The sequence below is a fragment of the uncultured Eubacterium sp. genome (assembly GCF_934295145.1).
GTDB lineage: Bacteria > Bacillota > Clostridia > Lachnospirales > Lachnospiraceae > Eubacterium_I.
Genome location: NZ_CAKRAS010000027.1, coordinates 1 through 41,280 on the forward strand (window position 1 = coordinate 1; position 41,280 = coordinate 41,280).

Genomic DNA, 41,280 nt, shown 5'->3' on the forward strand with positions numbered 1-41,280 from the left:
TTTCAGGGATCCAAAGATTGGCTTTCCAAAATTCAAATCAAAACACAGGAGCAGAAAAAGCTATACGACAAATGTGGCAATATAAAGAAAAACCTGAAACTTTCAGAACGAGTATATATCTGTTCGTGCGGAAACCGGATAGATCGGGATCTGAATGCGGCAATGAATATACGTGAAGAAGCACGCCGTATGTTGTTAGCAGGATAAATGGGAAGTGTCTGTATCCAGACAATGAAAATATCCCATAACTGGGTAAAAATGAATCGCGGGGCACGCGAGGATAGCTTGTAGATACTTGGCGCAGTAGAGCCATTGAGCAAGAAGCCCCCACTTCAAAATCTGTGATTTAAGTGGTGGGAGCATGTCACATAATACAGATACTGTCATGGGTGATTTGACATGTCAGATACCACACATCCACGCCATTCCTTAGAGCTTCATCAAGAACTTCGCCAAAAGCAGGGTGTGTGGTCATATTTGGCAGGACAACAGAAACATTCGGCATGGCAATGACGAAAGCAAGGATACAGTGGTAGCCTTGCTTTTTTGCATGGATTAGTTCTTTCACATGGCGGACAGCACGTTCACTTGGCGCATCCGGAAAATAGCCGGTGCCGTCGATCTCCAGTGTACAGCCTTTAACTTCCATCAGATATTTTTCTTTTCCTTTCTCCATATAAAAATCGAGACGGGAATCGCCATATTTGTATTCCGGTTTGATAAACGTATAATCCTTAGTGGCGAGCCATTCGCCAACGACCTTATTCGGAGCCTGACTGTCGATATTTACCCAGCCCAGAGATTCTTTGTATACACTGATCAGATCATATTTTGTTTTGCGGTTCGGATTGTCCGAGCAGGTCAGAGCTACCTTTGCATCGGGAAAAAGCAGTTCTCCCATGCGACCGGTATTTTTGACATGTACGGTTTCTAAGGAACCATTGATCATTACTTCTGCCACAAAACGATTGCGGCGGCGGACAAAGGTGCCCATTACAACGTTTTCATACTTCATATAATTTAATCTTCTTCCTCCGTATGAGCCTTGATTTTTTCCTCATCCATACTGTCTAACTGAATATCCGGTAACAGTTCAAAATAAAAATCCTGATATTTTTCTGCCAGAGCAGCAATGCATTTTGTCTGCAAGATCTGGAATTTTGACAGCGAGATAATATCTTTGTCAAAAGTAATGTATACACTGATCCAGAGTTTTCGTCCGGTGCGGACAATATCGAAATACAGATTCTTGTGCCCGTAACCGCCGATGATCGGTTCTACGGTCGCTTTGATATCGTCTACGGTCTCTGCTTCCGGCGGCCAGAGCATCAGATCACGAAGTCCGGTAATAACTGTTTTGATCGGTGTCGGCAGCATAAATGCAGACAATATGATGGTAATGATCTGATCCAGATACGGTGTCAGACGCTGAAACCATGCGAACGGAACGATGATTGGAAGCAAAAATGCGATTGCCATTCCAAGAGAAACCACGCAGTCGATCTTCCATGTCTGTAATTCAATATTCACGATCGGTGAACTCATATGTTTGTTTTTAAAATGGAGGCAGATTGCCATGGTCAGACTTAAGGCGCAGGCAAAAAGCTCAAAAGCCGAAATGGTGTGAAAGGATACGGTATGTCCCCCATGAAGCAGCAGATGGATATTGTTAAAAATCAATCCAAAGGTAACTGCCGCCATGATGGCACCTTTGACTACCACAAATCCGGTTTCTACTTGGGTAAATCCAAAGGGATGCTGTTCACTGGCAGGGCGGTAGAGCAATGGGATCAGAAAAATCGATGGGAGCATCATAAAAAATTCCACACTGTCATAAACCGCATCCAGAAGAACTGCCTGAGAACCGGAAAAAACAGCCATGCCGATCTCTACGATGGCAAAGACCAGACTGCCGTACAGAGACAGGGTCATTGCTGATTTTTCTCTTTTCTGTGTTTTCTTTCCTACATGCATAAATAGAACCTCTTTTGTAAATATGTTTTTGTATGACAAAATTGCATTCGAATGCATTTATATAGTTCTTGTTGTATCAAATGACTGGTTGTATTTTACATAAGTTGCGCAAATAACCGTAAAATCAACTGTCCCAGACGCAGATGTGCGCCGAGGCCGGTTTTGTATTTTTCTGTCACTTCACGGCATTGCGAAAATGTATGTTTGAAATCATGCTTTATCTCAGCAACCGCCGGGCAATCCACCATGAAACAGCCATTTTCAAAATGGTGGTACAGACTGCGGTAATCCAGATTGATGGTACCGCAGGTGGCCATACGGTCATCGGCAATGCTCATTTTTGCATGGCAGAATCCCGGTGCCCATTCAAAAATACGGACTCCGTTGGAAACCAGTTGATGGTAAAAAGAGCGGGTAACGCTGTAAACCATCTTTTTATCCGGGATTCCGGGCGTGATAATGCGGACATCCACACCACGTTTTGCAGCAAGAGACAGGGCGTGTGACATTTCATCGGTAATGATCAGATACGGTGTGATAAACCAGCAGTAATGTTCCGCTTTATTTGCCATACTGATATAGACTTCTTCTCCCACCTGTTCATCATCCAGAGGGCTGTCAGCATAAGGCTGGACATATCCGTGCTGAATCGATTTATATCGGTACTCTGTCAGATAAGGTTCAAAAGAACGATCGCTTGGCAGATTCTTTTTGATCGCATTCCACATTTCCAGAAATGTGATGGTCAGAGATCTGACGGCATCTCCTTCCAGACGGATGCCGGTATCCTTCCATTCTCCATAAGGGTGAGAAAATCCAAAATATTCGTTTGCAAGATTATAGCCGCCGGTAAATCCTATTTTTCCATCAATGACGGTAATTTTGCGGTGATCGCGGTTGTTCAAAAACAAATTAACACCCGGAACAAAAGGATTAAATACACGGCAGGCAATGCCAAGTGTTTCCAGTTGTTTCGCAAAATCATGATTCAAAAAACTGATGGAACCCATGTCATCGTAAAAAACACGGACTTCGACGCCTGCTTTTGCACGTTCTGCCAGCACATCCTGAATTTTCTGCCATGCATCGGCATTTTCAATGGCATGATACTCCATAAAAATAAATTTTTCAGCTTTTGCCAGATCGCTAAGTTGTGCTTCCAGTCCCTGTACAGCTTTCGGGTAATAGGTAATGTCCGTATTTTGATAAACAGGATAAGCAGCATTTCGGTACAGATAATCAGAAATACTTCCGGCTGGCGCATAATGTTTTTTCAGGCGATGTGAAATATCGTGATTTGGCGACAGACATGGCAGCAAAATGGCATCGATTTCCTGATAACGTCTGCGCATATTGCGGGTACCTTTGTTTGTCTGAAACATCAGATACAGACAGACACCGAGTACTGGTATGATTAGAATTAATATGATCCATGGCATTTTCAGGGAAGATGTTTTATTTTTGCTGTAAATATATAAAACGAGGATCAGTACAAGAATTTTTGTCAGGGCATTGATCCAGGGCATTTGTGTATTCAGACGTTTCATAACAGCAATAAAAAAAGCAATCTGAAGAAAAATTGCTAACAGGCAGAAGAAAAGTCGTTTTACACTGTTTTTGGTTTTACTTCGACTTTCCATTGTGTGATGATGTATCTTTGCCATTGTGCTGTCATCCTTTCCATATTGCAAATATCGTTCTGTATACAGTGTTTTGACACCCAAATTTTGATTACACGGATTGTTCCGTGCTTTGCACTCACACAATCCTTCCCGCTATTCGCATATCGTGGGATAAAAATCCCACTTTTATGCTCATATCGGGGCGTGTCATTAAGCCATAAAAACACTCTTGTGCAAGCACATCGTGGTTTCAGGCTTTTGACACTGTAATCATAGATTATGATACCATAATTTTTCAACACAGCAAGAAAAAATCTGTTACAATAAGGAAAAAGTACTATTGAATGGAAAAATAAATTGTGGTTGTATCAGAAAAACAGGATGACAAAATAAGGAAATTATATGTTTTCATATAAGATGCAAACAGTGTAGTAAAATGAGAAAGGCAGCAATTATGTATCGAATTTTTTGCGTGGAAGACGATGAGACCATCGGAAAAATGATAAAAAAACATCTGGAAAAATGGGATTTTGAAGTGTATGTGGCAGAAGACCTCAGCCAGATCATGACGGAGTTTGCGTCATTTGATCCGCAGCTTGTGCTGATGGACATCCGGCTTCCTTTTTATAACGGTTATTACTGGTGTACGGAAATCCGCAAAGTATCGAAAGTGCCGGTGATCTTTTTGTCCTCTGTGGCGGACAATATGAATATCGTTATGGCGATGAATATGGGCGGGGATGATTTTATCTCGAAGCCATTTGATCTGGAAGTGCTGACGGCGAAAATCCAGGCGTTGCTGCGCAGAAGTTATGACTTTGCGGGAAGCAGCAGTATGTTAGAACATAAGGGTGCAGTTTTAAATCTGCTGGATGCTACGCTGACCTGGAACGGTCAACAGATTGAACTGACAAAAAACGAACTGAAGATTTTGCAGACGTTAATGGAACATAAGGAAAAAATCGTGAGCCGGGAAGAACTGATGGAAAAACTCTGGGAAAGTGATGCTTATGTGGATGAAAACACGCTGTCGGTAAATGTCAATCGTCTCAGGAAAAAGTTATCTTCGGTTGGGCTGGATGATTTTATTCTGACCAAGAAAGGAATCGGGTATCGAATCGGATGAAAACCGTAGAAAGTTTTATCAAGCGAAATATAGAGTGGTTGATTCTGGCAACTGCCATGCTTTGTATGCATGTGTTTTATTTGTTTTTGATCGGACGCCCTGAGGGGGATCTGATCTATGCGGGAATCCTGGATCTGTGCATTGTTGTGTTTGTGGCATGTATTGCGTATATCCGTTACTATCGGAAAGTGCGGTATCTGAAAGATATGCTGCAACAGCCGTTCTCCGGGGAAATGAAACTGCCGGAGACGGAGGATGTGATAGAGGAACTGTTGGGACAACTTGCGGAAAATGCCAATATTGAGCGTCAACTGACGTTGAATACCACTGCCAGACAGCAGTCTGAGATGAAGGATTATTATGCAAAATGGGTGCATCAGATCAAGACACCGATCGCGGGACTTCAGCTTTTGCTTCAAATGGAACGAAGTGAGCTGGAAGAAGCAGAAGCAAAGGATGGGATTTCAGAAGAACTTTATGTAAAGCAGCTTCAAAATCTGACTGATATAGAAGATGAATTATTTCGGATTGAAGAATACGTGGGAATGGCATTGCAGTATCAGCGACTCAACAGTACGTCAAATGATTACATCTTAAAACGGATATCTCTGGACGCTGTAATTCGTGAAGTGATCCACAAATATGCGAAAATCATGATCCGACGAAAAATCCGGATGCACTATGAGAAAACGGAAGTAACGGTTATTTCTGATGAAAAATGGCTTGCATTTGTATTGGAACAGTTATTGTCTAACGCTGTGAAATATACACCTGAGGGTGAGATTACCATTGAAGTGCGGGAAGAACCGCAGCACATCTGGCTGGAAATCCGGGATACGGGTATTGGTATTCGAAGTGAAGATATTCCACGGGTATTTGAAAAAGGATATACCGGGTTTAACGGACATGAAGATAAACGTTCCACAGGAATTGGACTGTATCTGTGCCGGGAAGTATTACAAAAACTGGGGCATACGATCCAGATACAGTCCGAAATGGGTGTTGGAACCAACGTAAAAGTTGGCTTCTCAAGGGATGTGATTGATTTCAGGGATTAAAAAAGCCAATTTCCTTTTAATAAAAACTGATTCCGTTTTGCCCCAATGGAAATAAACTGAATTTCATGATCTAAGAGCTGCTCCAGGTGTCGGATATAATTCTGTGCGTTCTGGGGCAGTTCACGATAAGTATGGCATCTGGAAATATCTGTTTTCCATCCGGGAATCATTTCCAGAACCGGGGTGTAGCTGCCAATGTCTTCGGAAGAATCAAATTTTGTCGTCTGCTGTCCATCGCGGCTGTATGCGGTGATTACAGGAATTTCATCCAGATGACTTAAAACATCAAGTTTTGTCAGAGCCAGTTTATCGGCATTTTGCATTTTTAAACCATAGCGGGCAGCCACGGTATCGAAAGGTCCGACACGCTGTGGACGTCCTGTGGCGGAACCGTATTCGTGTCCGGCTTCCCGAAGGGTATCATTCCAGGTTCGTCCCATTGCTTTTTCGGCAACGAAGGAACCGGCACCGACGCAGGAGGAGTAGGCTTTCAATACGCCGATAATATGGTCCGGATGCGCCCATGGAATTCCTGCACCGATAGGTGCATAAGCGGCAATGGTGGAAGAACTTGACGTATAGGGATAGATGCCGTAATCAATGTCACGCATGGCACCAAGCTGTGCCTCTAAAAGAACTCTTTTTCCATTGGCAAGTGCTGTTTCCAGATAGCGGCTGGTATCTGCTATATAAGGTGCAAACTGCGCTGCCTGATCTTCGCACCAGGCATAAAGGGCAGGATAGGACATGGGTTCCTGATGATAACAGCCTGCAAGTTCCAGATTTTTTGCCTCCAGTATGGTTTTTAATTTTAACTGTACGGAAATGTCAGTTAAATGCAGCAGGTCGCCCATACGAATCGTCTTTTTTCGATATTTGTCGCAGTAGGCATAAGCAATCCCATGTCTGGTAGAACCAAATTCTGCGGCAGTTTTTGCCAGTCGGTTTTCTTCTAAAATATCCTGAATTTTATGCCATGGCATAGAGACCGTGGCGCGTTTTGATATTTTTAATTGCTTTGGAGTAATGTCATAGCCTTTGTTTTTCATATGCTGGAGTTCGCCGGAGAGATGTTCCGGATCAATGACCATTCCGTCACCTAGAATACAGGTTACATTGGAATGTAAAATACCGGATGGAAGCAGGTTGAATACAAATTTGCGCTGACCGGTTACTACGGTATGACCAGCGTTATTACCACCCTGATAGCGAACCACAACATCGGAGTGGTGTGCCATCAGATCAACCATTCTGCCCTTTCCTTCGTCTCCCCAGTTCAATCCACTGATTACGGTAAGCATCGTAAAAATCCTCCTCTTTTTATCTGGGACGATTATACTATTGAAATAGAAATACGTAAAAGATATAATTGATATATTACAAATTATAAATTGATATACCAGATGAGAGATGATTTTCATTTTTACAGACAGTGAGTAACAAAATTATATTAGTGCCGGAATTCGGTTCACTGATATATAGGTCGTGAGTAAAAATAGTGCGAAAATGCATAACCAACAATGTTTTCAAAAGGGGAACGTATGAACATTAATTTCGAGTATTATAAAATATTTTATTATGTAGCAAAGTACTGCAATTTTACGAAAGCAGCCAGAGTGCTTGGAAGCAGTCAGCCGAATGTGACCAGAGCCATGAATACCTTAGAGCAGCAGATGCGGTGCACACTTTTTATCAGAAACAATCGTGGTGTACAGCTGACACCGGAAGGGGAAAAATTGTATGTGCATGTATCGGCAGCCATGACACAGCTTCTGGCGGCGGAGGAAGAACTGGCGGACAGTACCAATCTGTCCCGGGGAAGTATTGCCATCGGAGCCAGTGAGACGGCGCTGAATATTTTCCTGCTGGATAAATTAAAGCAGTTTCATATGGAGTATCCCGGAATTCGATTGAAGATTTACAACCATTCCTCTCCGGAGGCGATTGAAGCGGTAAAAAGCGGTAAGGTGGATTTTGCGGTGATTTCCACACCGACAGAGGTAGAAATGCCACTAAAGAAAGTGATCCTGCAGCCTTTTAGGGAAATCCTTGTGGGCGGACAGACCTTCACAGCGTTGAGCAGTCAGACTCTTTCCCTGGCAGAATTGAAAAATTATCCGCTGATCTGTTTGGGGGAGGAAACAATGACCTACCGATTTTATAAGGGATTGTTTTTATTCCATGGTCTGGAACTGAAGCCGGATACAGAGGCGGCTACCACAGATCAGATCTTACCACTTGTAAAATGTGATCTTGGACTTGGATTTCTTCCGGAAGAGATGGCAAAAGATGCATTACAAAAAGGAGAAATCGTGCAGATCTGTTTGCGTGATGCGATCCCGGAACGAAACATTTGTCTGGTGTACGATGTACAGCATCCGCTGAATGAGGCAGCCAGACAGTTTCGGAAGACGATTATGGAGGAGAAAAAGGCATGACACTGCAACAGCTAAAATATGCAATCACCGTGGCGGAGACAGGAACTATCACGGAAGCCGCGAAAAAACTTTATATTTCACAGCCAAGCCTGACCAATGCCATCCATGATCTGGAAAAAGAGATGAATGTGGAGATTTTTCATCGAACAAACAAAGGCATTGATATTTCCAAGGAAGGAGAAAAATTCCTTGGCTATGCCAGACAGGTGCTGGAGCAGGCGGCGATTCTGGAAGACAAGTATAAAAACGGAAGCGGAGGAAAAAAGCAGTTTTGCGTATCAACGCAGCATTATTCCTTTGCGGTCAATGCGTTTGTCGATCTGATCCAGCAATACGGTCAAGAAGAGTATGATTTCAGTTTACGTGAAACTCAGACTTACGAGATCATTGAAGATGTGGCAAAAATGAAAAGCGAGATCGGCATTCTGTTTTTGAACGAATTTAATGAGAAAGTACTCCGAAAATTGATGAAAGCCAATGATCTGGAATTTCACCCACTGTTTACGGCGCGACCGCATGTATTTATCAGTAGGAGACATCCATTGGCAGATCATACGATCATTACAAATGAAGAACTGGAAGCGTATCCGTATCTTTCTTTTGAGCAGGGGGAACATAATTCGTTCTATTTTTCGGAAGAAATTTTTTCAACGACGGAGCGGAAGAAAAATATTCGTGTCCGTGACCGTGCGACGCTTTTTAATCTTCTGATCGGACTGAACGGATATACCGTCTGCAGCGGTGTAATCGATCAGGATCTGAATGGAGAAGATATTATTGCGGTTCCGCTTCAGGATGAAAGTGATATGCAGATCGGTTACCTGACGCATCGAAGGGGAATGCGGAGTAGATTGGGAGAAACCTATTTAGCGTTTTTAAAGGAATATCTGAAAGTTTGAATGAAGTTTCTGCATAGTAAATGGTACATGTAATGCAGATAACATTAATTTTCTTTTATTCAAATTTGATAAAAATCAGTGTCAGTTTCCCGCGATATATTTTTAATAAAACGGGGAGTAATTTAGTGAATGCAGGTTTGCTATAGCTTAAAACTATGACAAACCTGCATTTTCATGTATTATACAAAACCAATCTCCGAACTTATAATAAAGACCATCAAGTGCAACGAAAATAAAAATCATGAGTTTGGAGGAAATAAAGATGAGCAATTTACAGACACCGTTTCGATATGATTACGTGGGAAGTTTCCTGCGTCCGGAAAAATTAAAACAGGCAAGAAGACAGTTTGATGAGGGAAATATTCCATATGCAGAGCTGAAAGTAGTAGAGGATGAAGCTATCACAGAACTGATAGGGAAGATCAAAGAGCTTGATTATCATGTGATCACAGATGGAGAGTTCCGCCGTGCAACTTGGCATCTGGATTTCATGTGGGGATTTGACGGAATCGGACATGTACCGACCAAGACTGGTCTGCCATTCCACGGAGAGCCGGCGATGATCGACGATACATACCTCACCGGAAAAGTTGGGTTATCCGGCGAGCATCCATTTGTAGATCATTTCCGTTTTGTAAAACAGTTTGAGAATGAGCAGACAATTGCAAAGCAGACCATTCCGTCTCCGGCACAGTTTTTAGCACAGTTTACCATGCCGTTTAACCGTGAAGAGACAGAAAAGTATTATGACTCAGACGCGGAACTTGTAAATGATATTGTGGCAGGTTATGGCAAAGTGATCGATGATCTCTATGCAGCAGGCTGCCGTAATGTGCAGCTGGATGACTGTACCTGGGGCATGTTTGCAGATAAGACAGGTCATTTAATGTATGGAACGACACAGGAAGGATTGAAAGAAATCCAGAAAGCGTACAAAGACATCAATAACCGTGTCATTGCAAATGCACCAAAGGATCTGGTGATCAATACGCATGTATGCCGCGGTAATTTCCATTCTACCTATGCAAGCAGCGGCGCTTACGATCCGGTGGCAGAGATTCTTTTTGGAGAGGAAAATGCAAATGCTTATTATCTGGAGTTTGACGATGAGCGTTCCGGCGGATTTGCACCGTTGGCAAAAGTATCCGGTGTAAAAAAAGTCGTGCTTGGACTGGTTACTACCAAATCTCCGAAGCTGGAGTGCAAAGCAGAAGTTATTGACCGAATCCATGAGGCAGCAAAATACATTCCGCTGGAGAGATTGTACTTAAGTCCACAGTGCGGATTTGCTTCCTGCGAAATCGGTAATAAACTGACGGAAGAAGAACAGTGGGCAAAATTGAAACTGGTAAAAGAGATCGCAGAAGAAGTTTGGGGATAATCGAACCGAAAAAAGAGTGATTTGTGTAAAAGAAAAAGCTATCTATCCATAACTTACAGTTATGGATAGATAGCTTTTCTGTATTTGTGAAGAAAGTGTGAACACAGTATAATAAAACTATCGGACATAGGGGTTCGGCAATGAAGAAGGAGGATTTTTCTATGAGAAAGAAAAAAGTATTGGCTACATTGATCGCAGTGGCAGCTTGCCTTACTTTCACAGGTGTGGCAGCACCTTCTGCTCTGACAACAACAGCTCAGGCAGCAGGTTATACCGGACTGAAGAGAATTTCAGCAGGTAACTGGCAGTATTACAAAAATGGAAAGAAAGTAACAAGTGGCACAGACGTAGTAAAAAACGAAAACGGCTGGTGGTATGTAAAGAACGGCAAAGTAGATTTTTCTGCAAATACAGTAGCAAAGAACCAGAATGGCTGGTGGCTGATTCGCAACGGTAAAGTAGATTTTTCTGCAAACACAGTAGCAAAGAACCAGAATGGCTGGTGGATCATTCGTAATGGTAAAGTAGATTTTTCTGCAAACACAGTAGCAAAGAATCAGAATGGCTGGTGGATCATTCGTAATGGTAAGGTAGATTTTTCTGCAAACACAGTAGCAAAAAATGAGAATGGCTGGTGGAAGATTACCAACGGAAAAGTAGATTTTGGTTACACAGGAATTGCGAAAAATGAGAACGGCTGGTGGAGAATCGAGAATGGTAAAGTAAACTTTGACTGCAACAGCGTAGAGAAAAACGAGAACGGCTGGTGGTATCTGGACGGCGGAAAAGTTGATTTTGGATACAATGGTCTGGCAAACAACAAGAATGGTCAGTGGGTTATTGAAAACGGAAAAGTAACCTTTGCATACAATGGTGAATATACAACCTCAGAGGGTATTGGATATCAGGTAAATGGAAGCAAAGTGGATACAAGATCTTTTGATTATTCCAAATTGATCGCTGAGCAGGAAAAACAGTTTGCAGTTGTTCCGGAAGCAGCAAAAATCGGCATTGCAGCAGAGGATGAGAATGGTGCATCCGGCGTTGTGCTGACAGCCTCCAAAAAATATCAGGGCGAGTATTGCCTGAATGCTTTAGTAGCAGGTGATAAAATTGCTCTGAACACAACTGGCGATAAAAAAGTTGCAAGTGCAGTAAGTACAAACGAGAACAGTGACATTGCTATCGTTGATGGAAATGTTGTATTTACACCGGCAGCAATCAATGCAGGAAATCCGGTAGATGAAGTCATTACTGTAACTATGGAAGATAAAACAGAATATAAAGTACATACGTTAAATGATATGATGCCAGGCATGAACATCGAGAATAATGGTGTTGAAAAAGACGATGCAGGTGTATATTCTTTTGCACTGGATCATTTCTTCCTTCGTGTAAATACTGAGGGTGAGTTAGTATACTATCGTTTCATCCCACAGATGCACGTAACAGTAGACAGTCGTGGAAACGTATCTGAGAATATGGCAGAGAACTTTGCCGCTCAGGATGCCGTTGACGGAAGTCGTTATTATACAGCATTTATTGAACTGAAACCGGATTACAGAAATGCAAACGGTGGGTATTCCAGCGGATCCTACCTGGTAATGGATAAGGATTATGTAGATATTGATCAGGCAGTTCTTGAGCCGACAACAGAGCATGGAGAGGGATACCTGGATCAGCATGAGTTTGTAGTACTTGGCAAAAATCATTATATCAGCCTCAGCTACACACCGATTCTGGCAGAGAATCTTCCGGATTCTGTAAAAGGTATTGATGGTGGATATACAGGTTTTGTATGGGCTGGCATTATTCAGGAAGTAAAAGACGGAAAAGTTGTAAACGAAATTAATACAGCAGATTATCCGTTATTATATGAATCAGCTGTTGAGTGCATCAACTATGCAGGAAGTACTTTAAAAGGAGCACCGGTTACAGCAGGACAGACTGAGGTTGCAAATAACTTTGCAGCAGGTGTCATGGATTATGTTCATGTAAACAGTGTGGATTACACATTAGATGCAAAAGGAAATACCGATAAGATTTTAGTTTCCATGCGTGATCAGAGTGCGGTTTACCAGTTTGACTTTGACAATGGCGATATCGACTGGATCCTTGGTGGTAAAGCATCAACGCTGACAGGATATGATGAGTATACATCAACCCGTACGGATGATAATAAAGTTCCGTTTAAAGCACTCACTTATGGACAGCACTTTGCACGTTACACAAACAAAGATGCAAACGGTATGATCACAGGAAATACAGAGATCAGCTTATTCGATAACCAGACAGGTATCGGACCTTTCCTGACATCTCCGACATTCCCAGGTGCACCGACAACGGAGACACGTACTTTTGAAGCTACAATTGATGAGACAAAAGGAACTGCAACGATTTCTAATATAATCAAAGGCACTGATCTGACAGATAAAAATGGTAAATATCATATTGCCAGTCATTGCGGAAGCGTACAGTACGACAGTGCTACATCCGTAACAATTGGTTGGGGACTTCACGGTGTTATTGATAACATTCCTGGTGTAGTTCCAGCTGAAAAATTGACAATTCATGATAGCAATTATCCTGAAATCGCTCTGAAACAGGGAAGCCGTCCGGTATTTACAGATTACAATCCGACAACTGGAACAATCTCTTTCGAGCTGACACCAGTAAGAAATCAGATGAACATGGGAAGTCCGGATGCATTGTTCTCTTACAGAACATATAAAACAGCAGACTAATCGAATACAGAGAACGTTAGCGTATCTTAGGATGGATAAACACACGATCCCGGGGATTTAATTTCCCCGGGATTGTTGCGTCTGAAGAAAAAACAGTGTAAACTTGTAGTACCATAATGCATAGCAGTACAAGAGAAAAAACAGGAATTTGCTGCAGCAGAGGGGAGGAAGTAGCAAAAGCGGATTGTAAATGTCTGTTTTATAAGGCCAGTATAGAAGAAGACAGTTTTTCGGGGAGGAAGTAGCAATGAGACTGGAACAAATTACATATTTTTTGCGTGTGGCAGAGCATGGAAATATTACTGCAGCCGCAAAATCACTTTATATCTCACAGCCTGCCCTGAGTAAACAGATTACACTCCTGGAGCAGGAAGTTGGTCTGCCATTGTTTGAACGTCAGGCGAGAGGCGTGGTGCTGACCCAGGCGGGCGTACAGTTTCAGAAGGATCTGCAGAACATTTTAAAAGAACTGGAACATGCAAAGAAAAATGCGGTACTTGCAGGCCGGGCACAGAAACCATTGTTGAATATCGGTTGTTTTGACGGTGCGTATGCGGATGATTTTCTCCCGCCTGTCTACGATTATCTGAAAGAAGCTGCTTCCGGACAGAAACTGGTGATCCATAAATGCAACTTTCTGGAAGGGCACGAGTATCTCGAAAAAGGAAAAATTGATCTGTGGCTGACGCTGGCTCCGTCCTGGCAGGACAGACCGGGATTCTTAAAAAAGAAAATTGCATGGAGAAAAGGTGCCCTGATTTATTCGGAAAAATTGCAGGTGGGACAGAAAGAAAATCCAACCTGGGAAGACTTCAAAGATGAGACTTGTATTCTGGTGAAAAAAAGTCAGAGCCCGGGCATGTTTCAGCATACCTTAGATACCATGGAATTGATTCAGCTGGATGAGGGAACCATTGAAGTGGTAGAAAATATCGGCACGCAGATCAGTTATGTAAAACTTGGACGAGGGTATTGTTTTCTGTCTGAAAATATCATTCAGGGAAGTAAGGAATTGAGATGTATTTCGCTTCCGGGAGAACGAGGCATTGAGGTTGTGGCTGTCTGGTCTGAGAAAAATGCGGCAGTGACAAAGTTGATGGAGAATTATCCAATATGAAGAACCGAGGATGAAAATGAGGCTGCATCAGTTCTCTTCAAAGCGGATGCCAATGATAAAAATATTGTCCTTAGACAGAAATGCTGTTAGAATAAGCAAAAAACAGTGAAGAAAAATAATGAGGTATGAAATGATAAAATTTACAGATGTTTCCTTTGGTTTTCCACAGAAGGATTTATATAATGAGATTTGTTTTGAAATTGTCGAGGGCGACCATGCGGTACTTATTGGCAGTAACGGCACAGGAAAGAGCACACTGATCGACATGATCATCCACACGGATGAGTATTTATATGATGGCAAAATTGAAAAAGACGAAGCAGTGCGCATTGGTTATATTCCACAGTTTGTAAAGCATGAGACAGAGGACATTTCTGCTTTTGATTTTCTGGCAAAACCATTTGTCGAACTTCAGCAGAAATCAGAAGCAATCTGTGCGGAGATGGAGACGGCAGAAGATATGGACGAGGTGTACGGCCGTTATCAGAAAGTGCTGGATGAGATGGATGCCATTGACGCATACAATTATGATTCCAATATCCGAAAAGAACTTGCGATTGCAGGTATGACCGCACTGGAAGATGCATCCGTGAAAAAGATTTCCGGTGGAGAGTTCAAATTGTTATCTATTATCAAAAGCATGCTTTTGAAGCCGCAGCTTCTGATCATGGATGAGCCGGATGTATTTCTTGATTTTGAAAATATTATCGGTCTTTCCAAATTGATCAATAATTATGAGGGAACCATTATTGCGATTTCTCATAACCGACTGCTGTTAAGCCAATGTTTCAATAAGATTCTGCATCTGGAAAACATGGAACTGCAGGAGTTTCCGGGAACTTTTGCAGAGTACAATCAGGCAATGCTTGAGACAAAAGTGCAGATGGCAGAGCAGGCGACCAAGGATGCGGAGTGGATCGCCGTACAGGAAAAACTGATTGAGAAGATCCGTTCAGAGGCAACTTATATTGATAATCCGGCAAAAGGAAGACAGCTGAAAGCCCGTGTGTCCTATCTGGAAAGACTGCAGGCGAGACAGTGTAAGAATCCGTTTATTGAGAATCATGGATACGACTTTACCTTCCCGGAAGTGGAACAGCCGGAGGATTATGATCCGGAGCATGCACCGATTGTAATTTCTGTAAAAGATTATGCACTTTCTTTTGATCGTGAATTACTGACAAATGTTTCTTTTGATATCAAAGCGGGTGAGAAAGTTGTCATTGTTGGTGCCAATGGAACCGGAAAATCCAGTATGTTGAAGGATATCTATGAAAGCATGCAATCAAATACTGACCGCATCGGATATTACACACAGATTTTTGATGATGATCCGGAACAGCTTTCCGGTGGTGAACGAAATATCAAGCAGCTTCGAGCATTGTGTGAGTCAGATGCAGAAATCCTGTTTTTAGATGAGCCGTCCAGCCATCTGGATACTTATGCACAGATTGCCCTTGAAAAAGCAATCAAAGAGTATAAGGGAACCGTGCTCATGGTAACACATGATTTTTATACTGTTGCAAACTGCGCAGATCGTATTTTGTTACTTGAGAATGGCACAGTTCGTGAGCAGAGCGGCAGAGCTTATCGCAAGAGTATTTATAAAAAATATTTCGAAAGTGATATTTTTGAGGCAGAGCGTATTCGGGTTGAGCGGGAAGTACGAATCAATGCGCTGCTCAGAGACGGTAAATGGAAAGAAGCAAAGAATGCATTGTAAGAACATACAGAAAGTTGATCTATAATCTGTTCTGTACTACAATTTCAAAGAAGTAATGAATATCATCTAATAAAAATAAATATTTCTTTAATTTTGGAACGATACTATTTACACAAATTGAATCGTAAGGTAATCTTTAAAAAAGTATTCCAAGGGTACGAATAATAGAGAGTACTAATAATTAAGAAAGAGGTATATGGATGATGAACAAGAAAATGATCCCGATGGTAATTGCACTGGTGTTTTGTATTGGATTATTCGGAGGCTGTGGACAGACAGAGAAGCAACAGGGTAATGTTGCAACAAGTAGTAACAGCGAAGCAGGAAAACAGAAAGAAACAGCAAATGTAAAAGAATTGACAGGAACGATTGATGAGATAAAAGATTTCATGTTTGTTGTTACAGATGAGAATGACACTCCATACAGTTTTACCTTTGAAGAAAAACCGGAAGGCCTGGAGAATGTCAGCAATGGAGATACTGTGACTGTAACATATACAGGAACAATTTCCGAGGTGGATCCATTTGACGGAGAAATAATTTCTGTTGAAGAGGCAAAATAAAAAACAGATAACTTACGAAAATGTAAGCGAAGGAATTCCTGCAAAGTATTGATTTTACTGGATTTGTGGAATGTAAAAACACAGATTTACACCAAATTTATACCAAAATTTTTTAAAAGTTATAGCAGAAAAAGAAATCTGATATGAGAAAAATGATCCCAACTTCATGTGATTATGTGAAGTCGGGATCATTTGTTGTATGTGGGGAGTTAGTGATTTTTTTTAATAGGATCATTCTTTAAAAGTAATCTATTTTTTCCGTGCTATATAGAAACCATACGTGATCAGTATGATTATATCTTAATTGATTGTGCACCAAGCCTTGGAATGCTGACGATTAATGCACTGGTAGCAGCGGATGCAGTGATTATTCCGGTACCGGCGGCATACTTACCGATAAAGGGATTGGTTCAGTTATTAAAGACAATCTCAATGGTAAAAAGGCGGTTAAACAGAAAGCTGCAAATAGAGGGTATTTTAATCACAATGGCAGACTTCCGTACAAAATGTCGGGCTTGCATCCGATGGTTTGACCGCAAGTACATATGGTTGAAAATTCCTATTCATTCATATAAACCGTTGTAAAATGGTAACGGATAATCGTTTTCGTAATCTTTGCATAATGCGATAAATTTCTTTGCCGAAGCTGTTAAAAACTTATCTTTATGATGAATTATATGGAAATTTCGGCTGAAACTCAACCCCTCTACTTTGACAGTACAAATCAAGCCTTGTCGCAGAGCCGGAAGAATCATTCGATGCGGTAATACAGCAATTCCTAATCCATTGATTGCAGCATTGACCAGTGCCGTTGTGCTTATTGCTTCCCATACTGGTGTAATGTGGATGCCAGCCTGTTCAACTACACGGTTAAACACCTCTCGTGTGCCACTGCCTTTTTCACGCAAGAGAAATCGCTGTCTTTGAAAATCTTCTATGGATATAACTTGCCCCTGTGTCCAGCCTTTATCCGTACCGCATATGACACTCAGATAATCTTCCATGTAGGCTTCCGAAACGATATTTGGATTATGCGCAATACCTTCGATCAACGCACAATCCAATTCATTTGCCAAAATTTTTTGTTCCAGACGTTCTGATTGCTCAATGGTAACTCTGACATCAAGCCCTGGGCAGAGTTCAGAGAACGCCTTTACATAGTTTGGTAAAAACTGCGAACCGATGGTGATACTTGCACCAATACGGAGAACTCCTTTAGAATTCCAATCACGCAACCCTGTTTCCATATCTGCAAACAAGTCGGATATATGTATCGCATATTGAAGAAAATGCTGCCCTGCATCGGTGATTTGCAATCGTCTGCCGATTCTGTCAAACAGGTGTACTCCGTAATATTGCTCCAGTTCCTTAATGACAAGGCTGACTGCTGGCTGTGTTATGTGTAAAACTTCCGCTGCTTTGGTGGAATTATATCCGTTTTCGCATACGGTACGAAATATTATCATGTGTCGTATCGTCATAACAATCTCCTTATATAAAAACACTTATCCTTTCTGTAAAATTATATTATTTCCATTATTAGAAATCAAGCGGTATAATGTTAATAAACATAGAAAGGACGGCATTTTAGAAGTGAACAGCTTGCAAAAATACAAAAAATTGTTTTCCTCCACTTTAAAACTGAGTGCTTGCACTTTTGGCGGCGGATTTGTAATCATTCCGTTGATGCGAAAGAAATTCGTGGAGGAACTTGGTTGGATCGAAGAAGATGAGATGATGGATCTGACCGCAATCGCACAGTCTTCACCGGGCGCAATAGCAGTTAATGCTTCCATTTTGGTAGGTTATCATGTGGCGGGTTTCCCCGGCGCAATGCTCACGGTATTGGGAACTATATTGCCGCCATTTATGATTATTTCCATCATTTCCATGTTTTATCAGGCATTTCGCGATAATGCCATTGTAAATATGGCAATGGCAGGAATGCTCTGCGGAGTGGCGGCAGTAATCTGTGATGTTGTGATCAATATGGCAAAAACCATTCTTCAAAAAAAACGACTATTGCCTGTTATTGTTATGCTTGGTTCTTTTGCAGCCGTTCGCTTTTTCTCTGTGAATATCATAGCCATTATTCTTGTCTGTGGCGTGATCGGAGCAGCGGATACGTGGCATCAAGGAAAAATGCGGAAAGTAGGTGATAAACGGTGATATACCTTGAATTATTCTGGAGCTTTTTTCGAATTGGATTATTCAGCATTGGTGGTGGATATGCTGCCATGCCTTTGATTCAGAATCAAGCGGTGGATATTCACTCTTGGCTGACAATGACACAATTTGCGGATATTATGACCATCGCTGAAATGACACCCGGCCCCATAGCCATCAACTCAGCAACATTTGTTGGTATCCAAGTCGCAGGTCTTCCCGGTGCTGTCATCGCAACGGTTGGCTGTGTGTTTCCATCCTGTGTTATCGTAATGACCCTTGCCTATATCTATTATCGTTTCCGTGGATTGAATATGGTGCAGGGTATTCTTGCCGGACTTCGCCCTGCGGTCATTGCAATGATCGCATCAGCGGGTATCTCACTGTTGATTATGGCGCTCTATGGACAGAGAACGCTTCCGAATGATTTGGCATCTTTGGACTTGATTGCTGCGATTATTTTTGTTATTGGCATTTTTGTTTTAAGAAAGTGGAAACTGAATCCGCTTTGGGTTATGGCAGGTTCGGGCTTTGCAGGAATCATCCTGTATTCACTTGTATAAGAGAAGAGGCACAGTTATAAAATACACGATAAAGGCAGGAGTCCTTTATAAAAATGAATTTCTGATTGTGTAAAACATCTGATTTTATCGAGGGTATGGGGAAACGAAATCCCCATCAAGATATGGGGAAATATGCGGATTGTGGATATTAAAAAGTCTAATATCGTTGATTTATTAAATTACATTACCGAAGATGGAAAATCTTATGGAACTGCATTATTTTTCAAAAAAGTATTATCAAATTGTAAGTATTAATCATCAGTTAACCTATCGAAAGTATGAGGGAGATCCCCACGCAACATTTCGTATTACTCTGACCAAAGGTAAGAATACGCGAATAATCCCCATGACAAACAGATTACGTAAGGTGCTTCTTGATTTGAAAAAAGATTATAAGTACTTCCATACAGAGGAAACTGTGGATGGAATGAGTGGATTTTTGTTTTGCACTATGAGAGGAAGTTTACAGGTTACGTCAATGTTTAATAGTGATTTGAAAGCCTTAGTGAACGAGTATAACAAGATTGCAGAATATCCGATTGATGAGATTAGTTCTCATACATTACGGCATACACCAATTTACAACAATTTTTACACCATCTATACCCATTTTTGGTGTAGATATAAAGAATTATAAAGAAATACATGAAAGCAAAAGTATAAAGAATCCAGTAATACCGGGATATGAGGTGGTTTATAGAGTTATAAAAATATGTTCAAGCTTACGAAAATGTAAGATTAAAGGCAGAAATGTAAGCCAAATCGATGGTTTGCATTTCTGCCTTTTGTTATGATAGTCTCAACAAAGAAACAAGCATGCTGAAACAAAAATAAAAATATTCTGCAAAACATGAAATTATGAAATGTCGAGCAGAACACAGCAAAGGAGTGACGATCATGGCAATTTTGGAAGTAAATAATGTAAAAAAAATATACACGACACGATTTGGCGGCAATCAGGTACAGGCACTGAGCAACATCAATTTTTCCGTAGAAAAAGGCGAGTACGTGGCAATCATGGGTGAATCCGGTTCCGGAAAAACAACCTTGCTGAACATTCTGGCAGCGCTGGATAAACCGACCGCAGGTGAAGTTCTGCTGAACGGCAAAAATCTGGTATCTGTAAAGGAAAAAGAGATTTCTGCTTTTCGCCGGGATCATCTGGGATTTGTATTTCAGGATTTTAATCTTTTGGATAATTTTTCCCTAAAGGATAATATTTTTCTCCCGCTGGTACTTTCCGGTGTGGATTACAAGGAGATGGAAAAACGCATCCGTCCGATTGCACAGAAGCTTGGGATTACCGAACTTCTGGAAAAATATCCCTATGAAGTGTCCGGCGGGCAGAAACAGCGTGCAGCAGTGGCCCGTGCACTGATCACCAACCCGGAACTGGTTCTTGCGGATGAACCGACCGGCGCACTGGATTCCAAGGCAACGGACGGGCTGTTGAAGCTTTTTTCACAGATCAATGCGGAAGGACAGACCATTGTAATGGTAACGCACAGTACAAAGGCGGCAAGCCATGCAAACCGTATTCTATTTATAAAGGATGGTGAAGTGTTTCATCAGATTTATCGGGGAAACGCGACAAATGAGCAGTTATATGTAAAAATTTCCGATGCGCTGACCGTATTGACGACAGGTGGTGAAGAGCATGAATAATATTTATGTACGTCTGGCAAAGACAAATATTCAGAACAACCGGCAGCTGTATCTGCCATACATTATTTCAGGCATTGTTACGGTGATGATGTTTTATCTGATGATGTTTATCAACAATAATCCGGGACTGGAAAGTATTCCGGGATCTATAACCCTGAAAACAATTATGGCGCTTGGTGTCGGTATTATTACTATTTTCGCTTATATTTTCATTTTCTATACGAATAGTTTTATCATCAAGCGTCGGAAAAAAGAAATCGGTGTGTACAATATATTAGGTATGGAAAAACGGCACATTGCGAGAGTTCTTGGGTTGGAAACTGTTTTTGCGGCAACACTTGCCATCGCAGGTGGTATTTTATCAGGTGTTATATTTTCCAAACTGATCCTGATGCTGCTTTATCGTATGCTGGGATTTCAGGAGAGCGTATCATTTTATGTTACCAAAGCAGGAATTGCGTGGGCAGTCGCCGTTTTTGGCGTGTTATATATGCTTACGTTGCTCTACAATCTGTTGCAGATCCGTCTGGCAAATCCGATCGAATTACTGCATGGAGGAAATGTGGGAGAAAAAGAGCCAAAGACCAAAGGTGTGATGGCAGTTGCAGGAGTCGCATGTCTGGTAGTGGCTTACTATATTGCAATTACCACAGAGAATCCAATGGAAGTGCTGATGAAATTTTTCCTTGCAGTTGTTCTTGTAATTATTGGAACTTATTTTCTGTTTACCGCAGGAAGCATTGCTATTTTGAAAATGCTGCGCAAAAACAAAAAGTTTTACTATAATAAAAAGCATTTTACAGCGGTATCCGGTATGTTATATCGTATGAAACAGAATGCGGCCGGACTGGCAAGCATCTGTGTGTTGTCTACCATGGTGCTGGTGATGATCTCCATGACGGTCAGTATGTTTGCCGGTGTGGATGATGAGCTGAAAGAGCGGTATCCGTATGAGTTGTCATATAGCGTAGATGCAGATAAAATAGAGGAAAATACAGACGGTCAGGAGATTTATCAGACGATCGCTGATACAATCGCAAAGCAGGGCAGGGAAATCACGGATTCTTCAATGTTCAGTTACTTTCAGTTATTTATGAAGAGAGAGGGTTCCGTTTTTGAATTCATTGATCATGATACGGACTTTGCGGATTTGTCGGAGATTACTTTCCTGACGAGAGAAAATCTGCTTGCCTATGACAGTTCCCTGAAATCAGCAGATGTTCCGGAACCGGAAGCTGGCAAAATCGACATTTACAGTAAAAACGGGTACGATGAAAGTGTATTTTGCTATCTCGGACAGGATTTTGCAGTAGATCACAGTTTCAGATATGAATCAGAAGCGGATGCTTATCTTTCAGTGAAGGATAGTTTTTATGTGGTTGCGGATGAAGCTACCCTGAGCCGGATGTATGAATTGCAAATAGCGGCAGGAGCAAATGCAGATGGTTCCGGTATGTATTCTCTATATCGGACAGAAATGAATTTTGAATATGATGGAACAAAAGAAGAAAAACTGACATGTGAAGATGCAGTCAGTAAGGCGATTTCCGCTCATGGCCTGGATGATTCCGGTTATCTGCACAGCAGAACCGAAAATGAAAAAAGTTTTTATGTTTTATATGGAGGACTGTTTTTCTTAGGGCTGTTCCTTGGTATTATGTTCCTGATGGTTACAGTTATGATCATTTTTTACAAACAGATTTCCGAAGGGTATGATGACAGAGAGCGTTATATTATTATGGAAAAAGTAGGTATGAGCAATGCAGAAGTAAAGACATCGATCCAGTCACAGATTCGAATCGTATTTTTCCTGCCGCTTGTGATGGCAGCTGTGCATGTGGCAGCAGCGTTTCCGATGATCCGACGGCTGCTGGCAATGCTGAACCTGACGAATGTGCCATTGTTTGTCACCTGCCTGCTCGTTACAATTCTGGTTTTTACTGCGATTTACTATCTGGTTTTTAGGATCACATCCAGAGCATATTACAAGATTGTATCCAGATAAAAGTAGAAAATTTATCGCCTGAAGTTTTAATCGTTACAGTTCACCCGCGCCATTCGCAAAACGTCCCTTCTGGACTTCTCCGTAGCTACGCTACTATTTTTGCTCATAAGATGGCGCTCCCTTCATCATTATTTTTCCATATATCTCATCATGCCAGCATGATCGATATATGGAAAAATATGCTGAGTGAACTGTAATGATAAAATTTCAGGCGATTTTGCGTGGAAAAATGCCTTTGCTTAGTTGAATTTCAGTGGATTTAATAGTATAATCTCCGTAGATTGTTAGAATTATAACAAAGAAACTGGAAAACAGATATGAGGAGGAATCTATGATGCTTAACTGGAAAAATTTAGATACCCTTGCTTCTTATGAGGAGCTGAAAAAAGTAGAGCCTGTCAATGTGGCAGAGGCAATGTCCGGAGAAAACGGCGCAGAACGTGTAAAAAATTACAGCATTCCGATGATGGATGGTCTTACTTATAATTATGCAGCAAAAGCAGTTGATGATAAAGTGCTTGCAGCCCTGGCAAAACTTGCCGAGGAAGCACAGTTGATTGAGAAATATGAGTCTCTGTACAACGGAGCAGTGATCAATACAGGAGAGAACCGTCTGGTACTTCATCAGCTTACCCGTGGTCAGTTAGGTGACGATGTAGTAGCTGAAGGCGTAAACAAACGTGAGTTTTATGTAGCGCAGCAGCAGAAAATCGCTGATTTTGCAAACAAAGTACATGCAGGCGAGATCACAAATGCAGCAGGCGAGAAATTTACAACTGTTGTTCAGATCGGTATCGGCGGAAGTGATTTAGGTCCGCGTGCGATGTATCTTGCATTAGAGAACTGGGCAAAAGTAAATAACAAATTCAAAATGGAAGCAAAATTCATCAGCAATGTGGATCCGGATGATGCAGCAGCCGTATTAAATTCCATCGATGTGGCACATTCTATCTTCATTCTGGTTTCCAAATCAGGTACAACGTTAGAGACACTGACAAACGAGTCTTTCGTAAAAGATGCTCTTGCAAAAGCAGGTTTGGATGCTTCCAAACATATGATCGCTGTTACAAGTGAGACATCTCCGCTGGCTAAGAGCGATGATTATCTGGCAGCATTCTTTATGGATGATTACATCGGCGGACGTTATTCTTCTACATCCGCAGTTGGCGGTGCTGTATTATCTCTGGCGTTCGGACCGGATGTATTTGCAGAGTTCCTTGCCGGTGCAGCAGAAGTAGATAAAGCAGCTACAAACAAAGATTTATTAAAGAACCCGGAAATGCTGGATGCACTGATCGGTGTATACGAGCGTAATGTACTTGGTTATCCGTCCACAGCAGTTCTTCCGTACTCTCAGGCACTGAGCCGTTTCCCGGCACATTTACAGCAGCTTGATATGGAGTCCAACGGAAAATCTGTCAACCGTTTCGGTGAGCCGGTTGACTATGTAACCGGACCGGTAATCTTTGGTGAGCCTGGTACAAACGGACAGCATTCTTTTTATCAGTTACTGCATCAGGGAACAGACATTGTACCGCTTCAGTTTATCGGATTCAAAAACAACCAGATCGGTACAGATGTCGTAATTCAGGACAGCACAAGCCAGCAGAAACTGTGTGCAAATGTGGCTGCTCAGATCGTTGCATTTGCCTGCGGTAAAGAAGATGAAAACCGCAATAAAAACTTCGAGGGCGGACGTCCTTCCAGCATCATCATCGGTGAGCAGCTGACACCGAAGACACTGGGCGCATTACTGGCTCACTTCGAGAACAAAGTAATGTTCCAGGGATTTGTATGGAATGTAAACAGTTTTGATCAGGAAGGTGTACAGCTTGGTAAAGTACTGGCAAAACGTGTACTTGCACATGAAACCGATGGAGCACTGAAAGTGTACAGTGATTTGCTGAATATCTAGACTTTGGCTGCGTTTAGATGGCTAAACGACAGGTTATGTAGAGAACTCTGGAGATTTTGTCTTGGACGCTAACAATCGCTTACCAAGAAAAAATATCCAGAGTTCTTAATTTACAATGCTACCCAATATTCTTGTTTAGGGTAATTTAAAAAGAATCTGGAAGAAAACTCCAATGCCGGCACGAATGATTTTCTATCTGCGCTGCGCCTTGGAGTTTTACTTCCAGCTTTTTTTATCTACGCCGTGGTACTGCGTACCACGCATGCATATACTTCACCCAGACAATAGGCGCTTTGTTGCATGCGCAGATTTACATATCAAGATTTGGGTGTCAAAACACCCAAATCTTGATTATACGGATTGCTTCGTGCTTTGCACTCCCACAATCCTTCCCGCTATTCGCATATCGTGGGATGAAAATCCCACTTTTATGCTCATATCGGGGCGTGCCCCAAGGTCATTCATCCACCCTTGTGCAAGCACAGGTGGACTCAGAGCTTTTGACACTGTAATCATATTAAAAAACAAATTGGTTTATGAGAATGGCAACGTACGCTACCCTTGACAGAATAAAAAAGAACGGCTTTCCCTTTGTTACCGACGGCGAAGAACTCAAGAACATGTAGATTTTCTCCGTCGCTGGCAACAGTGTAGCCGTTCTTTTTTTCTCTTTCAAGGGCATGCCGCTGCGCGGTAGCTGAAATATTTCCTCAGGCTCAGAATCTAAGAACATATAGTGGCTTCGCCACCTAAATAAAGCAATTATAAATCTCTACAATACGGTTTTTTAAACTGTTTTTAGATTTTGAGCCAGAGGTAAGACAAAAGCCACCGCAACGCGGTTCCACGGCGTAAATGGAACAAAGCAGAAACGAACTCCAACGAAAGAACCATTGTAAAATTTTCGTTGTGACCGCTGCGTCTAGCCCGACCGCGGGAGTGTGTCTGAGCCCGCCGGTTTTGCGGGCGAGTTCGCGGGAGCGGTCGGAAAAAAGCGACGCAGTGGTCACAGAAAATTTTTCAGGTTCTTGTTGGAGTCTGTTTCTGCTTGTTCCAAACCACCCTAAACAAGAAGGTGACATGAGAAAGCATAGAACAAATTGAAAATTTATGTTAATATAGCATTTATGAAATAAATCCATTATGGAAAGGATGAAATAATATGAGTCTGATAAAAGGAATTCACCATGTGGCATTGAAATGCTGCGGCAAAGAGGAATTTGAGAAAACAAAACAGTTTTACGGCAAGGTGCTTGGACTTCCGGTGGCAAGAAGCTGGAAAGGCGGCATCATGTACGATACCGGAGCCGGTCTGATGGAGATTTTTGATACGGAGGAGACTCCGCTGGAGACAGGAACGATCCGGCATTTTGCATTTGCAGTGGAAGATACGGATGCCTGTGTGGAAGCGGTTCGTGCTGCCGGATATGAGGTGTTTGTGGAGCCGAAGGATATCGAAATTGCATCTGAGATTCCGTTCCCGGCACGTATTGCGTTCTGTCGCGGACCGGTTGGCGAAGAAATTGAGTTTTTCCATGAAAAATAAAGAGAGGAAGGGAATATATAAGTGAAAAAAGGGAGAGCAATTGCGTTGTTGCCAATTGCAGTGTTTTTAGTTCTGTATTTGGGACTGGGTATTTTATTTGAATATATTATGAAGATTCCAATGGGATTTTATAATGTACCGATTGTGTTTGCTTTTTTAGTGGCAATTCTGGTGGCATGTCTGCAGAATCAAAAGGTCAGTTTTGAAGAAAAGCTTGGCATTATGGCGCAGGGACTGGCAGACAAAAATATTATTACGATGCTGCTGATCTTTCTGACTGCAGGCGTGTTTGTCGGTGTGGTTGGTCGTAGCAGTGCGGAAAGTGTCGCATATTTTATGTTGTCGATCATTCCGACGAGGTTTTCTGTGGCCGTTTTATTTGGTGTGGCATGTTTTGTTTCACTTGCCATGGGAACATCAGTAGGAACGATCACCTTGCTGACACCAATTGCGGTAGCGGTATCAGCTGCTTCCGGCTTTGGTCTTCCGCTTTGTGTGGCGTCGGTCATTGGCGGGTCCATGTTTGGTGATAATCTGTCTTTTATTTCGGATACGACGATTGCAGCCTGTAACGGCCAGGGATGTGCGATGAAGGACAAGTTCCGGGAAAATTTCTGGATTGCACTTCCGGCAGCGGTTGCGACATTACTTCTGATTTTACTTCTGTCTTTCCGGACGGACATTTCCGGAGCCGTGACAGAGAGTTATCATCTGCTTCAGATCGTGCCGTATATTCTGGTACTGGTGGGTGGAATCATCGGTGTCAATGTGTTTGTCGTGTTACTGATCGGAATTGTGTCCGGTGCGATCATTATGCTGGCGGCGGGCCATATCAGTCCGGCAGATCTGTTGGCAAATGTCGGAAACGGTGCTTCCGGGATGTTCGAGACCAGTATGGTGGCAATCCTTGTGGCAGCACTTTGTGCATTGATCCGGGAATATGGCGGGTTTGATGCATTACTGGCGGGCATCCATAAAGTGTTTAAGGGAAAAAAAGGCGGTCAGCTTGGAATGGGACTGCTGGTTGGAGCCATGGATGTGGCGACAGCAAATAATACGGTGGCTATCGTTATGGCAAATCCAATTGCAAAAGAGATGGCGGAAGAGTATGGGATTACACCGCGAAAGACAGCGTCAATTTTAGATACGTTTTCCGCTGTTTCCCAGGGGATTATTCCGTATGGTGCACAGATGCTGGTGGCGATTTCAGCGGCGCATGAACTTGGATACGATCTATCGGCATTTCAGATCATGCCGAAGCTGTTTTATCCGATTTTATTGTTGTTCAGTTCACTTGTATTTATATTTTTTGTACCGCAGAAGGAAAGAAGAGATATATGAATTACGAAGGAATGATTTACCGTCCACCAAGTGAGGCATACAGCCTGATCTTGCAGGTGACGGTGGGATGTGCGCATAATCGCTGCACATTTTGCACGATGTACAAAGAAAAAAGATTTCATGTAAAGCCTTTACATGAAGTGGAAGAAGATTTAAGAGAAGCAAGAAGTTATTATGGAAATCGCAGTCTGCGGATTTTCCTGGCAGATGGAGATGCACTGGTACTGTCACAGGAAAAATTATGTACGATCTTACATTTGTGCAGACAGTATTTTCCGAAGGTGGAGCGCATTACCTCTTATGGAACCGCACAGGATATTTTGCGAAAATCAAAAGCAGAGCTTCAGGAGTTACATGAACTTGGTCTGGATATGATCTATCTGGGTGCGGAATCCGGATGCCCGGAGATTCTGGAACATATCCACAAAGGTGTGACGGTGGAGGAATATGTGCGGGCAGCGGAGCGTCTGCGCGGAACCGGGATCCGCCTCAGTGTGACACTGATTTCTGGTCTTGGCGGGCAGAAAATGTTGGAAGAACATGCGGTTGCCTCGGCAAAATTAATTACAACCATGAAACCGGACTATCTGGGATTTCTGACGTTGCTTTTGGAGCCGGGAGCACCGATGCTGCAGGAAGTAAAATCAGGAACGATGCAGCTGCTGACACCGGCACAGGTGCTGGAAGAGATGGAGCTGTTTTTAACACATGTAGATTCGGAAGGCACCGTATTTCGTTCCAATCACGCTTCCAATTATATTTCCCTGGCAGGTAATCTGAACCGGGACATTCCGGCGATGCTGGAGAAAATTCAGAAAAGCCGGGAGCGGGATGCATTTAAAAATGAGTCGATGCGTAGATTATAAATGATGCCAGGGTCAAAAGCCTGAAATCACGATGTGCTTGCACAGGAGTGGTTTTATGGCTTAATGACCCGCCCCGATATGAGCATAAAAGTGGAGCGTCAGCTTCACGATATGCGAATATTGGGTAGAATTGTGGGAGTACGAAGTACGGAACAATTCGTATGGCATCTTTTGACCTCAACATCCTATAAATGAATAAAATATTGTATGGCAGGAAAATTTTTCAAATTTCCTGTCATATTTTTTTGCCTTTCTGCATATAAATTACCTAGAAATAAAAGTGGAACTTTGGGTTACAGGGAATCCGGCTTTATTTCGGGAATGGAGATGGTGGAATGCGAAGAAAATTCAAAAGACCTCTCACGTTTTTACTGGCGTTGCTGCTGCTTTTTTCACTGACCGGGGCATCGGTGCAGGCAGAAGAATCTGAAAATGCAGGTGCTTCTGTACAGGTACAGACGGTTGTGATGCAGGAGGATGGCACGCAGAAAGAAGATGATGTGGGAGAAACAGAAACGGCTTCCACGGAAGAAAACGTGCAACAGAATGTACAAGAGATAAATTTGACAGAAATACAACAGGAAGAATTCCGGAATGGACAGAATGACAACCTAGAAGGCGAAGATACTTTGCAGGAAAAAACAAATGCTGAGACGGATCAGAAAGAAACGTTGCAGAGCGATAGTATGCAGAATGCGGAAAATTCATCTGCAGAAGATGCAATAAAAACGACGGACAGCAAAGCTGAGAATCGAACAGGTGAAACTGTAAATAATTCAGATGTAGAAAATAATGCATCCGAAAATGCAGCAGCTGTGGAGCCTCAGGCAGCAGGAAGTGTTTCCATTACAATTACAGATAACATTGAAAATGCCGGAACTTTAAATGCACAGATTACCGGTGATCAGCCAGACGGAATCACACTGGAATGGTACAAACATGCCGAAGGGACAAATACATGGACAAAGGTAGAACGGCATAAAGTAACTGGAAATTCCTATAATGTGTCTGAGGACGGAACGGCCTTGAATGTTGCGCTGGATAAAGGTGCCCGCTGTTTTTACAAGGTTCAGGTAAAGGATGTATCCGGTCAGCTTCTGGCAGAGTCTGCGGCACTTCTGGTCAGCTATTACAACCAGTTGGAAAATGGAGATTTTGAATCACCGGTAATTGGACAGACAGATGGTTATCAGCCGTATTATTCCAACGGAACATCCGGTTTGATCTGGAAAACAACCGCCAGTGATGCACAGATTGAGTATGTCAGTGCTGCTACCGATAAGTTTGACAAAAATACCGGAAAGACGCATGCAAAACAGTCTCTGGAATGGCATAAGGTAGATGCGGCAGCTCATGGCACACAGTTTGCAGAATTGAATGCAAATGAGCCGGGTGCATTGTATCAGGATGTACTGACAACTCCGGGTGCAAAGCTTTACTGGCAGCTTTATCATCGTGGACGTGGAACGAAGGCGAACAGCAGCAGTCAGAAAGATACGATGTACGTGGTGATCATGTCCACAAAACTGGCAAAGCAGTATAACGTGGTTAGCCAGAGTGCAGTGCAGGATGTGATTACAAACGTGCGAAATAATACCGGTAAGTATCCAGGAGCTTCGGTGGCAACCATCACGGACGATAACGTGCAGTGGTATCGTCACACTGGAGATTACGATGTCAGTGAAGGCCAGTATCTGACCAGGTTTTTCTTTGTGGCAGGCGAAACGGCCTATGATAAAAATGGCGGTGGTGATGCAAAAGCCGGAACCGTTGGAAATCATCTGGACAATGTGTCCTTCAGTGAAACACTTCCAGAACCGAATCCGGATACCGGACATTTGCAGATTGTTAAAACCGTACGAGGACTGACGGAAGATCAGGCAGCATCTTACCAGATGCAGGTGAAAATTACAGGACCGGATCAGAAGTCAGAAACGGTTTCCTTAAGCCAGTTTACCAGAAACGAAGACGGTTCTTATTCCTGCACTTATACGAAAACAAATGTGGCAGCAGGAACGTATCGCATCGAGGAAATTTTGCCGGCGGCGCTTCCAAACTACCGGGTCGACGTGACGTTTAACGGCACAGAGGAAACTGGAGGAACCATTACGGTGCAGGATCAGAAAACCGCGATTGCAAATATCGTAAATACTTATATCTATGATATCGTGTCACCGCCGACAGGAGTTCAGGATAATGCAATTCCTATGGGAATTTTGATGGGAACTGCCCTTGGACTTGGTGTGGTATATCTGGTTTACAGCAAGCGTAGAAAACACCCACGTTTTTAATAAAATGAACTTGCATAGTAACTAGGTGAAAGGAATGGGAAACATCAGCTTGCTATAAATGTAAGAGGGAAAGAAATGCAGTAGAAACTGGAAAGAATTATGAGAAGAAATGGAAGGAAAGTGATTTCGGAAAAAGAAACCGCAGAAACCGAAACGATTGAAAAAAAGGATGTGGCTATTCGGAGAGAATGGCGCTGGTTTCTGATACGTCTGCTGATTTTAATTGGAATTTTATATCTCCTTTTTGGTGTTATGTTTGGAATTACCACAGTCAAAAACGAGGATATGTCCCCACGGATGAGCGCCGGAGATCTGGTGCTGTATTACCGACTGGACAAACATCCGGTTGCCGGGGATGTCATTGTTTATAAAAAAGATGGTCAGCAGTACGTGGGACGGATTGTCGCGAAAGGAGGCGATTCGGTAGAAATTACAGAACAGGCAACGGTAAAGGTCAACGAGAGTGTCGTGCTGGAACAAAATATTTTTTATCAGACTCCGCAATATGAAAGTGATGTCGTATATCCATTGCAATTGCAGGAGCAGCAATATTTTGTACTGGGCGATCATCGGGAAGGTGCAACGGACAGCCGCTATTTTGGAGCGGTAGATACACGTGAGATAAAAGGAAAAATTATCACTGTGATTCGACGAAATTCGCTATAGAAATGAGCGAATATTAAGAGCACAGTGAAATACTCAGAGTTTATTTGATAAAAATCATGTGGATTTTTGAGTGAATTGGCAGAACAGAATTGAATTTAAAAAGGAAGGTAAAAGAGCATGAAAAAGAATATGATCGGACGTGTATCAGCAATGACAATGGCAGGCGCAATGATGTTTGGAGGAATGCAGATTCCTGCACTGGCTGCCACAGGCGATAATGACGGGGTGGTACAGTTTCAGAAAGTGCTGGAAATGCAGAATGCGCAGGGCGCAAGTGTGCCAAATGTGACTTATACTTATAGTATTTCGGCGGGAAGCGCGATAGGTGCCACTGCTACATCACCGGAGATTAAAGCAGGTGTCGGCAAGCCAACGGTATCCGATGTAAGCTATACAAAAGGAGATACGGTTTCTGATAACGAGGTAACAAAGAATGCATCGGTAACATTCCCAAGTGGAACCTTTACGGCCCCGGGCATTTACCGTTATGTCATTACCGAAAGTGCGAATACCAATACAGATATCACCGATGTGGACAGCAACACACGTTATCTGGATGTTTATGTAGTAAATGATACCGATGGCGGCTATAAAATCGATGCATCTGTATTTACGGAAACTGCGGTGACACCGACCTTTGATAAAGATACAAAGCAGCCGACATATGGTGGAAAAAACAGTGATATTACAGACGCTTACACCACCTATGAACTGAGTCTGGATAAAGTAGTAGAAGGAAATATGGGTAACAAGGACCAGTTGTTTAATTTTACCATCAATTTCAGTGGTCCGGCAAATACATCCTTTACCTTTGGTGATCAGCAGGTAGATTTAGATGCACAGGGGAATGGATCCGTAAATCTGCAGCTGGCAGATGCTACAGCAATTGCTGAGATCACAGGTATCCCATCCACTGTAACTTATACCGTAACAGAGAATTTGAACAGTTCGGAAGGTTATGACACCACATTTGCAGTAAAAAGAGGAACCGGTGCTTCCCAGGGCATTGCAAAAGATACTGCAGCAAGTAACTCTGAAAAAGTGACAGCAACTTCTCAGTCGATGACCAAAGCGGACAACGCAGTTGTTGTAACAAATACAAAAAGAACGGTATCTCCGACAGGTATTATGCTCAGCGTAACTCCGTATGCACTGCTTGCAGGTCTGGCATCCGCCCTTGGAGCACTGTTTTTTCGCAGAAAAAAATTATCTTAAGCAGTCAGAATTGAATCGACAGGAAGCGGCAGAGTTAGAAAAGCAACGGAAGAACGTCAAAAAGAACAGTGATACAAAATGACAGGAAGCAGGGAATTGCAAATAAAAACGAAATCATTGGAAAAAATAAATATGCAGAAAGCAGATTCAGAAGCAGCAAATAGCCGCAGAATGACCGTTGCAGAAAAACTGCTGAGGATTGCGAATCGCAGTATGAATCTATTTGTTGCCTGCCTGATGACAGTGTTATTTTTGTACGGCAGTTATTCCCTGTGGGACACCTGGCGCATTTATCACAGTGCGTTGCCGGATCAGAATCTGATGAAACTGAAACCTGTAAAGGGGGAGGACACCAATCCCTCTTTGCAGGATCTGCAAAAAATCAATGCGGATGTCTGTGCATGGCTGACAGTGGATGATACCGGTATTGATTACCCGGTGGTGCGTGGAAAAGATGATATGGAATATGTCAATAAAGATGTATATGGGAACTTTGCATTGTCTGGAGCAATATTTCTACAGAGTGCGAATCAACCGGATTTTTCGGATCCATATAATCTAATTTATGGACATCATATGAGCAATGGAGCCATGTTTGGTGATGTGGTGGAATTTGTCAATGAGGAGTATTTTGCCGCGCATCAGACCGGAATGTTATATTTGCCGGAAAAAACATGTTTCATCACATTTTTTGCCTGTGTGGAAACAGATGCGATGAATAGCCAAATCTATGGATATATCACGGAACCGGATACGACCGGACAGATGCAACAACTTTTGCAGTATGTTCGGGAACATGCTGTGCAGTATCGGGATATCGGCGTAACGCCACAGGATTCCGTGATCTCTCTGTCTACCTGTGCAGAATCTGCCACAAATGGGAGGGTAGTACTTTTTGGAAAATTGCAGGAAACCTATGATAACAAGCAGAAATAACTGTGTGTTGAAAAATAATGAAACAGTTTCTCCAATAATCCTGTTAGAAGAAAGTGGTGTTGTTTTTGATAAAAAAGAATAGGACTAAAAATGCGTGAAAGGAGGTGCAAAATGAACGGGAAAAACGTGCAAAAAGACAATGTAACCGGAACTGGTAAAATGGTTGTTGAAAAAATCGTGGAGAGCCAAAAAGGTGGTATTTTTGTGTTAGCCATGGTTCTGCTCTTCTGGTGTGTATTGTTATTTGCGTTACCTGCCATGGCAGCGGAAAAGACCTGTGCGGTGTCGATTCCGGTGTCAATTAAAATGACAGGTAAAGTATCTGACAGTCAGACGCAGAAGAATCCGGCTTTTACAGTGGTAATGGAGGCAGCAGATGGACGGACAGACTTTCCAATGCCGGAGCAGAACCAGATACAGATTGGGGCAAATGGGAGCGGGACATTTGATTCCATTCTGTATACAATACCTGGCGATTATCAATACCACATTCGACAACTTGCAGGAGCAGATCAGAATATCACATACAATGCTGCAGAATATGATGTAACAGTTCGTGTGACAAATGCCGAAAATGGCGGTCTGGAAGCCCAAATATGGGCAGTTCATCCAGGACAATCGGAAAAACAGAGCCAGATCACATTTGAAAACAAGTGGAAAACCACAGAAACTCCGGGAACTATTGATAGACCAGTCAAAACGACGGTAAAAACAGCCACAGCCGTAACCGCGAAAGCACCAAAAACCGGTGACATGCAGAACCCGGCACTTTATGTGATTGTAATTATCATTGCCGCTGGAGTGGCTATCGGTGTTAGTTTATATCGTAAGTATAAAAAGAAAAAAGAATTGTAGTTTACTGAAAAAAGAGGAACTGAATAAAAAGATGAGCTTCAGACACGAATAATTTTCGATCTTCGCTGCGCCGCTTATTTCCGTCTCCTTCCGTGAACTCGCCCACAGCAAAAAATGCTGTGAGCTCAAACACACTCACGGAGACGGGCTAGGCTCGCTGCGATAACGAAAATTATCCGACTGTCTGAAGCTCATTTTTTTATTTCAGTTCCTTAAGTTACTCAAATTAAGCTGTATAGTGGCTATTTAGCTATGAGTAAATAGTGTGAGCAGATTGCGAATATCCGCTTGATCTTAGATAGAAAAATCAGAGCAAGTTTTACTATGGGCATATGGGCATTAGTCATTTGGCTTATAATAAAAGTGTCCGAACAGCCTTTCCGTTTTTATCACATTAATAAATGCATTCGGATCTGCCTCTTTCACGGTCTTTCGCACTTTTTTACTCTCTGCACTGGAAACCACAGAATACACAACCTGCCGTTCTGTATGCTCATAAGGTCCTTCCCCATCCAGAATCGTAGCCCCATGATTCGTCGCTTTGGAAATCGCCTGATAAACCTGTTCCCCGTGATTGGTGACAATAAAAAACGTTTCCTGCTGATATTTTTTATACAGCGCATGAAGCACTTGCGTAGATGCGAACTGGAAAAGAATGGAGTAGAGCGCTTTGTCCCATCCAAACATAAATCCGGCAGCAACCAGAATTACTGCATTCAATCCGAGAATGATATTAAAAGCATCCATCCCTTTTTTCTCTGACAGATAAATGGAAATAAAATCTGTTCCACCCGTAGTGGAACCCATCAGCAGACAGAGACTGATGGCAAATCCATTAATAATACCGCCGAAGATACTGATCAACAGAACATCGGAAGTGATGACAATGCCCGGAATTACATCAGTAAGTACACTGGTCAGCACGATACACAGACAGGAATACAGTGTAAATTTTTTACCGATAAAACGAAAACCAATATAAATCGGAATCGCATTTAAAATCACGTTGATCACAGTATAAGGCAGCGCCAGTCCGAGGTACATCTGTGCACCACGCTGGATCAGCAGGGAAAGTCCGGTGGCTCCGCCCGGATACAAACCACCGGTGCGGACAAAGGACTTGATATTTAGTGCCATCAAAACAGAGGCCAGGCATACGACAATCAGCCGTTTGAAGTCTTTTTTCGGTTCAAATTTCATAATGAAAACCTCCCAGGTATACAAATATAGTTAAAATTGTTCGGGGTGTTCCTGCATATATTCGCGGAAAACTTCCAGAAAGAGTGGTACCGTCGGATTAGTTATTTCATGTTCCCAGGCGATGGCCAGATCCAGTGTATCATTGCTTCCATCCAGTAAAGTGAAAGCAAGATTATTGGCATGCATATAACTGCGGCTGCGATAAGGCAGGATGGAGATTCCGGTGCCGGCTTCCACTGCCTGCAATAGATTTTCATACAGGTCAAACTGTTCCGTGATGCGGGGATGAAATCCAATTTGCACACACAGTTCCATAATGCGCTGATTCATATATCGGGCGTGTTCCGGATGAAAAACTAGAAATGGTTCACTGGCCAGTTTGTCATAATCCAGGATCATCTTCTGCAGTGCCGGGTGATCTTTACGGGTAACCAGACAGAAGGAATCCGACTGGATTTTTTTAACATCCAGGGAGGTAATCTGCTGCAGATCCGGCAGCATGGAAAAATAAATATCCGCGTCCTGCCGGGAGGCAGATTCTGAAATCTGTAAAGCGTCCTGCCGTATCAGTTTGATTTTTACATGCGGATAGCGAATGTGAAACTGATTTACAACATCCGGTAAAAACTGATGGGTCGGAGCGGACAGATGGCTGATGCGCAGCACGGAAGGATGCTCTTTTGCCAGGGAAAGTTTCTGCTTGGCCTGGTCCATAGCATCCAGAATAATTTTCGCATCTTCCAGAAATAGTTCACCACTGTCTGTAAGAGTCACTTTTTTCGTGTTTCGAACAAAAAGCTCCGTTTCCAGTTCTTTTTCCAACATTTTAATCTGGTGACTGATGGCGGGCTGTGTCAAATAAAAATCCTGGGCTGCTCGGGAAAAGTTGCGATACTTGGCAACAGAGACAAAATAAGCCAGTTGTTTCTGATCCATAAATACCTCCAGTCTGATGGTGTAAATATTCTTTATAATAGATATCTCAAACAACATTCACAATCAGTTATAAAATATTTTTATCAATAATGCAAAAATATCTGAATTTCACAAATAAAAATCTTCATGTTAGAATTAATGTAACACAAAAGAGGTTAGGTGTAAATAAAAAAACGGGCGTGTAGAAGCGCAGATTTTTATCTGCTGTAACGCTTAAATTTTAACAGAAAATGTAGGAGGAAAAGTTGGTATGGCATTTCAGGTTATGGGTGTAACAGCCGGAAGAAAAAACAGTAATTCAGAAATTTTATTAAAAGAAGCACTGCTTGTCTGTCAGGAGATGGGGGCAGAGGTACGAATGATCAATTTAAAGGATTACAACATTATTGACTGCAATGGATGTACATCCTGTACAATGGGTATGTCCATGGGAAAATATACCGGATGTTCCCTGGATAATGCAGATGACAAAAAGAAGATTATGGATGTGATGCTGAATCAGGATGCAGTTATTTTTTCCGCACCGACGTATGATCTTATGCCGTCATCCTTATTTTTGAAATTTATGCACAGAAATCTGGCGTATGAATCAGCATTTTTGACCAAAATCGGGGCAATTGAGCCGAGAGATCGTGTGGGGGCGCTGATTGCAGTAGGTGGTTCTACACGTTCTTGGCAGTCTATGGCACTGGAGTGCATGCAGGCAACCACATTTACAAACAGTTTCAAGATAGTGGATATGTATATGGCCACACAGGTCCCGGCTCCTGGACAGGTCCTTCTATATGATGAAAAAATTGCCCGGGCAAGAGAAATCGGTAAAAATGTCATGGAAGCGCTTAATACAAAACCGGAAGAACGAAAATGGCTGGGAGATCCGGATTATGGATGGTGCCCGAACTGCCACAGCAATTCACTGTGTCTGGGTGAGCCGCAGTGGAAAGGACTGCAGTATCCAATCGAGTGTACCGTATGTGGTGCAGGCGGAGATCTGGAGCGTACTCCGGATGGAAAATGGAAATTTGTCATTGCGGCAAACGGATTGGAGCGTGACCGTACTACGGAGGAAGGCCGTGGTGTTCACTGTGATGAAATCGCGGAGACACAGGGCGGATTCTTCATGGATCCGAAGAAGCGGGAAGAAGTTGCGGCAAAACTGCCAAAATATAAAGAACTGAAATTCCCGGAACTGGATTAGTTCTGTGTAATTTTTGCAGAAATATTCATTATTAAGAAAGATTTATCTCAGTCGAGAAGACTCCCACTTCTGCAAGTGGTGAGTAATAACAAGTCTTTCTCAGTGGGAGTACAATCTCCGACTGAGATAAACGCTCCGCGAGGATGTGCAGTGATTCTGAGAAGAATATGTCAGCTTTCGCTGACCAGAATCACGCACCAAGTCTCACGTGCGTTCGACTTGAATTACAAAAAAATATAACAAAAAAGAATCAATTCCTTATGTATTTATTGTGGATGTGATTAAATAACAGGAAAAAGAAGAGGAGCAAAAAATTATGGCATTTACACATTTATTAAGTCCGATGAAAGTCGGCAACAGAGTTTACAAAAATCGTATTGTAAGTGCGCCGATGGCATTCAGTCTTGTGGCACAGAATCCGATGGCAGCAGAGGTTTCTTATCGAAAATTGGAAGGACCTGCAAAAGGCGGAAATGCCTGTGTCATTCTTGGTGAGACAGATGTTAACTTCCGTGATGCAGTACGTATCCCGGGATTCAAACCATTTGATTTTGCAAAACCGGAAGAAGATATGGATACATTCAACGCAGTAAAAACATATGCAGACCGCATCAAAAAGCATGATTGTATCGCACTGGCTGAACTGGTTCATTGTGGAAAAGAAAAAGTTCCTTTTAATGATCAGCAGGAAGCAATCGGTCCGGTGGCCTGTACAAACTCCGCAGGTGTTCCGGTTCGTGCAATGACAAAAGACGATATGGATCGTATTGCAAATGATTTTGCTGTAGCTGCTACGTATATGCAGAAAGCAGGATTTGACGGTATTCTCGTTCACGGAGGACATGGATTTATCTTTACACAGTTCCTTTCCCCGTTAATGAATACCCGTACCGATGAATATGGCGGATCTCTGGAGAACCGTGCAAAATTCCCGATTCAGATCTGTAAAGCAATCCGTGAAGCTGTCGGACCGGATTTTCTGTTTGAACTTCGTATCGACGGAACCGACCATCAGCCGGGAGGAATTACACCGGAGGAGACCGGAAGATTCATTCAAATGGTAGAGCAGTATATCACATCTGTACATGTTACGTGTGGTATTTATGAGGAATCTGTAAAATCTGGTACAGAGTCCAGTATGTTCCATGAGCACGGACTGAATATCGGACCGGCTTCTATTATTAAGAAATATACATCTCTGCCGGTAGGAGCAGTCGGTGGTATCAACTCTCCGGAGCAGGTAGAGCAGGCAATCGCAGATGGTAAGATCGATTTTGCGATTTTCGGACGTCAGATGCTGGCAGATCCGAATTTTGCGCAGAAATGTATGGATGGCGATGAGGCTCAGATCCGCCGTTGTTTAAGATGTTATAAATGTTTCCCGGGATCTCCGGAGGAAGGATATGATGATCTTCCATTCACCAGTGAAGAACTTGCTGTTTATGTAGGACACTGTACGATTAACCCGCTGGCTCACTTACCATTTGATATCGATCAGCTTCCGGCAGCAGAAAAAGGTTCTCAGAAGGTTCTGATCGTAGGCGGCGGTATTGCAGGTATCCAGGCGGCCATTACAGCGGCAGAGAGAGGACATAAAGTAACACTGGCTGAGAAATCAGACAAGCTTGGCGGACTTCTGTATTTCACAGACGTAGATATCGACAAACCGGATCTTCGCAATTTCAAAGATATGATGATTCGTGAGGTAAAACGTCATGATGTTGAAATTCTTATGAATACAGAAGTGACACCGGAATTCATCAAAGAATTTGCACCGGATGCGGTGATCCTTGCAACCGGTTCTGTTCCGGCATGCCCGCCGATCAATGGTATTGAAAATGCACATCAGGCAATGTCCGTATACGATGGAACTTGTGAACCGGGCAAAAAAGTTGTCATGATCGGTGGCGGTCTGGTTGGCTGCGAGACAGGTCTTTACCTGCAGAAAACTGGTCATGAAGTAACGGTAGTAGAGATGCTTGATCGTGTGGCAAATGAGTCCTTCGGTATGTACCGCGAGGCTCTGGTATGGGAGATGGAGAAAAATAATATGACCATGCTTCCAAAAACAAAATGTCTTGAGATTACACCGAACAGTGTGAAGATTGAAAATGCAGATGGTGTTCAGGAACTCGAGGCAGATACGGTATTGTATGCACTTGGCATGAAATCTGTGGATTACAGTGCACTGAAAGAAGCTGCCGGAGATGCAAGTGTATATGTGATTGGTGATGCAATTCATCCGGGTAAGGTAGATCAGTGTACCAGAACGGGTTATATTGCGGCATTGAAAGTTGGAGCAAGTGAGGAATCTGTGGCATATATCCAGGAGTAAATCTTACTTGTGTGGATGAAAAATATACTTATGTGAAGAGAAAACCGTCCATTTTGTCTCGGTCGCTAGCAATCGCTCCCTGAGAAAAAATGGACGGTTTTCTCTATCTACACAGTGAAGCATATGGATTTTTCATCACGACGGCGCTGCGTGTCAGCTAAGCATCATATCTGGGAGGTAAAAAATGAGGGAAAGTATGTAAAACTTGCGGGGAAACTTTTTGCGTGATAGTATGAACGCAGGAAGTAAAGTGACTGCGTTCATGAGCAAGTAGCAAAAGAGGATTGCGAATGTCCGCTTTACTGCAGAGAATAAGAAAGATTTAAAGGAATTTACCACTGTGAAAAAAGTTATGAAATCCACAACGGTACTTGCTGTTCTGGCAACTATTATATTTACAATTTTGTATAGGACAACGGAAAATGGAGTGCTGCTGTCACTGGCTATCACAGCAGGGACCATCAGTTATCATTTTGTTATGCGTTATATAGTTGCAGGAATTTTCAGGCATGCTATGCATAACCATGCGGATTTGTCCCGAAAATGGTATCAGCAGAAAAAATGGGAAAAGAAATTATACCAGAAGCTGCATGTAAAGCAGTGGAAAAATAAGATGCCGACTTATGAGCCGAGTTATTTTGACCTGAGATTACATACTCTGGAAGAAATTGCAGGAGCTATGTGTCAGGCGGAAGTAAGCCATGAGGTGATTGTGATATTCAGTTTTCTTCCATTGCTTACGGTTCCGGTGTTTGGGGCATTCTGGGTATTCCTGATCACATCAATACTATCATCGCTGATGGATCTTTCGTTTGCCATTATGCAGCGGTATAATCGACCAAGAATCTTGAAGTTATGCAAAAAATAGTCTGCAAATAAAAAGTCAAGCAGAAATTAATGAACTTTGAAAATTTTATACAGGTTGAACGTAAGATA

The 41,280-nt window shown here is 42.5% G+C and carries 34 protein-coding genes and 1 pseudogene; 28 read left to right on the forward strand and 7 right to left on the reverse strand.

The annotated features are described in order from the left end of the window. A partial coding sequence (locus Q0I54_RS07035; protein ID WP_296117538.1) for a zinc ribbon domain-containing protein occupies positions 1 to 207 on the forward strand: 207 nt, incomplete at its 5' end. Positions 208 to 364: 157 nt separating this feature from the next. Here the strand turns inward: Q0I54_RS07035 and sfsA are convergent. The 3 genes from sfsA to cls all read right to left on the reverse strand — a co-directional run bounded on the left by sfsA (position 365) and on the right by cls (position 3,629). After that, positions 365 to 1,015, reverse strand: a complete 651-nt coding sequence (gene sfsA, locus Q0I54_RS07040; protein ID WP_296117540.1) for a DNA/RNA nuclease SfsA — start codon at positions 1,013 to 1,015, stop codon at positions 365 to 367. Between the two features lie 5 nt (positions 1,016 to 1,020). After that, positions 1,021 to 1,974: a cation diffusion facilitator family transporter gene (locus tag Q0I54_RS07045; protein ID WP_296117542.1), complete on the reverse strand. Its 954-nt coding sequence runs from the start codon at positions 1,972 to 1,974 to the stop codon at positions 1,021 to 1,023. Positions 1,975 to 2,069: 95 nt separating this feature from the next. Then, on the reverse strand, positions 2,070 to 3,629 hold the full coding sequence (cls, locus tag Q0I54_RS07050) for a cardiolipin synthase (protein WP_296117589.1): 1,560 nt from the start codon (positions 3,627 to 3,629) through the stop codon (positions 2,070 to 2,072). 421 nt (positions 3,630 to 4,050) lie between these two features. Between cls and Q0I54_RS07055 the strand changes: the two genes are divergently transcribed. Both Q0I54_RS07055 and Q0I54_RS07060 read left to right on the forward strand, forming a co-directional pair. Further along, a complete protein-coding gene (locus Q0I54_RS07055; RefSeq protein ID WP_296117544.1) occupies positions 4,051 to 4,722 on the forward strand; it encodes a response regulator transcription factor in 672 nt (223 codons plus the stop codon). Beyond that, positions 4,719 to 5,780 carry a HAMP domain-containing sensor histidine kinase gene (locus Q0I54_RS07060; protein ID WP_296117546.1) on the forward strand — a complete coding sequence of 354 codons (1,062 nt, stop codon included), beginning with the start codon at positions 4,719 to 4,721 and terminating at the stop codon, positions 5,778 to 5,780. The genes Q0I54_RS07055 and Q0I54_RS07060 overlap by 4 nt, the downstream gene beginning before the upstream one ends. Here the strand turns inward: Q0I54_RS07060 and Q0I54_RS07065 are convergent. After that, the gene (locus Q0I54_RS07065; RefSeq protein ID WP_296117547.1) at positions 5,777 to 7,081 is read right to left on the reverse strand and encodes an adenylosuccinate synthase; all 1,305 of its coding nucleotides are present in this window, start codon (positions 7,079 to 7,081) and stop codon (positions 5,777 to 5,779) included. The genes Q0I54_RS07060 and Q0I54_RS07065 overlap by 4 nt on opposite strands. 240 nt (positions 7,082 to 7,321) lie before the next feature. Between Q0I54_RS07065 and Q0I54_RS07070 the strand changes: the two genes are divergently transcribed. The 8 genes and pseudogenes from Q0I54_RS07070 to Q0I54_RS07105 form a co-directional block, all read left to right on the forward strand. After that, entirely contained in the window at positions 7,322 to 8,218 is an 897-nt protein-coding gene (locus Q0I54_RS07070) for a LysR family transcriptional regulator (RefSeq protein ID WP_296117549.1), read from the forward strand. Beyond that, positions 8,215 to 9,117, forward strand: a complete 903-nt coding sequence (locus Q0I54_RS07075) for a LysR family transcriptional regulator (protein ID WP_296117550.1) — start codon at positions 8,215 to 8,217, stop codon at positions 9,115 to 9,117. The genes Q0I54_RS07070 and Q0I54_RS07075 overlap by 4 nt, the downstream gene beginning before the upstream one ends. A gap of 262 nt (positions 9,118 to 9,379) precedes the next feature. After that, entirely contained in the window at positions 9,380 to 10,498 is a 1,119-nt protein-coding gene (locus Q0I54_RS07080; protein WP_296117551.1) for a 5-methyltetrahydropteroyltriglutamate--homocysteine S-methyltransferase, read from the forward strand. A gap of 161 nt (positions 10,499 to 10,659) precedes the next feature. Beyond that, positions 10,660 to 13,242 carry an aryl-sulfate sulfotransferase gene (locus tag Q0I54_RS07085; RefSeq protein WP_296117553.1) on the forward strand — a complete coding sequence of 861 codons (2,583 nt, stop codon included), beginning with the start codon at positions 10,660 to 10,662 and terminating at the stop codon, positions 13,240 to 13,242. A 247-nt stretch (positions 13,243 to 13,489) separates the two neighbouring features. Continuing rightward, positions 13,490 to 14,359 (forward strand): LysR family transcriptional regulator, encoded by an 870-nt coding sequence (locus tag Q0I54_RS07090; RefSeq protein WP_296117555.1) that lies wholly within the window; start codon positions 13,490 to 13,492, stop codon positions 14,357 to 14,359. 130 nt (positions 14,360 to 14,489) lie between these two features. Then, positions 14,490 to 16,082, forward strand: coding sequence for an ATP-binding cassette domain-containing protein (locus Q0I54_RS07095; RefSeq protein WP_296117557.1), 1,593 nt, complete (start codon positions 14,490 to 14,492; stop codon positions 16,080 to 16,082). 200 nt (positions 16,083 to 16,282) lie between these two features. Then, on the forward strand, positions 16,283 to 16,645 hold the full coding sequence (locus tag Q0I54_RS07100; protein ID WP_296117559.1) for a hypothetical protein: 363 nt from the start codon (positions 16,283 to 16,285) through the stop codon (positions 16,643 to 16,645). A 264-nt stretch (positions 16,646 to 16,909) separates the two neighbouring features. Beyond that, positions 16,910 to 17,149 (forward strand): annotated as a pseudogene (locus tag Q0I54_RS07105) (ParA family protein); the annotation flags it as partial. Between the two features lie 59 nt (positions 17,150 to 17,208). Here the strand turns inward: Q0I54_RS07105 and Q0I54_RS07110 are convergent. Next, entirely contained in the window at positions 17,209 to 18,126 is a 918-nt protein-coding gene (locus Q0I54_RS07110) for a LysR family transcriptional regulator (RefSeq protein WP_296117561.1), read from the reverse strand. Between the two features lie 121 nt (positions 18,127 to 18,247). On the opposite strand from Q0I54_RS07110, the gene Q0I54_RS07115 reads away from it, so the two are divergent. From Q0I54_RS07115 to Q0I54_RS07180, 14 genes are all read left to right on the forward strand, one after another. Continuing rightward, positions 18,248 to 18,814, forward strand: a complete 567-nt coding sequence (locus tag Q0I54_RS07115; RefSeq protein WP_296117562.1) for a chromate transporter — start codon at positions 18,248 to 18,250, stop codon at positions 18,812 to 18,814. Continuing rightward, entirely contained in the window at positions 18,811 to 19,374 is a 564-nt protein-coding gene (locus Q0I54_RS07120; RefSeq protein ID WP_296117563.1) for a chromate transporter, read from the forward strand. Before Q0I54_RS07115 ends, Q0I54_RS07120 begins: the two co-directional genes overlap by 4 nt. Positions 19,375 to 19,579: 205 nt before the next feature. Then, positions 19,580 to 20,011, forward strand: coding sequence for a tyrosine-type recombinase/integrase (locus tag Q0I54_RS07125; protein WP_296117565.1), 432 nt, complete (start codon positions 19,580 to 19,582; stop codon positions 20,009 to 20,011). Between the two features lie 260 nt (positions 20,012 to 20,271). After that, positions 20,272 to 21,039 (forward strand): ABC transporter ATP-binding protein, encoded by a 768-nt coding sequence (locus Q0I54_RS07130; RefSeq protein WP_296117567.1) that lies wholly within the window; start codon positions 20,272 to 20,274, stop codon positions 21,037 to 21,039. Continuing rightward, the gene (locus tag Q0I54_RS07135; RefSeq protein ID WP_296117569.1) at positions 21,032 to 23,044 is read left to right on the forward strand and encodes an ABC transporter permease; all 2,013 of its coding nucleotides are present in this window, start codon (positions 21,032 to 21,034) and stop codon (positions 23,042 to 23,044) included. The genes Q0I54_RS07130 and Q0I54_RS07135 overlap by 8 nt, the downstream gene beginning before the upstream one ends. Before the next feature lie 331 nt (positions 23,045 to 23,375). Continuing rightward, positions 23,376 to 24,959, forward strand: coding sequence for a glucose-6-phosphate isomerase (locus Q0I54_RS07140; protein ID WP_367270793.1), 1,584 nt, complete (start codon positions 23,376 to 23,378; stop codon positions 24,957 to 24,959). Between the two features lie 1,162 nt (positions 24,960 to 26,121). Continuing rightward, positions 26,122 to 26,505, forward strand: coding sequence for a VOC family protein (locus Q0I54_RS07145; RefSeq protein ID WP_296117571.1), 384 nt, complete (start codon positions 26,122 to 26,124; stop codon positions 26,503 to 26,505). A 21-nt stretch (positions 26,506 to 26,526) separates the two neighbouring features. Then, a complete protein-coding gene (locus tag Q0I54_RS07150; protein WP_296117572.1) occupies positions 26,527 to 27,846 on the forward strand; it encodes a Na+/H+ antiporter NhaC family protein in 1,320 nt (439 codons plus the stop codon). Continuing rightward, a complete protein-coding gene (locus Q0I54_RS07155) occupies positions 27,843 to 28,712 on the forward strand; it encodes a radical SAM protein (RefSeq protein WP_296117573.1) in 870 nt (289 codons plus the stop codon). Before Q0I54_RS07150 ends, Q0I54_RS07155 begins: the two co-directional genes overlap by 4 nt. Before the next feature lie 335 nt (positions 28,713 to 29,047). After that, complete coding sequence (locus Q0I54_RS07160) at positions 29,048 to 31,003, forward strand: hypothetical protein (protein ID WP_296117574.1); 1,956 nt, start codon at positions 29,048 to 29,050, stop codon at positions 31,001 to 31,003. A 99-nt stretch (positions 31,004 to 31,102) separates the two neighbouring features. Further along, complete coding sequence (gene lepB, locus Q0I54_RS07165) at positions 31,103 to 31,669, forward strand: signal peptidase I (RefSeq protein ID WP_296117575.1); 567 nt, start codon at positions 31,103 to 31,105, stop codon at positions 31,667 to 31,669. Positions 31,670 to 31,786: 117 nt separating this feature from the next. Further along, positions 31,787 to 32,884, forward strand: coding sequence for a hypothetical protein (locus Q0I54_RS07170; protein ID WP_296117576.1), 1,098 nt, complete (start codon positions 31,787 to 31,789; stop codon positions 32,882 to 32,884). A gap of 132 nt (positions 32,885 to 33,016) precedes the next feature. Further along, complete coding sequence (srtB, locus tag Q0I54_RS07175; protein WP_296117578.1) at positions 33,017 to 33,820, forward strand: class B sortase; 804 nt, start codon at positions 33,017 to 33,019, stop codon at positions 33,818 to 33,820. Positions 33,821 to 33,931: 111 nt separating this feature from the next. Next, complete coding sequence (locus Q0I54_RS07180; protein WP_296117580.1) at positions 33,932 to 34,675, forward strand: Spy0128 family protein; 744 nt, start codon at positions 33,932 to 33,934, stop codon at positions 34,673 to 34,675. A gap of 339 nt (positions 34,676 to 35,014) precedes the next feature. On the opposite strand, the gene Q0I54_RS07185 is transcribed toward Q0I54_RS07180, so the two are convergent. Further along, positions 35,015 to 35,875: a YitT family protein gene (locus Q0I54_RS07185; RefSeq protein WP_296117581.1), complete on the reverse strand. Its 861-nt coding sequence runs from the start codon at positions 35,873 to 35,875 to the stop codon at positions 35,015 to 35,017. Between the two features lie 30 nt (positions 35,876 to 35,905). Next, the gene (locus tag Q0I54_RS07190) at positions 35,906 to 36,811 is read right to left on the reverse strand and encodes a LysR family transcriptional regulator (protein WP_296117582.1); all 906 of its coding nucleotides are present in this window, start codon (positions 36,809 to 36,811) and stop codon (positions 35,906 to 35,908) included. A 250-nt stretch (positions 36,812 to 37,061) separates the two neighbouring features. Between Q0I54_RS07190 and Q0I54_RS07195 the strand changes: the two genes are divergently transcribed. The 3 genes from Q0I54_RS07195 (at position 37,062) to Q0I54_RS07205 (ending at position 41,212) form a co-directional block, all read left to right on the forward strand. Further along, positions 37,062 to 38,009 carry a flavodoxin family protein gene (locus tag Q0I54_RS07195; RefSeq protein WP_109216188.1) on the forward strand — a complete coding sequence of 316 codons (948 nt, stop codon included), beginning with the start codon at positions 37,062 to 37,064 and terminating at the stop codon, positions 38,007 to 38,009. A 316-nt stretch (positions 38,010 to 38,325) separates the two neighbouring features. Continuing rightward, on the forward strand, positions 38,326 to 40,344 hold the full coding sequence (locus tag Q0I54_RS07200) for an FAD-dependent oxidoreductase (protein ID WP_296117585.1): 2,019 nt from the start codon (positions 38,326 to 38,328) through the stop codon (positions 40,342 to 40,344). 340 nt (positions 40,345 to 40,684) lie between these two features. Then, positions 40,685 to 41,212: a hypothetical protein gene (locus Q0I54_RS07205; protein ID WP_296117587.1), complete on the forward strand. Its 528-nt coding sequence runs from the start codon at positions 40,685 to 40,687 to the stop codon at positions 41,210 to 41,212. The last annotated feature ends 68 nt before the right edge of the window (positions 41,213 to 41,280 follow it).

Excerpts from the sequence above, each read along its gene's own strand:
- sfsA (WP_296117540.1), bottom strand. The coding sequence starts at position 1,015 with ATGAAGTATGAAAACGTTGTAATGGGCACCTTTGTCCGCCGCCGCAAT.
- Q0I54_RS07045 (WP_296117542.1), bottom strand. The coding sequence starts at position 1,974 with ATGCATGTAGGAAAGAAAACACAGAAAAGAGAAAAATCAGCAATGACC.
- Q0I54_RS07055 (WP_296117544.1), top strand. The coding sequence starts at position 4,051 with ATGTATCGAATTTTTTGCGTGGAAGACGATGAGACCATCGGAAAAATG.
- Q0I54_RS07060 (WP_296117546.1), top strand. The coding sequence starts at position 4,719 with ATGAAAACCGTAGAAAGTTTTATCAAGCGAAATATAGAGTGGTTGATT.
- Q0I54_RS07065 (WP_296117547.1), bottom strand. The coding sequence starts at position 7,081 with ATGCTTACCGTAATCAGTGGATTGAACTGGGGAGACGAAGGAAAGGGC.
- Q0I54_RS07070 (WP_296117549.1), top strand. The coding sequence starts at position 7,322 with ATGAACATTAATTTCGAGTATTATAAAATATTTTATTATGTAGCAAAG.
- Q0I54_RS07075 (WP_296117550.1), top strand. The coding sequence starts at position 8,215 with ATGACACTGCAACAGCTAAAATATGCAATCACCGTGGCGGAGACAGGA.
- Q0I54_RS07080 (WP_296117551.1), top strand. The coding sequence starts at position 9,380 with ATGAGCAATTTACAGACACCGTTTCGATATGATTACGTGGGAAGTTTC.
- Q0I54_RS07085 (WP_296117553.1), top strand. The coding sequence starts at position 10,660 with ATGAGAAAGAAAAAAGTATTGGCTACATTGATCGCAGTGGCAGCTTGC.
- Q0I54_RS07090 (WP_296117555.1), top strand. The coding sequence starts at position 13,490 with ATGAGACTGGAACAAATTACATATTTTTTGCGTGTGGCAGAGCATGGA.
- Q0I54_RS07095 (WP_296117557.1), top strand. The coding sequence starts at position 14,490 with ATGATAAAATTTACAGATGTTTCCTTTGGTTTTCCACAGAAGGATTTA.
- Q0I54_RS07100 (WP_296117559.1), top strand. The coding sequence starts at position 16,283 with ATGATGAACAAGAAAATGATCCCGATGGTAATTGCACTGGTGTTTTGT.
- Q0I54_RS07110 (WP_296117561.1), bottom strand. The coding sequence starts at position 18,126 with ATGACGATACGACACATGATAATATTTCGTACCGTATGCGAAAACGGA.
- Q0I54_RS07125 (WP_296117565.1), top strand. The coding sequence starts at position 19,580 with ATGGAACTGCATTATTTTTCAAAAAAGTATTATCAAATTGTAAGTATT.
- Q0I54_RS07130 (WP_296117567.1), top strand. The coding sequence starts at position 20,272 with ATGGCAATTTTGGAAGTAAATAATGTAAAAAAAATATACACGACACGA.
- Q0I54_RS07135 (WP_296117569.1), top strand. The coding sequence starts at position 21,032 with ATGAATAATATTTATGTACGTCTGGCAAAGACAAATATTCAGAACAAC.
- Q0I54_RS07140 (WP_367270793.1), top strand. The coding sequence starts at position 23,376 with ATGATGCTTAACTGGAAAAATTTAGATACCCTTGCTTCTTATGAGGAG.
- Q0I54_RS07145 (WP_296117571.1), top strand. The coding sequence starts at position 26,122 with ATGAGTCTGATAAAAGGAATTCACCATGTGGCATTGAAATGCTGCGGC.
- Q0I54_RS07155 (WP_296117573.1), top strand. The coding sequence starts at position 27,843 with ATGAATTACGAAGGAATGATTTACCGTCCACCAAGTGAGGCATACAGC.
- Q0I54_RS07160 (WP_296117574.1), top strand. The coding sequence starts at position 29,048 with ATGCGAAGAAAATTCAAAAGACCTCTCACGTTTTTACTGGCGTTGCTG.
- lepB (WP_296117575.1), top strand. The coding sequence starts at position 31,103 with ATGAGAAGAAATGGAAGGAAAGTGATTTCGGAAAAAGAAACCGCAGAA.
- Q0I54_RS07170 (WP_296117576.1), top strand. The coding sequence starts at position 31,787 with ATGAAAAAGAATATGATCGGACGTGTATCAGCAATGACAATGGCAGGC.
- srtB (WP_296117578.1), top strand. The coding sequence starts at position 33,017 with ATGCAGAAAGCAGATTCAGAAGCAGCAAATAGCCGCAGAATGACCGTT.
- Q0I54_RS07180 (WP_296117580.1), top strand. The coding sequence starts at position 33,932 with ATGAACGGGAAAAACGTGCAAAAAGACAATGTAACCGGAACTGGTAAA.
- Q0I54_RS07185 (WP_296117581.1), bottom strand. The coding sequence starts at position 35,875 with ATGAAATTTGAACCGAAAAAAGACTTCAAACGGCTGATTGTCGTATGC.
- Q0I54_RS07190 (WP_296117582.1), bottom strand. The coding sequence starts at position 36,811 with ATGGATCAGAAACAACTGGCTTATTTTGTCTCTGTTGCCAAGTATCGC.
- Q0I54_RS07195 (WP_109216188.1), top strand. The coding sequence starts at position 37,062 with ATGGCATTTCAGGTTATGGGTGTAACAGCCGGAAGAAAAAACAGTAAT.
- Q0I54_RS07200 (WP_296117585.1), top strand. The coding sequence starts at position 38,326 with ATGGCATTTACACATTTATTAAGTCCGATGAAAGTCGGCAACAGAGTT.